Source organism: Massilia sp. 01N410, assembly GCF_056399665.1.
The window spans coordinates 1-56,481 of the sequence record NZ_JBFTRV010000015.1 but is presented as its reverse complement, the minus strand read 5'-3'; the positions used below and the strand labels follow the sequence as shown (position 1 = coordinate 56,481).

Below are 56,481 nucleotides of genomic sequence, written 5' to 3'. Positions count from 1 at the left end.
GTACTGATCGCATGGCCGTTGAACAGGGTCTGCTGCAGGCTGGGGCTGGTGCCGCGCAGGCTGACACGGTCGTTCTCGCCGAAGCCGCCCTCGCCGCCGGCCGAGGACTGGGTATTCACGCCGGGCAGGCGCTGGATGGCATCGGCCACGTTCTTGTCGGGCATCTTGCCGATGTCCTCGGCCGTCACCACCTCGACCACCGAATCGGCGTTGCGCTTCTGGCGCAGCGACTGCTCGAGCGCGGCGCGCACGCCGGTCACGATCACCGTCTGCGCCTCGCCGACACTAGCGTCCTGCTCCTGGGCCTGCGCCTGCGCCGCCATCCCCATCACCAGCACCGATACCGCGCTCGCGATCGCGGTGCGTGCGATCGCCTTCCCTGCCTTCGACTCGTTCATGTCTTCGTCTCCAAAACTATGTCTCAACGTGAAGCTGCCAGTGTCGAATTCGGCGGACGCTGCAGCGTCTCTCGTCTTCGTATGGGGCGCATTGTGTCGTTGATTTCTTGGCCATGTTTGTCAAATCTTGCTATCGCGAATACGCGTGTTGATTTTTCGACACGCGCACGCGCCGGCAAGGAAGGCGGCCAGGGAGGGAGAAGAAGCGCCGCTCAGCGGCGGAAGAACCACAGCAGCAGCGAGACGACGAGCGAGATGATGAGGCAGGTGACGATGGGGAAGCTGAAGCTGAAGCCTTCGCGGACGATATGGATGTCGCCGGGGAGGCGGCCGAACGGCAGGCGGCGCAGCCAGGGCCAGGCGAGGCCGGCGGCCAGGAGGATGAGGCCTGAAAGGATGAGGAATTTTTGCATGTTCGTCCGCCGTCCCCGCGAAAGCAGGGACCCATATTGAGTGTCCAAGGTCGGTACATGAATCATACCGGCTTGCTTCCCGATGTACGGATCAGGCAGCCGAAGCGCGACCCTACCCCTCCTCTAATTCTAAATTCGGGGTCAGAGCACATTTCCGCCCCAATTCGGGGTCAGAGCACTTTTTGTAGAAATGGCTGCAGTGAAAGACTGGCGATGGTTGCGCCTGGGCCTCCTTCGCCGAGCCCCTTTGTGTTGGCGCGGCCATACCGAACAGCAATTGCCCAAAAATGTGCTCTGACCCCGAATTTTGGGGGAAATGTGCTCTGACCCCGAATTTGGGGTTGCGGCACGGAACGGGTTTGACGGTGCTGGCGAATCCTTGGAACATGGTCTGCCCATCAACGATACCGGCGTGTCATGGTTTCTGAGCTTGGTTTGGTCTGCATTACCGTGTCGAAGGACATCCGCTACCGCACCGTCACGCGCAAGCGCCTGCTGGAGCAGTCCGACGCCGGCCAGCGCAAGCTGCTCGACGGGATCTACCGCGACAACATCCGGACCCTCGATGGCGCCCTGCAGTACTGCAAGCGCGAAGGCATCCGGCTGTACCGCCTGCCGTCCTCGATCTTCCCCTTCTTCGACGAAGACGTCGGCCGCGAAGTGATGCGCGAGCTGGCGCCCAGCCTGTCCCGTACCGGCCGCCGCGCCACCGGGATGGGGCTGCGCCTGGTGATGCATCCGGACCAGTTCGTGGTGCTGAGCTCCGATTCGCCCGAGGTGGTGGCCAACAGCGTCAAGATCCTGCAGATGCACGCCGACATCATGGACCTGCTGGAGCAGCCGCGCTCGCCCTGGGCCGTGCTCGAGATCCACGGCGGCAAGGGCAATCGCAGCGACGCCCTGGTCGAACGCATCGCCGGCCTGCCCGATGCGATCCGCTCGCGCCTGTGCCTGGAGAACGACGAATACGCCTACAGCGCTGAGCAGATCCACGAGGTCTGCGTGCGCAGCGGCGTGCCGATGGTGTTCGATGCCCACCACCACATCGTCAGCGAAAAGCTGTCCAGCTACGACGATCCGAGCGTGGCCGCGATGCTGGAAAAGGCGCGCGCCACCTGGCCGGATCCTGAGCACCAGATGGTCCACATCTCGAACGGACGCGAAAGCTTCAACGACCGCCAGCATGCGGACCTGATCTCGACGATGCCGGCGGCCTATGCGCGCGCGCCGTGGATCGAGATCGAAGCCAAGAGCAAGGAAGAAGCGATCGCCGGACTGCGCAGGTGGCAGGCGAGCCAGTCCGCACGCATTGGCTGAGCCCGCTACGCTGCGCCGCACCATTCATCAACTGCATGGCAGGCATCAAGAATCGTAATTAGTCATTTCCGCGCGGCAGTATCAGAATGGTGCAAGGCCATTTCAACCGGACGCAGGCGTTTTCGCGTCCGTTGCACAATGAAGGCAACTCAAGCAGTTTCACATCCGACGATGCAGCAGACCGATCCCACCTTCACCCCGCAGCCGCAGCGCGGAACGGGGCAGGCATGATCGTCCGCGACCGCCCTTCCGCCCTGCGCCTGTTCCTGGTGATGCGCGGTTCGGTGATGCCGAACATCTGGAAAAGCCTGCTCGTCACCGCCCTGCTGGCAATCGCCGTCACCTGGACCCATGGCACGCTGTGGGGCCACAAGATCGCCATCGGTGCGATCCCCTTCACGCTGATGGGCCTGCCCCTCGCGATCTTCCTCGGTTTCCGCAACAACGCCGCCTACGACCGCTACTGGGAAGGCCGCAAGCAATGGGGCGAACTGGTCCTGCGCAGCCGCAGCCTGGCGCGCCAGTGCCTGTCGCTGATCGCGCCGGGCGACACGCCTGACGCCGCCTCGCGGGAACGCATGATCCGGCGTGCGATCGCCTTCGCGCATGCGCTGCGCCACCGCCTGCGGCGCAGCGACCCCGCAGCCGATATCGAGCCGTGGATCGCGCCCCAGGAATGGGAACGCGTGCGCGACCTGCCCAACCTGCCGCACGCGCTGATGCTGGAGATGGGCGCCGACCTCGGACAATGTTTGCGCGAGCGCCGCCTCGATCCCTGCCTGGCGCCGGGCATCGACGCCACCCTGTCGGCGATGACCGGCGTGGCCGCCGCCTGCGAACGCATCCACGGTACGCCGATTCCGTTTTCCTACAGCCTGCTGCTGCACCGCACCGCCTACCTCTACTGCGTCCTGCTGCCCTTCGGCCTGGTCGACGCGATCGGCGACCTGACCCCGCTGGTGACGCTGCTGGTCGCCTACACCTTCTTCGGGCTGGATGCCCTCGGCGACGAGATCGAGGAACCCTTCGGCACCTCCGACCACGACCTGCCGCTCGACGCCATCTGCCGCACCATCGAGATCGACCTGCGCAGCGCGCTGGGCGACACCACGCTTCCCCCACCCCTACTGCCGGTCGACTACCGGCTCAGCTAGAAACATGAAGACTGAATACCTGGATCGTATCCGCTGCGCCAAGCTGCGCAATCGCGTCACCGGCGCTGCCGAAGCAGCAAGCTGGATCAAGGACGGCATGACCGTCGGCATGAGCGGCTTCACCCGCGCCGGCGACGTCAAGCTGGTCCCTGCCGCGCTGGCCGAACGCGCCCGCCACGAGCCGCTGAAGATCACCCTGCTGACCGGCGCCTCGCTCGGCAACGATACGGATAAACTGCTCACCGAAGCCGGCGCCCTCTCGCGCCGCATGCCCTTCCAGGTCGATCCGGTGCTGCGCGCCGCCATCAACCGCGGCGAGGTGATGTACATCGACCAGCACCTGTCCGAAACCGTCGAACAGCTGCGCAGCCGCCACATCAAGCCGGTCGACATCGCGGTGGTCGAGGCGGTGGCGATCACGGAGACGGGCGCGATCGTCCCCACCACCTCGGTCGGCAACAGCGCCAGCTTCGCGATCCTGGCCGACAAGGTCATCGTCGAGATCAACCTGGCCCAGACCACCGGCCTCGAAGGCCTGCACGACATCTGGATTCCCAAAAAGCGGCCGATGCGCGAGCCGATCCCGATCATGTCGGTCGAGCAGCGCGCCGGCACGCCCTTCATCGAGATCCCGCCGGAGAAGATCGTCGCCATCGTGATCACCGACCAGCCGGACAGCACCTCCTCGGTGCTGCCGCCCGACGAAGAGACCGCCGCCATCGCCGCCCACCTGGTGCGCTTCTTCGAGGACGAAATCGTCGCCGGACGCCTGAGCGCCAGCCTGCTGCCGCTGCAGGCCGGCATCGGCACCATCGCCAACGCGGTGCTGGCCGGCTTCGTCAACAGCCCCTTCCACGACCTCACCATGTATTCGGAGGTGCTGCAGGATTCGACCTTCGACCTGTTCGATTCCGGCAAGCTCGAATTCGCCTCCGGCTCTTCGATCACCCTGTCGCCGGAAAAGAGCGCCCAGGTGTTCCGCGACTTCGACCGCTACCGCGACCGCCTGGTGCTGCGCCCGCAGGAAGTGTCGAACCATCCGGAAGTGATCCGGCGCCTCGGCATCATCGCGATCAATACCGCGCTGGAAGCCGACATCTACGGCAACATCAACTCGACCCACGTGAGCGGCACCCACATGATGAACGGCATCGGCGGCTCCGGCGACTTCGCGCGCAACGCCTACCTGTCGATCTTCGCCACCAAGTCGATCGCCAAGGGCGGCCGCGTGTCCTCGATCGTGCCGATGGTGACCCACGTCGACCACAGCGAGCACGACGTCGACATCATCGTCACCGAACTGGGACTGGCCGACCTGCGCGGCCTGGCGCCGCGCGAGCGCGCCGATGCGATCATCGAACACTGCACGGCCGAACCCTACAAGACCATGCTGCGCGAGTACGTGCTCGAGGCCCGGCAGCGCGGCGGCCAGACCCCGCACGTGCTGGAGAAAGCCTATTCCTGGCACACCCGCTACCGCGAAACCGGCTCGATGCTGTCCAACGATTGACGAAAGACCGCGGTCTGGTGTGCAATAAGCGGTATTGCCCATCCGCATGATGCCACCATGACCGCTGCTCCCGCCCCGACACCGAAACGCCGCCTGCGCAAGATCCTGCTTGCCGTGGGCGCCGTTGCCGCCGCCGTACTCGTCGCCATTCCCCTCGCACGCAATATGGAGCACGGCCCGCTCGACGCCGACGCGCGGCGCCAGGCGCCCGGGCAGTTCGTCAGCTTGTCGCACGGGATCGTCCACGTGCGCATCGCCGGCCCCGAACAGGGACGTCCGGTGGTGCTGGTGCACGGCTTTTCGGTGCCCAGCTATGTGTTCGACAGGACCAGCGCGGACCTGGCGGCCGCCGGCTTCAGGGTGATCCGCTTCGACCTGTACGGGCGCGGCTGGAGCGACCGGCCGAAGGTCGACTACGACCGCCGGCTGTTCGCCGACCAATTGCTGGAACTGATGGACACCCTGCAGGTGCCGAAGGCCGACCTGCTCGGGCTGTCGATGGGCGGCGCGATCGTCGGACGCTTCGCCGCCGAGCATCCGGAACGGGTGCGCAGCGTGGTGCTGGTGGCGCCCCTCACGCGGGCGCACGACATCAGCGTGATGGCCTGGCCGGGTGTCGGCGAATGGCTGACGCGCGCATGGTTCCTGCCCTCGCTGGCCACCAGCCAGCTCGAGGACTTCGCGCATCCGGAACACGTGGCCGGCTGGGCCGAGCGCTTCCAGCCGCAGATGCGCTACGACGGCTTCGGACGCGCGATCCTGTCGACCATCCGCCATCTGTCGAACGAATCCTCGCTGCCGGATTTCGAGAAGGTGGGCAAGAAGGGCCTGCCGGTGCTGCTGGTATGGGGCGACGCCGACAAGACGGTGCCCTATGCCGAACACGCCGACGTGCAGCATGCGATCCCGCAGGCGCAGTTCGTCTCGCTGCCGGGACTGGGACACCTGCCGGTGGTCGAGGATCCGGCGGCGGTCCATCCGCAGGTAGCCGCCTTCCTTAAACAACACTAAACACCAAGAAAAACACCAGCCCGCAAGCTGGTGTTGTTCAGGGCGCCGGCGAACCGGCTGAACGATCAGTAACCGCGGCCACCGGTGCCGCTGGTGCCGCCGCTGGTGGTGCTGGTGCCCGTGCCGGTGGTGCCGGTGCCGGTCGTGCCGGTGGCGCTGGTGCCGCTGCCGGAACCCGAGCCGGTGCCGCTCATGCCGGACGAGCTGGTGCCGGTGCCGGTGGTGCCGGTGCCGGTTCCGGTACCCATGCTGCCGCTGGTGCCCGACGAACCCGAGCTGCCGGTGCCCATGCTGCCGCTGGTGCCCGACGAGCCCGAGTTGCCGGTGCCCATGCTGCCGCTGGTGCCCGACGAGCCCGAGTTGCCGGTGCCCATGCTGCCGCTGGTGCCGGACGAGCCCGAAGTGCCGGTGCCCATGCTGCCGGACGAGCCCGAGCTGCCGGTACCCATGCTGCCGCTGCTCGAGGAGCCGCTGCTGCTGTCCATGCCCTTACTCGAACTGGAGCCGCCCGAACCGGTCATACCGCTGCTGCTCGAGCCCGCGCTGCTGCCATGTTTGCGCGAATGTTTCTTTTTGCTGGACTTCTTGTGGGTCGACGAAGTGCCGGTTGCCTGGTCGGACTGCGCAGTGGCGCTGGTGCCGCCGGTGGTCGAAGAGCTGCCGCTCGTTTGCGCCTGAGCGCTCACGGCACCGAACATCGCCATCGCAACGGAAGCTCCCAGCAGGCCTTTCAGTAACTTATTCATTTTCATGTCGCTCTCCTAATGGATTTGGGGCAAAAAGCTCAACAATATCAACAAGATAAATTGAGGGTTCGCAGTTTAGAACGGTCGCGGCAAAGCGTGCGCGCGTTAGCCGCACGGCAAAAAATCAGCGGCAAAAAAGCGACACGTTGATGCGTTTTTGTCCCGGATAGCATCCATATCAGGGGCTTGCGGCCTGCGCCGCGAGCGTGCCCAGCCTGGTATAAAGTTCCAGCACATTGCTCTTGTCGTCGGGGTAGACCCGGTTCGACAGCAGCACATAGAAGGTGCGCGAGCCCGGGTCGATCCACAGCACGCAACCCGTAAAGCCCGTATGGCCATAGCTGCCCACCGGGAACACGGTGCCGCGCGGACGCACCGCGTAGGGCGAATTGATGTCCATGCCGAGACCGCGCAGCGCCTCGATGCCGCCTGGCGACTGCGCCGTGGTCATCAGGCGAACGCTTTCCGGGCTGAGGATGCGCACACCGTCCAGCTCGCCGCCGCGCAGCAGCATGCGGGCATAGCGCGCAACGTCGCGGGCGGTGGTGAACACGCCGGCCGAGCCGGCCACGCCATCCATGCGGCGCGCGGTCGGGTCGTGCACCACACCCTGCAGCAGCTGGCCGGGCGCGAGGTCGCCGTGGGCCGAACCGGCGCCGTCCGCGCCCTTCTGGGTCGGCGCGATCAGCGCGGCGCCGCCAGTGCCCATGCGGCGCAGCGGCAGGTAACCGGTGTCGACCATCTTCAGCGGCGCGAAGATGCGGGTGCGCGCGAATTCATCGAGCGGCATGCCGGACACCTTCTGCACCAGCTGGCCCAGCAGGATGTAGTTGATGTCCGAGTAGCGGAAGAACGTGCCGGGCGGATGCGTCACCACCTGGCCGCAGGCCAGGGCGTGGGCGGCCGCATCGCCGTGCCAGGCCGGCTTGGCCGGCAACCCGGCCGGCAGGCCCGAGCTATGGGTCAGCAGGTGGCGGATCGTGATGGCTTCCTTGCCGCCGTTCGCGCATTCCGGAAAGTAGCTGCTCAATTTCGCGTCGAGGTCGATCTTGCCCTCTTCCGCCAGCTTCAGCACCGAAGGCGCGGTGGACAGCACCTTGCTCAGCGAGGCGGCGTCGTACACCGTGGAGGTCTCGACGGGACGCGCATCGGCTTCGTAGCTCAGGCGTCCATAGGCCCGTTCATAGACCGCACCGTCATGCTCGATGTGGACCACCGCGCCCGGCAGCTTGTGGGCGACGATGGCTTCCTGCATGGCGGCGTCGACTTGCGGGATGGCGGGGTTGTCGAGACGGCCATGCGCGCAGCCCGTGAGCAGCAGGGCGACACAGGCGGCGGCGAACAGGGAGCGGCGGGACGGGAGGAAGGCTGGGCGGGGCATGTTTACTGTCGTTGGCGAAATTGAACCAATGCATCATAGGCAGGCCTCCAGGCGGGGTCAAGCGCGGTGCCTCCGCACGAAAAAAATCCGATCGGCGTATCATGCCCCCATGATTCCTCTCTCGATACTCGACCTTGCCCCCATCGTTGAGGGCGGCACCGCTTCCGATTCCTTCCGCAACTCGCTCGACCTTGCCCAGCATGGCGAGCGCTGGGGCTACCACCGCTTCTGGCTTGCCGAACACCACGGCATGCCGGGCATCGCCAGTGCGGCGACCTCCGTCCTGATGTGCCATGTTGCCAACGGCACCTCGACGATCCGCATCGGCGCCGGCGGCATCATGCTGCCGAACCATGCTCCGCTCGTGATCGCCGAACAGTTCGGCACCCTCGCCTCGCTGTTCCCCGGCCGTATCGACCTCGGCCTGGGCCGCGCCCCCGGCTCCGACCACACCACGGCGCGCGCGCTGCGCCGCAACCTGGCGTCGGATGCCGACGAGTTCCCGCAGGACGTGGTGGAGCTGATGGATTACTTTGCCGACTCGCCGCGCCGCCAGGTCCGCGCGGTGCCCGGCGCCGGCCTCGACGTGCCGGTCTGGATCCTCGGTTCCAGCCTGTTCGGCGCCCAGCTGGCGGCGGCCCTCGGCCTGCCGTATGCCTTCGCCTCCCACTTCGCGCCGCAGATGATGATGCAGGCGATCGAGCTCTACCGCGCCACTTTCCGTCCCTCGGCCCAGCTCGACAAGCCCTACGTCATGCTCGGCTTTAACGTGTTCGCCGCCGACACCGACGCCGAAGCCCATTTCCGCGCGACCTCGATGCAGCAGGCCTTCATCAACCTGCGCAGCGGCCGCCCGACCAAACTGAAGCCGCCGGTCGAAGGCTATCTGGATCTGCTGAGCCCGCCGGAGCGGTCGATGCTCGATTCGGTGCTGTCGTGCTCGGCCATCGGCGCGCCCGGCACCGTCGCCGCCCAACTGAGGGCCTTCGTGGAGCGCACCGGCGCGGACGAGCTGATGATCACCTCGCAGATCTTCGACCACGCGGCGCGCCTGCGTTCCTACGAGATCACGGCTGAGATCGCCCGCTCTGCCTGATGCGGCCGGCGCCTGCCGCGGTCAACCGCGGCGGCGCCGATAACGTTGTTTCCGTTGAATGGCGAACAGTCGGTCCAGTTCGCCAGGCCTAGGCTAGCATCACCAACCCGCTACCGGAGATAATCATGAAAGCCAAACTCATCGCCGTATCCCTCCTGCTGTCGCTGGCCTCGACCGGTGCCGCCTACGCCAAGCCCAGCTGCCTGAAAGGCGCGGCCGCCGGTGCCGTCGGCGGCCACTTCCTCGGCAAGCACCACCTGGCCGGCGCGGCCGTGGGCTGCGCCGTGGGCCATCACATGGCCAAGAAACAGGAGCGCGAACAGGCCCGCGCCCAGGCCCAGGCGAATGCCCAGGCCAACGCCCAGGCGCAGAACGGCCAGGCAACCGCTACTCGCAAATAAGCTATAAGCAGGCGCCGGTGATGCTTACGCGTCGCCGGTGCCGGCCTGCAGCGCGTCGATGAGTTCACGGGTCGAGCGCACCCTGCCCATGTTACGGAACACGTTCTCGCAGCAATTCTTGTGCGCTTCCGCGTTCCCGCTGCTCATCGCATCTTCCACGAAAACCAGTTCGTAGCCGCGGTCGAAAGCCGCGCGGGCGGTCGACTCGACACCATAGTTGGTGGCGATGCCCGTCATGATGATGGTCTTGATGCCGCGCCGGCGCAACAGCTGGTCGAGCTCGGTGCCGTAGAAGGCGCCCCACTGGCGCTTGGTCACCACGTGGTCCTGTGCCTGCACCTGGGCCGACTCCGCCATATACGATGCTTCCGGCGGCGGTGCCGGCGTACCGGGCTTGAACATCGGATTGTCGGCAGGCGGCAGGCGCAGCTCGTCCAACTGCACGCGCACGAAGATCACCATGCCGCCGCGGTCGCGCATCTCGCTCGACAGCAGCACGCAATTGCCCACCACACGCTCGGCCGGGTGCGGCGCCAGTTCCCGATTCACATTAAAGTTCTGCAAGTCGATCTGCACCAGGGCGGTGCGGGCGATGTCGAGATTCAGTTTGCCGTTCATAAGATAAGGTCCTCCTCGACCGAAGTATTCACCAGACGCGGCTAGAGCGGCGCGCAATGGGCGGCCTCCCGTTAATACAGACCTCGCCTGGGCTCTGTGATAAATTTCCCGGGATCATAACTAGAGACGGCAAACGCCGCAGAACATGAAAAAAATCGCCATCGTCGGCGCAAGCGCGCTGCTGGCGGGCTGCGTGACCCCGCAGCCTTTCCTGACCGAATACAGCACCGGTTCCGGCGCTCCCCGCAGCGAAGCCCAGCAAGCCCTCGAGTTCGACAAGGCCGACCTCAAGCTGCGCATCGAGCCGGACACCCGCAGCATCCGTGGCGACGTCACGCTCACCTTCGGCACCCGCGCGCCGCTCCATAGCATCGAGCTCGACCTGGACCGCAACCTGCCGATCGACGCCATCGACGTCGACGGCCAGCCGCTGCCTGCTGCCAGCTGGCGCAACCCGGAAGGCAAGCTGACCATCGACCTGCCGCAGACCCTGCAGCCCGGCAAGCAGGCAGTCGTGAGTGTGCGCTATCACGGCCAGCCTCACGTGGCCAAGCGCGCGCCCTGGGACGGCGGCTTTGTCTGGTCGAAGACGCCGGACGGCAAGCCCTGGGTGGCGAGCGCCGTGCAGGGCGAAGGCTGCGACCTGTTCTGGCCCTGCATCGACCACCCGACCGGCAAGCCCAAGCTGGTCGACGAACACATCACGGTGCCGAGCCCGCTGGTCGCGGCCGGCAACGGCATCGCCATGGGCATGGACGAGGCGGACGGCTGGCGCACCTGGCACTGGCGCACGAAGAATCCGAGCACCTACGGCATCTCGATCAACGTCGCGCCCTACCAGGTGCTGTCGGGCGAATACCGGAGCCGCTACGGCAACGTGATTCCGCTACGCATGTGGTATCTGCCGCAGAACGAGAAAGGCGCGAAGGAACTGTTCGCCGAATTCGCGCCGATGCTGGACTTCTTCGAGAGCACCATCGGCCCCTACCCCTTCGGCGACGAAAAGATGGGCGTGGTGGAGACCCCGCACAAGGGCATGGAACACCAGACCATCAATGCCTACGGCAACAAGTACGCGAAGACGGCCTATGGCTACGACGAACTGCTGCAGCACGAATTCGCCCACGAATGGTTCGGCAACCAGCTAACCAACGCCAACTGGGACGATATGTGGCTGCACGAGGGACTGGGCAGCTATATGCAGCCGCTCTACATGCAGTACCTGCGCGGCGACCTCGAATACTTCGCCTCCCTGATGCACCAGCGCGGCATGATCGAGAACAAGGCGCCCATCGTATCCGGCAAGCCACGGCTGGAAGAAGACGTCTACGACACCAAGCGCGGCGGCCCCGGCCAGGACATCTACAACAAGGGATCGCTGGTCATGCACACCTTGCGCGGCCTGATCGGCGACCGGGCCTTCTTCCAGGCCGTGCGCGAAGAGGTCTACGGCACCCCCGACCCGCGCCCCGGAAATTTCGCCCCGCGCTACGGCACGACGCCGGAATTCATGGCCATCGTCAAGCGCGTGAGCGGACGCGACCTGGAATGGTTCTTCCAGGCCTACCTGTACCAGAAGGAATTGCCGGAGCTGCAGGCCACGCGCAGCGGCAACAGCCTGCAGCTGGCATGGAAGACGGAAAAGAACACGCCCTTCCCGATGCCGGTCGAGGTCAGGGTCGGCGACCGTGTGCTCAGCGTGCCGATGGCGGATGGCAAGGGGAGTGTCGAGCTGCCGGAAGGGGTGAGCTATACGCTGGATCCGCATTCGAAGGTGCTGCGCAGGGAGCAGCATATCGAGCGGTATCACCAGTGGCAGGAGGAGCAGCGGAAGAAGCGGGAGAAAGAAAAGGCGGGGGCCTGACTCAAGCGCCACCCTGTCGACGTCATTCCCGCGACGTATGAACGTCACTCCCGCTTTCGCGGGAATGACGGATTCAAGCTGGCGACGGCTTTTTAAGCTAACTGATTACTTCGAAGCGTCCTGCATCTTCTCGCCAGTATGCTCCAGCGCGCGACCGGTTGCGGCGGTCGCATTCTTGGCGCCTTCCTTCACGTTGGCAGCGGCTTCCTTCGAGCCCTGGCGCACCTCGGCGCCGGCTTCGCGCATGTTGGCGGCGGTACGGTCGGCCGCGGCGTCGATCTTCGCGTTGGCGCGGTCGGCGGCGGCGTTGGCGTTGGCGGCGGCGTCACGGGTCGCTGCGGCGGCGTTCGCACCGGCATCGTCGACGGCTTTACCCGCGGCCTGGGCCGGGCCCATGTCGTTCGTGGTCGTGGTGGTTTCGGCCTTGTGGCAGCCGGTGGCCAGCACGGCGACGGAGAACAGCAGAGCGGAAATGGTGGTGGTCTTCATGATGGGCTCCTTTTATTATTAAAAAATAAAGTGTATGGGCGTATCCTACACGCCGTACCGCCGCGCACGATTGGCAATTGTGCCAAACCGTAACAAGAAAATCATCCCCTCCCCCGGCAACCCGGGCGCGTCGTTACATCTTTTTGCAAACCCCTGTGTTCATCATCTCTACCGATCCTGCCAAGCAAGTCAAAGTCGGCTTGGACAACTGTCGGAAATTCTTACAGTCTCAAGAAAAAAAGGGTTTTTGAACAGCAATAAGTCTTTGATTCTTGAAAATATTTCCAAAATGGCACAATAATTGCTTAACTATAATATTGAAGCAAATACAACCATTTACTAGGGAAATATTATGAAAATTACATCCATGATCGCTGTAGCCATCGCCTCCATGTGCGTGAGCGCAAGTGCGATGGCTGGCACCATCGCCTATTCGACCGGTGGCTATAACCCGTGGTACAACACCACGAACGACACCGCCATGAACACTACCTTCGGTGCCGGCAAGTGGGTCAAGTCGAATGGTTTCTCCACGAATGTTTTCGCCAACGCCGATTTCGTATTCCTCGACGGTAGCGACGGTAATGCGAACGAATTCAACAGCTTCCTGTCGGCCAACCGTAGCGCCATCGCCACTTACGTCGACAACGGCGGCCGTCTGTTCCTGAACGCAGCACCGAACCAGGGTGGATCGATCGACCTCGGTTTTGGCGTGACCCTGCAATATCCCGGCTTTAGCGGCCAAGTCAATGTCACCGCCGCGGGCGTTGCCGCCGGACTCACCACGGGTGGCATCGCAAGCTCGTACCAAGGCGGATCCTTTGGACACGCCACGGTCAGCGGCGGCGGCATCAGCGACCTGATCGAAAGTCAGCAGGGAGGCATTGTGTTTGGCGCAATGCAGTATGGCAAAGGCTTTGTCGCCTTTGGTGGCCAGACGACCACCAATTTCCATTCGCCGAATAACGATGCCCAGCGCCTGCTGGTCAACGAGTTGCAATATGTGGCAAGCGCTGAGACCCAAGGCAGCGCCGACGTGCCGGAACCTGCTTCCCTCGCGCTGCTTGGCCTCGGGGCGCTGGCGATCGTCGCTGCCCGCCGCAAGTCCGCAGCAAAATAAGGTTTCATGCGAGGAAGCCTGCGAAGCCGGGCTTCCTTGCCGCCTAAGCGCTCATCTTCCTCAAGGCAAGATCTTTCCATCCGCATCAATCTTGCGCACCTCCATCCCCAGGGCGCGCACGTCGGCCTCGACCTTGCTCATGTCGCCCACCACGATCCATAGCTGCTGATTCGGCAGGATCGTCCTTGCCGCCAGCGCATTCAGCTCGGCCGGATTCACGGCCCAGACCTTGTCCGTGTAGGTGTTGTAGTAGTCCTCGGGCAAGTGGTACTGCAGGATGGTGGCGTAGCCATTGCCGAGCTGGGAGATGGTCTCGAAGGCGCCGGGCAGGCCCAGGGTCTCGTTGTCCTGCGCCGCCTTCAGTTCCGGCCCGGTGATGGGACGGGCGCCGGCGATGTCGGCGTATTCCCTGGCGAGCTCGCGCAGGGCCGGCGCCGTCTTGTCGGTCTGCACCGGTGAAGCGCTGTACAGGATGCGCTGCCCGACCGCCGCCACCAGCCCGGAGCCGACACCGTAGGACCAGTGCTTGTCCTCGCGCAGGTCCATGTTCAGGCGCGAACTGAAGGTGCCGCCGAAGACGTCGTTCAGCAGATTCAGCGCCACCGCCTCCGGCGTATTGCGCGGCGGCGCCAGCTGGGCGCCGACGATCTCGCTCTGCAGGGCGCCGGGGCGGTCGATCAGGTAGATCACGGTTCTGTCCGGCTGCGCCACCCGGCTCACGTTCTTGCGCGGCACTTCCCCCGCCTGCCAGCCGCCGAAGGCCTTTTCGAGCAGCGGCTTCAAGCGGTCCATCGTGGTATCGCCCACCACCAGCAGGGTCGCGTTGTTCGGCTTGAACCAGGCCTGGTGGTAGCGCACCAGGTCGGCCCGCGTCATGCGCGCCACCGCCTGCTCGGTGCCGGTGCCGGTCAGCGGCAGGCCGTAGGCGTGGTCCTTGCCATACAGGAGTCCCGGCAGCACACGCAGCGCCATCGCGCGCGGCACCGTCTTTTCGCGGGCGATCGCGGCGATGCGCTCGCGCTGCAGGCGTTCGAAATCCGCCTGCGGAAAGGATGGATGCAGCACCAGGTCGGCGTACAGGCCCAGCGCACGGGACAGGGTTGGCGCCAGCACGTTCATGTTGACGAAGGCGCCGTCGAGGTTGGTGGCGGCGCCGAAGGAAGCGCCCAGCGCTTCCAGCTCGGCGCCGACCTGCAGTGAAGACCGCTTGTTTGCGCCATTCTGCGTTCCCTCCTCCAGCATGCGCAGGCTCAGGCTTGCCAGGCCAGGCAGCTCGTGCGAGTCCGAGGCGTAGCCGGCATCGATCATCATCGACAGGTTCACCACCGGCGCGCCGTGGCGTTCGGCCAGCACCACCTTCAGGCCGTTCGACAGGGTCGCCGTCTGCATCGGCGGCAGGTGCAGCTTTTCGGGTTGGCCCAGCGGCGCTCCCTTGCCGCGGTCGAGGGTGGTGACCGAGGCGCCGAGACCGCCCGGGAAAGGATCGACCTCCAGGATATAGTCGCCATCGCCGAGCCACTCGGCCATGGCCTGGCGCACCATCGCCGGGGTTGCCGCCTGGATGCGCTTCAGGTAGGTCTTGTAGCAGTCGGGGTCGCCCGTAAACGTCATGCAGCGCGCCAGCATGTCGCTCTTGCCGCCGAAGCCGCCGACGCGCTCGACGCTGCGCGCGTACTGCGCCAGGATCGCCGTCCTGGCCAGGCGCAGTTCGTCCTCGCGCGGACCGCTCTTCATGAGTGCGCGCAATTCCTCGTCGGCGATGCTTTCCATGCGGGCCACGTCGGCGCCGGGACGCGCCGTCAGGTTGATGCCGAACTGGCCGGCGATCTCGCTCGAATCGTCGCTGGAAAACGCCGAGGTCGCCAGCTGCTCCCTGACCACCAGGCGCTGGTAGAGGCGCGAGGTCTTGCTGCCGCCCAGCACGTGGGCCGCCAGGTCCAGCAGCGCTTCTTCCGGCGTATCCGCTCCGGGAACATTCCAGACGCGGTAGATGCGCGCCTGCGGCACGCGGTCCTGCACGGTCTCGCGGTGGGTGCCGCTGCGCTTGGCGATCCATGCGCGCTGTTTTGCCACCGGCGGGCCGGGTGGAATATCTCCGTAGTAATGCTCGACCTTCTCGCGCGCCTGGGCGGGCGTGAGGTCGCCGGCCAGCACCAACACGACGTTGTTCGGGCCGTAGTTGGTCTTGAACCAGTTGGTGACGTCGCTCATGGAAGCGGCGTCGAGGTCGTCCATCGAGCCGATCGTGGTCCAGGAATAAGGGTGGCCCGCCGGCCAGGTATTCTCGGTAACGATCTGCTCGACCACGCCATAGGGCTGGTTCTCGCGCTGGCGCTTCTCGTTCTGCACCACGCCACGCTGCAGGTCCAGCTTCCTCTGGTCGAGCACGCCCAGCAGATGGCCCATGCGGTCGCTCTCGGCAAACAGGGTGTAGTCGAGCATCGAGGTCGGCACGGTCTCGAAGTAATTGGTGCGATCCTTGTTCGTGGTGCCGTTCAAGTCGCTCGCACCGATGCCTTCCAGGGCGGAAAGAAAGGTCTTGTTGAAGTTGGCGCTGCCCGAAAACATCAGGTGCTCGAACAGGTGGGCGAAGCCGGTCTTGCCCGGCTTCTCGTTCTTGGAACCGACGTGGTACCAGGTGTTCACCGCCACCACGGGCGATTTGTGGTCCTCGTGCACGAGCACGGTCAGGCCGTTCTTCAGCACGAATCTCGTGTAGGGGATATCGGGGATGGGGATGTCGACGGCGGCCGGCGGCGCGGCTGCGGCGAACGAGGCCAGTACCGCGAGCAACAACGCCCCCACGGTTCGAGAAACAATCGACAGACGCATGCGGTGCCTCCTGGAATCCGGCTGCCCATTCTATGCCAGCGGGGAGGCGCGCAGCAGCATGTTATGCTTAACGACTTCCTCCTCCCTGATGACGCTGCTCCACGCACCCCGTCGAGCATTGCAAAACAGGCAGCTCAATGATCTCCCATACTTCCTCTCCCGCCCGCTTCGCCCCTTTCCAGATCGGCGCCTTCGCAGCCGCCGCTTTCGTTGCGCTCGCCACGCTGCTGCTGATGCCGATCGCCAGCCACAAGTGGCCGAACGTGCAGGCCTTTGTGCCGGCCTATCAGGCTATGCTGATCGGCACCTATCTGCTGGCATCCTACCTTGTCTACGGTTATTTCCTGCAAACGCGCATCCGTTCGCTGCTGTGGCTATGGTCCGGTTGCGTGTACACCGCGGCGGTGCTGGCCGCGCAGTTCCTGTCCCTGCCCGGCGCCTTCGTTGCCAAGGAGCGCCTGTTGGGCGGCGCGCAGACGACCATCTGGCTGTGGTTCTTCTGGCACCTCGGCGCGGGCGGCATGTTGCTCGGTTATGCGGTGTCGGAATGGCGCGGCGAGGGCCGGACCGTCGCGGATGCCCGCCGCAGCTTCGTCCGCGCCGCCACGATCATGGCGGTGGCGCTGGCCGCGACCCTGGCGGCGGTGACGGTCCTGCACGATTTCCTGCCGGTCCAGAACGTCGGCGACGACTACAGCCTGGTGACCAGGACCGGTTACGGCCCGCTTATCCAGGCGATCCTGTTCGCGGCCCTGTTCTTCCTGTGGCGCGCCAGCCGCTTCCGCACGCCCATCAGCGCCTGGCTGGGCGTGGCGATCCTGGCGCTGGCCTTCGATAACATCATCACGATGGCCGGCGGAGCGCGGCTGTCGGTCGGCTGGTATGTCGGCCGCCTGAATGCGCTGCTGTCCGCACTCGTCATGCTGGTGCTGTACATGCAGACCATCCACCGCGTCTACCTGAAGGCAGCTTCCAACGCCGACGAACTCGCGCTCGCCAAGGACAAGCTCGAACGCCACCAGGAGCGGCTGGAACTGCTCGTCAGGGAACGCACGCGCTCGCTCGAAGATGCCCAGAACGCGCTGCTGCATGCCCAGAAGCTGGAAGCCATGGGCAAGCTGACCGGCGGCGTCGCCCACGATTTCAACAACGTGCTGCATATCATCAGCGGCAATCTCGACCTGATCCGCATGCTGTCGGCCGCCAACGACAAGGTGCTGCAGCGCTGTACCTCGGCACGCGATGCTGTGCGGCGCGGCGCTCGCCTGTCCTCGCAGCTGCTGTCCTTCGCCCGCAAGCAGCCCCTGCAGCCCGCGCCGACCAGCATGGCCCAGGTACTGGCCGACATGGACGAGCTGCTCAAGCGCGCCGTCGGCGAACGCGTACGAATCGACCTCGCGATCGCGCCCGACAGCTGGAACGTGCGGGTCGACCAGCAGCAGCTGGAGAACGTCATCCTGAACCTCACGCTGAATGCGAGCGATGCGATGCACGGCGGCGGCGTGCTCGCCATCCAGGTATCGAATACGGTGCTGGCCGACGGCGAAGCCGAGCAGCTGCAACTGGGCGGCAAGGAATATGTGTGCGTGGCCTTCATCGACACCGGCAGCGGCATGGACACGGAAGTCCGCGAGCGCGCCTTCGAGCCCTTTTTCACGACCAAGGGCGTCGGCAAGGGAACCGGACTCGGCTTGAGCATGGCTTACGGCTTCGTCAAGCAAAGCGGTGGCCACATCGAGATCGACAGCGAGCCTGGCCGCGGCACGAACGTGACCATCCTGCTGCCGCGCACCATTGAAGCGGCGGTCGAGAAGGTTGCGGCGCCGGCCGCCGCCGTCGCGGGCGGCAGCGAGACCATCCTCGTCGTCGACGACGAGATCGCGATCCAGGACAATGTCGCCGAAATCCTGTCGGCGCTCGGCTACCGGATCCTGCGGGCCAGCAGCGCCGACGAAGCGGCCATCGTACTGCGCCAGCACCGCCGGATCGACCTGCTGTTCACCGACGTCATCATGCCGGGCACGATGAACAGTCCGAAACTGGCCGCCGTCGCCCGCGAGCTGCACCCGGAAATCCGCGTGCTGTACACCTCGGGCTATTCGGAAGACGCGGTCATCCAGGACGGCAAGCTGAAGCAGGGTGTGAGCCTGCTGAACAAGCCATATAGCGACGAGGAACTGGCGCGGGCGATCCGTACCGCCCTGAATGGCAACAGGCAAGTTTATATGAATTGAAATCTTTCCCTACCATGTAGTTCTGGACTGACAGCCCTTGGGGAAATACGCCTCCTGCATGCATTGCACATGAGGCGTATCATGTCTCCTTGCGAACTCGTAAGGAAAGCCTCATGAACCAACGACGCTCATTCCTCAAAAGCTCCGCCATGCTGGCCTCTGTCCTCGGGGCGCCGGCGGTGATCCGGTCCGCGAAGGCGGCCAATATTCCACCCACGAACGCCGCCGCCGCCGTGGCGCCGAACGAACGGGTCTTGCGCCTGTACAACACCCACACCGGCGAAAGCCTGCGCAGCATCTTCTGGGCCGAAGGCGAGTTCATACCGGACGCCTTGCAGGACATTAATAAACTGCTGCGCGACCACCGCAACAACAAGATCTCGGCCATCGATCCGAAGCTGCTGGTATTGCTCGACCGCATCAGCGCCCAGTACAGCAGCCACCCGACCATCCACGTGATTTCGGGCTACCGCTCGCCGGAAACGAACGAGAAATTGCACGAAAACACGACCGGCGTGGCAAAGCACAGTCTGCACATGGAAGGCAAGGCCATCGACGTGCGCATTCCCGGCCAGGACCTGGCCAAGTTGCACAAGATCATCATGGCGGAGAAGGCGGGCGGGGTCGGCTATTACCCTGACTCGCAATTCGTCCACATGGACGTCGGCCGCGTTCGCTACTGGTAAGGCGCCCGCGATGCGCCCGCACGGTTTCCCGATCGCGCTTGCCCTCGCTGCCATGCCGGCCCTGGCGCCGGCGCAGCAGGCAAATCCGGAGGTGGCGGAGGGCAAGCCGCAAACCGTCACCGTGACCTCGACCCGCGATCCGGTCGACAAGTCCTACCGCAAAATGATCAGCGGCATGGAGCGATTCGAGCGCGAGCACGCGCTGGCGCCCCAGGCCACCTTGCGCTTCCGCCTGCTGCCGCGTTCGCCGAAGGTGAACATGCGGGGCATCACCCTGCGCGCCCTCGGCGACCACATCGCCGTGCCGATCCCGGTGGCGGAAGACAATACCTTCGTGCTGCCGCGCAACGAGCAGGCCTTGCGCGAAGACGCCGCCGTGGTCGCCAACCGCAAGACCACCAGCATGACCTGGCGCGCCCAGGTGATCACGCCAGGCTTGCCGCCCGGTACGCGGCGCCTGGGCGACCTGCGCCTGGAATGCCTGGTCGGCATGGAGGCGGGACTGGTATCGAACAGCTCGCCGCTGTTCGGCTGGATCTCGAACGCCCTCACCACGCCGGAACAGGTCTGCAACAGCCCGGACGGCAATTTCCTGTTCTTTACGGAGCGCCCCGTGTTCTCGGTCACCCTGCACGCCGGCGAGCGCACCGAGATCCTGCCCTTCCGCATGCTCTACGCCGGCGGCGACCAGAGCCCCGGCATGCTGGAATACTGCGACTGCCAGGTCTTGCTCGACCGCACCTATTACGCGCCGATCTGGGACCGCAGCTGGCCGGACGACACCCTGGTCAGCTTCGAGTACATGATTGACCCGCCGGCGGAGGTCCCGCCATGAAACCCTTCGTCACCTTATTCGCCGCGGCGCTGCTGCTGGGAGGCTGCGCCACCAGCCCGAACGAGCCCGGCAAGATCGTCGCCGAGGACCGTTTTTCGCAAGCCGTCGTCCCCGGCCGCACCACGCGCGCCGAGCTGCTGGCCGCCTTCGGTCCGACCAGGAACGTCGTGTTCGACAGCGGCTATGAAGCCTGGCTCTACGAAGCGAATGCCGGCGCCGGCCGCCACACCGAACTGGTGCTGCTGCTGGACCCCGCCGGCGTCGTCCGGAAAATGCGCCGGCGCCCGCCTTATCCCACCGATCCGCAACGCTGAACCCTGTCCATACAGCCAGCCGGCACCGAATCGGTGTACAGTTGAGCATCATTACTTTGGAAAGATGCGATGCGCAGGACGGTGAAGGCAATGCTGGGGCTGGCGGCAGGCGTGGCGATGCAGGTGGCGGCGGCCCAGCAGCCCGCTCAGCAAACTCCGCAGCAACTGAGCCCGGTGGAACAGCGGATCGTGGCCGAGATCCGCGCCCATGCGCCGCAAGCCCTGGAACTGCTCCGGCAAAGCGTCCTCATCAACAGCGGTACGATGAACCAGGCGGGCGCGCGCGCGGTCGGCAAGCTGTTCCGCGACCAGTTCGACGAACTCGGCTTCAAGACGCGCTGGATCGAGCTGCCGTCCGACATGCAGCGCGCCGGCCACCTGCTGGCCGAGCGCCGGGGCAAACAAGGCAAGCGCCTGTTGCTGCTGGGCCACCTCGACACCGTCTTCGAACCCGGCAGCACCACCCCGGCCTGGGAACCGCAGCCCGGCCCCGACGGCACAGTTACGACCATCAAGGGCCAGGGCGTGTCCGACATGAAGGGCGGCGACGTCGTCATCGTCGAAGCCCTGCGCGCCCTGCAGCGCGTGGGCGCGCTCGACGACACCCGCATCGCCGTCATGCTGACCGGCGACGAGGAGGAAGCCGGCAATCCGAAGAGCATCTCGCGCGGCGACATGGTCGACATCGCCAAGCGCAGCGACGTCGCCCTCAGCTTCGAAGGCAGCATCACCGGCAAGGACGGCATGGCGGCCGCCACCGTGGGCCGGCGCTCGACCGCCTTCTTCGAGCTCGAGGTCAAGGGGAAACAGGCGCACTCGATGGGCGTGTTCGGTCCGGGCGGCTATGGCGCCGTGTACGAGGCGGCGCGCATCCTCGACGCCTTCCGCCAGCAGGTGGTGGAACCCGGCCTCACCTTCAACCCGGGCGTGATCCTGGGCGGCACCGAAGTATCCTTCGACGACGAGCATTCGCGCGGCACCGCCTTCGGCAAGACCAATGTGATCGCGAATACCGTCACCGTGAAAGGCGACCTGCGCTACCTCGACTACGGCCAGCGCGACCGCGCCCAGGCGCGCATGCGCGAGATCGTGGCCCGGAGCCTGCCGGGCGCCAGCGCGGCGATCAACTTCCACGACTCCTACCCGCCGATGGCGGTCACGCCCGGCAACCTGAAGGTGCTGGAACAGTATTCGCGGGCCAGCCAGGACGCCGGCCTGGGCCCGATCGGCATGGTGCCGCCGGAATCGCGCGGCGCCGGCGACATCCAGTTCGCCGCGCCCTACGTCGACAGCCTCGACGGCCTCGGCGCCAGCGGCGGCGGCGCCCATTCGCCCAACGAAAGCCTGGAAGTGGCTTCGATCGAACGCAGCGCGATCCGCGCCGCGATCTTGATCTACCGCCTGACCCGCCAGGACTGAGACCAGCTACGCTATCCGCTCCCGAGTGGATTCACGAACCATGGCACGCTTACAACTCGACTTCCCCGAAGACCAGTACTACTACACGACCTTGCTGACGGTGCGCGTCACCGACATCAATGCCGCCAACCACCTCGGCAACGACTCGATGATCTCGATGATCTCCGAGGCGCGCGCCCGCTTCCTGTTCGAATTCGGCGTCCCCGAAACCGAGCGCGACGGCACCGGCATCATCGTCACCGACCTCGCCACCACCTACCGCGCCGAAGCGCATGCGCGCGACCAGCTGCTGTTCGAAGTCGGGGTCATGGATTTCAACAAGTACGGCGGCGACATCACCTTCCGCATCACCCGCCCGCGCGACAAGAAGCTGGTGGCGATGGCCAAGCAGGGCTTCGTCTTCTTCAACTACAAGACCAGCCAGGTCGTCGCGATGGCGGACGATTTCCGTTCCAAATTCGACCGGGTGAACTGGATCGATTAAAAAAATCCAAAAATACCTGGAACTTTTTTAGTTCCTTGGCGGAATATGGGTAAAGAACCGCTACCCATGAACACGACCTCCGCCACTTCCGACACCGAGCTGCTGCGCGCCATGCGCGGCGGCGCCGCAGATGCCTTCGCGGCCCTGTACCGGCGCCACCAGGGTCCGCTGTACCGCTTCGCCCTGCTGCGCTGCGGCTCGTCCGGCACCGCGGCCGACGTGGTGCAGGAAGCCTTCATGGGCCTGCTGACCGAGCGCTTCCGCTTCGATCCGCTGCGCGGCCAGCTGCAGGCCTTCCTGTTCGGCGTGGCGCGCAAGCTGATCCTGAAGGGCGAGGAAGGCGGCCGGCGCCACGTCGCCCTGCCCGGCGCGGACGCCCAGGACGATGGCCCCGAAGAGGATCCCGAGTCCGACCTGGCGCTGGACGAAGGCGGACCGCTGGCGCGGCTGCTGGACAACGAAGCCGCCGAGCAGGTGCGGCGCGCCCTGGCCCACCTGGCGCCCCACTACCGCGACGTCGTCATCCTCTACGAAATGCACGAACTCTCCTATGCCGAGATCGCCGACATCTGCCAGGTCGACATCGGCACCGTGCGCTCGCGCCTGTCGCGCGGCCGCGCGGCCCTGGCAAAGCGCCTGGCCGGCTGGCGCAATGCGCCCGACCTGGCCCAAGCATGAGAAGGACAGCCCACATGGACACCCGAGAACCGATAGCCCCCCTGATCGACGCCCTGCGCGCCGAGATGGCAAAACAGGACGCCCCGCGCGGCGTGGAAAAAGAGCTGATGCAGGCTTTCGCCCGCCAGTTTCCGCAAACGCCCTGGTACCGCGGGCTGGCGCTGCGCCGCTGGGCCCTGGCCGGCGGCCTGTCGACCGCGGTGACGGCCGTGACCGTCTTCAGCCTGCTGCTGCACAACCCGCGCCTGGCCGTGGATCCGGACGCCCGCAGCCGCCCGCTGATATCGCGCGACGGCGGCGGCCTGTTCATCGCGCTGGAGTCGCCCGAGCGCATTGAGCAGGAGCCGGCGCCGCGCATGGTCGAAACCGAAGTATCCCGCAGCAGCCTGGCGCCGCTGGGGGTCCCGCTTACCCCGGAAAACGCCGGGGATACCGTCCGCGCCGAGATGCTGCTCGGCGCCGACGGCCAGCCGCTGGCGGTGCGCCTGACTTCCCTTAATTAGATATTCAAACCGAGGATGCCATGAAGACCAAACAACTCGTTCTTGCAGTCCTGCTGGCCAGCCTGGCCATTCCCGCCCTGGCCGAAGAGGGTCCCACCGGCGACCCGCGCGCCGGCGCAGTCAAGGTCCAGGCGGATCGCTTCTTCGTGGGGCGTGACGGCACGTTCAGCGCCTCCGGTCCGGCCACGTTCACGATCACCCGCGACACCGCGATCCGTCCGATCAAGAACGCCCCCTACAGCGCGCAGATGGTCACGGAGCGCCAGCAGAACCTGTCCGACGGCAACCAGATCGCCGACCGCCACACCACCATGGCCTACCGCGACAGCGCCGGCCGCACCCGCCAGGAAGTGGTCGACGCCAAGGGCGAGCTGAAGCTGATCACCATCCACGATCCCGTCGCCGGCGCCACCTGGATCCTGAAGCCCCAGGACCGCACCGCGACGAAGATCGCCCGTGCCGGCGATGCCGCGCGCGTCGCCGCCCGCCAGGCGGCCGAGGCCTCGCGCAAGGCTGCCGAGGCCGGACGACAAGCGGGCGAGGAAGCCCGCGCCCGGGTCGAGCAGATGCGCAGGGACGGCATCCTGCCGAGCGTCGAACGCCGCAAGCTGGACGACGGCAGCGAAGAGATCATCGTCAAGCGTGTCGCCCGCGCGAACCCCGAGCTCCGCCAGAACATCCAGCAGGACGTGCACATCCAGGTGTCGAAGGCGCTGGAGGAAAACAGCGAGGCCCTGCGCGCCGCCCAGGTGCGCCTGGCGCCGCTGACGGCCGGCGTGTTCGGCGACATGAAGTGGGCCTCGAAAGCCGCCACCAAAGACCTCGGTACCCGCGAGTTCAACGGCATCAAGGCCGAGGGCAAGCTGCGCAGCTACGAGATCCCGGCCGGCGAGATCGGCAACCGCAACCCGATCGTGGTCTCGGACGAGACCTGGTACGCGCCGGACCTGCAGGTGACCGTCTACACCAGGCACAGCGATCCGCGCAGCGGCGACACCGTATTCCGCCTGGATAATCTGAAACGCGAGGAACCGGCGCCCGCCCTGTTCACCGTGCCGTCCGACTACACGGTCAAGGATCCGCTGGCCAAGCTGGCCGCCAGGGCCGACAAGGCGCAATAAGCATGAAAAACGCCGGCCTCGGCCGGCGTCCACGTTTGTCGCAGGGATGCGGAAACGCCTTTACACCATCGGCGGATCGGTTTCGCGCGCGAAGGCGCGATGGCCGGCCAGCGCGGCCTGAAAGTCGGCCAGCACACCATCCACCAGCAGGGCCGGATCGTTCGAGCCGTCCGGCAGCGTCGTCGGCACCATCGCCTTGGCCAGCAGGTCGGCGCCGCTGCCCATCGCCAGGATCGGTTTGCAGTGACGGTACTGCTCGCGCACGAAGTCGATCGCGTGGGCATTGCGCGCCAGGGTATCGGCGGCACCGTCCGGCACGATCATGCCGTCGTACATCACCGATGGCCCGGCCTCCAGCGAGATCTCGACATCCAGGGCGGTACCGCCTGCCGCCTTCACCTTGCCCAGCATAGCGCCCACCAGGCGCGGCACCGCGCCGGCTTTCAAAAGACCGGTGTACAGGTTGTTGACCTGGGCCTCATCGACGCCCGGCGCCACCAGGATCGCGACGCGGCGCGTACGGACGCCTGTCTCGCCGGGCCGACTCATCAGCGACAGCGCCGGCGACGGCGGATAGTCCGGCACCTCGCCATCGAAAGCGCGCGGCTGCGGCGCCGGCACCTCCATCCCCAGGCCTTCGGCGACCTTGGCGACGAGGTCGTTGTCGACATTGCCCAGCAGGGCAAGGATGCGCTGGCGCACTGCCGGGGTCTGCACCCGGGTCAACTCGAAACGGAAAGCGTTCGCGATATGCGCTTGTTCCGCCGGGGTCTGGCTCCGGTAGAACAGGCGCGCCTGGCCATAATGCTCGGCGAACAGCGCTGGGTTGCCACGCACCTTGTCCTCGGTGGTAAAGCGCTCCGGGAAACTGGTGAAACCCATCTTGCCGGCCTGGAAAGGGCAACCGCCGCCCAGCGAATTCGGCTCGTAGTTCACGCGGCCCCGATGGATCGCCTGGCGATGCATGCCGTCGCGCTGGTTGTTCTGGACCTGCACGATCGGCGAGTTGATCGGGATCTCGTGAAAATTCGGCCCGCCAAGACGCGAAATCTGGGTATCCAGATAAGAGTGGTTGCGGCCCTGCAGCAGAGGATCGTTGCTGAAGTCGATGCCGGGTACGATATGAGCGGTGCAGAACGCCACCTGCTCGGTCTCGGCGAAGAAGTTGTCCGGGTTCCGGTTCAGGACCATGCGGCCGACCGGCGTCAGCGGTACCAGCTCCTCCGGCACCAGCTTGGTCGGATCGAGGATATCGAAGGGGAAGGAAGCGGCCTGCTCTTCCGTGAAGACCTGCAGCGCGAGTTCCCATTCCGGGAAGTTGCCGGACTCGATGGCTTCCCACAGGTCGCGACGATGGAAATCCGGATCGGCACCGGAAATCTTGACAGCCTCGTCCCAGACCAGCGAGTGTGTGCCCTGCAGTGGATTCCAGTGGAACTTCACGAAGCGCGACTCGCCCTCCGCATTCACCAGGCGGAAGGTGTGCACGCCAAAGCCCTGCATGGTACGGTAACTGCGAGGAATCGCGCGATCGGACATGGCCCACATGAGCATGTGCGCGATCTCCGGGGATAGCCCGGCAAAGTCCCAGAAGGTGTCATGCGCGGTCGCCGCCTGCGGCATGCCGTGGTGCGGCTCCGGCTTGGCGGCATGCACCAGGTCGGGGAACTTCATTGCATCCTGGATGAAGAACACGGGGATGTTGTTACCGACCAGGTCCCAGTTGCCCTCGTCGGTATAGAACTTGACCGCAAACCCGCGCACGTCGCGCGCGACATCGGTCGAACCGCGCTCGCCGGCAACGGTCGAAAACCGCACGAACACCGGTGTACGCTTGCCCTTCGCGGCGAACGGTGCTGCTCGGGTAAGCGTGCTGAAGTCGTCATAGGCTTCGAAAAAGCCGTGCGCGGCCGAGCCGCGCGCGTGTACGACACGCTCGGGAATGCGCTCGTGGTCGAAATGGGTAATCTTTTCTCGCAGGATGAAATCTTCCATCGCGGTCGGACCGCGAAGGCCAATCTTCAGCGAGTGCTGGTTGTCCGCCACCGGCACGCCCTGGTTGGTGGTCAGGTGGCGGTCGCCCGGGTCGACGCGTACGCGGTCCAATGGTGCCACGGTGGGATTGGCGCCGATCGCCGGCTTGCCGTCACCGACCTTGTCGGAACTGGCGATCTCGCTGCTGGTACTGCCGGTGGCTGCCGGCGTAGCGGGCTTGTGGTGATCGCCCTCGGCCGGCGTGCGGGCCGCGTCGCCGTACTCGCCAGGTTTGTTCGGATTGAACGGCATGTCGGCGGCCAGCTGCTTCTCCGCGGCGGCCTTGTCGAACAGCCGTTTTTCGACCGGATTGCCGGCCTTGGCAGGGCTGGGCGGCCCCGCCTCGGAGGGGCCGGACACGGTACTTAATACGGAACCGGCGCCATCGGCGCCGGAGGTCTTCTTGGATGCGGTCATCGTGTCCTCTTCTTGAACCCTCGTTGAAAGAACACTTAACTTAGTCCACAAGGCCACGACCGTACGGTTAGCTGACTAACATATGGCCGACAACCCTTTGAATAGCGGATGGTCCAGGCAGTCCGCTTCAACGCCGGCTGCGCGGCAGCGGTCCGATGGTCTTCTGGAACCAGTCGTCGATCATTTGCTTCTCGTAGCGCAGCGGTTCGGTGTCGAAGTAACGGACGCTGTGATCGAGGTAGTTCATGTCGCTCAGCCGCGCCTCGCCGCTCTTGATGACCTGGCCGTTCTGCTCCAGCGAATAGCGCAGTTCGATGCGCGGCCAGTCCGCGCGGCCGGTCATGACGCGCAGGTCGCGGCCCGCGCGCGCGCTCGGGATCAGGCGGCCCGCGAGGTCGACGTCCGTCACCTCGATGCGCAGGTCCTGGCCCTGCGGCAGGCTGTTGCCCAGCTTGACGAAGTGCTCGCTCAGTTGCTTGAGCGTGTCTTCGCGGTCCCAGGGCACGAAGGGCACGTCGGTGAATTTATCCGGCTGTATGTAGGTGACCGTGGTGGCGGCGCCGGCGCTGCCGGCCACCAGCGCGAACAGGCCCGCGAGGGCCAGTTTCTGCATGCGCGAGCTCATTTTGTTTTCCTTTCGTCGAAGTCGTCTTGCCATATCAATATACGCTGCATTTGATGCCCATGTCCGTCTCCTTCTATCCTTCGTTTGTAATGAAATGTTAGTCCCCGCACACCGGCTGCGGACTCTTCCGCCCGACAATGAGGGCGAAGGGAGGACGCCGTGCCGGAAGGACCATCGCTCTACATTCTGAAGGAGCAGACCGCCCGCTTCGTGGGCCAGACGATCGTGCGCGCCGAAGGCAATACCTGGGCCATCGATACCGCGCGCCTGCTGAACCAGCCGGTCCTGGCGCTGCGCACCTGGGGCAAGCAGTTCTTCATCCAGATGCCCACCATGGCCGTGCGCATCCACTTCCTGCTGTTCGGCACCTACCGCATCGACGAGCGGCGCGAAAAGGAGCCGCGGCTGTCGCTGGGTTTCGCCGACGGCAGCGAGATCAATTTCTACGCCTGCTCGGTAAAGGAAGTCGATTGCGAGCTCGATGCCCTCTACGACTGGGAAGCGGACGTGATGTCCGATGCCTGGAACCCTGCGAAGGCGCGCAAGAAGCTGCGGGCCGAATCGAAAAAAAACGCGGACATGCTGGTCTGCGACGCCCTGCTCGACCAGGAGATCTTTTCCGGCGTCGGCAACATCATCAAGAACGAGGTGCTGTTTCGCATCCGCCTGCACCCGCTGTCCACGGTCGGCGCCCTGCCGCCCGCCAAGCTGCGCGCCCTGGTCGAGCAGGCCCGCCAGTACAGCTTCGACTTCCTGGCCTGGAAAAAGGAATTCACCCTCAAGAAGCACTGGCTGGCGCACAACCAGAAAACCTGCCCGCGCTGCCACATCCCCTTCCACAAGGCGAATCTCGGCCGCTCGAACCGGCGCAGCTTCTGGTGCGAACGCTGCCAGAAGCGCTATCAATGAGCCGCGAAAATGTTTTTAAATTGCAAACACCATTAAAAAACGTTGCGGCATTGTGACTTTTTGGTTTAGTTACGAACTGTTTCTTGTTGTTAATGGGTACTGCTCATACTACAATCGATTCGCGTAATACTGCCGTAACGCAAGATTTCTTTGTTCTTTTTTTCAGACGCAATCACGATACTGGACATCGTCATGTCATTCCTGTCTGCCGCTGCGCCCAAGCTTGCCCCGTGGAAAGTATTGCTCGTCGATGACGAGCCGGACATCCATGACATCACCAAGCTCACCCTGTCGCGTTTCCGCCTGGACGGCCGCGGCCTGAGCTTCGTGCATGCCTACAGCGGCGAGGAAGCCAAGCAAGTGCTGGCGCGCGAAAAAGACATCGCGCTGGTGTTCCTGGACGTGGTGATGGAGCGCGAAGACAGCGGCCTGGAAGTGGCGCGCTGGTTGCGCCAGGACCTGGACAACCAGTTCACCCGCATCGTGCTGCGCACCGGCCAGCCCGGCCAGGCGCCGGAAGAACGCGTGATCGTCGATTACGACATCAACGATTACAAGGAAAAGACCGAACTCGATCGCACCAAGCTGTTCACCACCACCTTCGCCGCCCTGCGCGCCTATCGCGACATCATGAAGGTCGAGGATGCGCGCCGCGTGCAGCTGACCTACCGCGAAGGCCTGGAACGCGTGATCGCCGCATCAAGCCATATCTTCCAGCAGCGTAACCTGAAGGACTTCGCCAGCGGCCTGCTGCAGCAGGTCGTGGCCCTGCTGCGCCTCGAGCAGAGCATGCTGCTGCGGGTGGCCGGCGCCAGCGTCATCACCGGCGAGAGCCGCTACGAGATCCTGGCCCGCATCGGCGAGATGGGAGAAAGCGACATCGGCCCCGAACTGGTGGCCCAGCTCGACGAGGCGCGCCACAACCGCATCTCCAAGCTGCACGGCGACACCTACGTCGGCTACTTCCCGAACAACAGCGGCAAGGCTTCGCTGCTGGTGCTGAAAGGCGTCGACGAGATCTCCGAGATCGACGTCCAGCTGCTCGACGTGTTCTGCTCGGGCGTGGCGATCGCCTTCGACAACATCCTGCTGAACCAGGAGATCACCGATACCCAGGCCGAACTGATCCTGCGCCTCGGCGACGTGGTCGAGTCGCGCTCGAACGAGGCCGGCAACCACGTGCGCCGCATGGCCCAGGTCTGCCACCTGCTGGCCGAGGAATCCGGCATGTCCGAGGACGAGACCGCGGTGCTGATGCACGCGGCGCCGATGCACGACATCGGCAAGATCGCCACCCCGGACGCGGTGCTGCTGAAACCCGGCCGCCTCACGCCCGAGGAGTGGGAAATCATGAAGCAGCACCCGACCGTCGGCCTGCAGATCCTCGACGGCTCCCAGCGTCCGATCCTGAAGGCGGCCGCCGTGATCGCCCACCAGCACCACGAAAAATGGGACGGCAGCGGCTACCCGCAGGGGCTGAAGGGCGACCAGATCCATCCGTATGCGCGCATCGTGGCGGTGGCCGACGTGTTCGACGCCCTCACCCACGAGCGCTGCTACAAGGAAGCCTGGCCGATCGAGCAGGTGCGCGACTACCTGCGCGAAGTGGCGGGCCACCATCTCGATCCGCACTACGTCGATATCCTCGTCAAGAACCTCGACAAGGCGGACGACATCAACCGCCGCTGGCCAGACTGAAGTAGACTACGCGCGCCGGAGCATTCTTGCCCGGAACACAATTTGCTCCGATGCGCATCCGAACCCGACTGCTGATCCTGATCCTCGCGATCCTGGTGCCGACCTTCAGCGCCGCGACGCTGGCGGTCGGCTACGTCTATCTCGAGGAGCGGCGCGCCCAGGAAAACAGCGTCAAGGAAGCGGTGCGCGCCTTCGCCCTGCTGGTCGACAACGAACTGGAAATCAAGGAAGGCATCCTGCGCGCCCTGGCCAGCTCGCCCTCGCTGGCGCGCGGCGACCTCGAGGAGTTCTACCGGCACGCCAAGGTGCTGGCGCCGACGCCGGACACCTCCATCATCCTGACCGAGCCCGACGGACGCCAGCTGCTGAATACCCGGGTGCCGCTGGGCAGCCCGCTGCCGGCCCGGCGTGCGTCGAACATCGCCGAGCTGATGGAAACGCGCGGCGCCGACCGCACCCTGGTATCCGACCTGTTCAAATCGCCGCTGGGCGGCCAGCATGACTTCGTGGTGCAGGTGCCGGTGCGGATCGACGGCCGCATCCGCCACTTCCTCAACATGGGCGTGACCGCCGCCAGCCTGCAGCAGCTGATGGCGGAGCAGCGCTTCCCGGCCGAATGGGTGGCTGCGATCATCGACCGCCAGGGGAAGATCGTGGCGCGCTCGCGCGACGCCGAGCAGTACCGCGGGCGCTCGGTGAGCAGCGCCGCCTTGCGCCAGTTCGCCGCCGGCAGCGAGGGCGCGTTCAAGGGCCGCAACATGGCCGGCACCCCGGCCCGGGGCTTCTTCAGCACGGTGCCGGACGCCGGCTGGCGGGTACTGGTCAGCATCCCGCAAAGCGAGCTGCAGCGCGTGCCCGTGCATGCGGCAACTTACCTTGCGGGCATCATGGCCGCGCTGCTCGTGCTCTCGGTGGTGCTGACGCGCCGTTTCGGCCGGCGCGCCATCGGCCCCATCGAATACCTGGGCCGCAGCGCCGAAGACCTGGGCGAGGGCCGCGAGGTAGCCTACGCGCCGCAGGAGATCGTCGAGATCGACGTGGTGGCGCGCCGCATGGCCGAGGCCAGCGACCGGATCCGCCGCGCCCAGGCCGAGCTGGAGCAGCGCGTGGCCGAAGCCGTCACCGCCAGCGAACAGGCGCAGGCGGCCATGATGCGCAGCCAGAAGATGGAAACCCTGGGCCGCCTGACGGGCGGCATCACGCACGAATTCAACAACCTGCTGCAGACCCTGACCACGGCGCTGCAGCTGGCGGCACTGACCTCGAACCAGCCCAAGGTGCAGAGCCTGATCGACACCTGCAAGCGCACCGTCAGCCGCGCCACCGCCCTCACCGGCCAGCTCGGCTCCTTCGGCCGCCTGCAGGACGCCAAGCTGTCGACCGTCGCCCCCGCCGAACAGCTGCGCAATTCCCTGCAGCTGATCCGCAACGTGCTGCGCCAGGGGATCGAGCTCGAACTGAGCTGCGAGGACGATCTCTGGCCGGTGACGGTCGACCCGCTGCAGTTCGATCTCGCCCTGCTCAATCTGGGCATCAATGCGCGCGACGCCATGCCCGAGGGCGGCCGCCTCGCCGTCAGCGCGCGCAATTGCGCGCTCGAGCCGACCGTCGGGCGCGGCGGCGGCGATTACGTACTGGTCACCGTCACCGATACCGGCACCGGCATGGCGCCGGAGGTGCTGGCGCGCGCCCTCGACCCCTTCTTCACCACCAAGGAGCCGGGCAAGGGCAGCGGACTCGGACTGGCCCAGGCCTATGCCTTCGCGACCCAGTCGCAGGGTTCGCTGGTGCTGTCCAGCACGCCCGGCCAGGGCACCCGGGTCGAACTCTACCTGCCGCGCTCGATCCTGCCGCTGTCGCCCCTGCCCGGCCGCAGCGCCCAGTTGGAAGAGATGCACGCCAGCGGCAGGATCCTGTTCGTCGAAGACGATGCGCTGGTGCGCGAAGCGGTGACGCGCGGCCTGGAGGAAGCGGGGTTCGAAGTGCTGGTGGCGCCCGACGGCGAGCGCGCGCTGGCGATGATCGAGGCCGGACTGGACATCGATGTCGCCTTCTCGGACATCGTCATGCCCGGCAAGATCAGCGGCATCGACCTGGCCGGCATCCTGCGCGACCGCCGGCCCGGCCTGCCGGTGGTGCTGGCGACCGGCTACACCGACCAGCGCGCCACCATGCCTGGCGTGCAGGTGCTGTCCAAGCCCTACGAGATCGGCCAGCTGGTGGAACTGCTCGACGGCCTGTCGAGACAGGCCTGATCGGCCTGCTTCAGAGGATCAGGCGCACACGTTCGGCGCCGACGGCCACCATGCAGGTGGTCGCATGCAGCTTGCGGCCGCCGGTGGTCGAGCAGTCCGCGCTCACGCGCTTGCCCTGGAAGGTACCGGCAAACTCGCCGTCGCCGCGCAGCAGCGAGACATGCTCGTCGATGACCTTGTTCTCGTTGACGAAGATCTTGACGCCGGTGCTGTCGACCAGCTCGCCGCGAATCTGGAGTGTGCCGTCCGCGCTGACATAGCGACTTTCGGTAGCAGGCGTGAACATGGCGCAGCCGGACAAGAGCATGCCTAGGCAGGCCATCAGTGTGAATTTTTGTGACATTTTTCCGCAGTTTTGAACGTTTTTTGTTGTTTGCCTCGACGGGCACGGCATACTATACGGAATTGATTAGCGGAAAACTATCACATCGTCACAATGACTGTTGTTATTCGGGTAATGTTAAAAGCCGAATGGCAACATGTATAGAATTGACGCAAGGCAACTGTTAGTTACGGCCGCCAGAATGTGACATCCCATGGACATGACTCCCCTTCCCTTGCGCATTCCCGCCCAGGCCGACCTGCGTGAAACGCTGGCCGGACTGTGCGCCGGCCACGGCGTGGGCGCCGCCTTCGTGGTGCAGGGCATCGGCAGCCTGAGCGTGGCCCGCATCCGCTTCGCCGGCGCGCCGGATTGCACGGAACTGCGCGGCGACCTCGAAATCCTGAGCCTGGGCGGTTCGCTGTCGCCGGATGGGCCGCACCTGCACATCGCCGTGTCGGATGCGGCCGGCAAGGTGACGGGAGGGCATATGGGGCCGGGCTGCGTGGTGCGCACCACGGCCGAGGTATTGGTGATGCTGCTGCCCGGCCACCGCTTCAGCCGGGAGATCGATCCGGCAACCGGCTACAAGGAATTGTTCGTCGGGCCCGCCGAGTCCTCGATCGCGACATCGCGGTAGAGTTCCTGCAGGCCGGTATCTTCCAGGTCCTCAAGCAGGCGGATCAAGGTCGTCGACACCGCTTTCATCGAGCTCAGCAAGCCGGCCAGTTCGTCCAGCGTCGCGCCGCGGCGCACTTTCTCGATGATGTCGTCGCCGATGCGGTGCAGCTCGCGGTGCGGGGCGTCGATCGCGTGGTAGATGGGTGTGGCGGCGATATGGCGGCCTTCGCCGAAATACCAGCGCCCCAGCGCGCAGTGGGTGCGCTCATCTCCGGAAAGCCGTCCGCCTTGCGGGTCGGACAATTGCGCGGCAAGGTGGCGCGCTGGACCGCATAGCTGACGAGCTGGCGCCGCCACTGCACGTGGTCGAGGATGGCCAGGTGCACTTGCCCGACCGGAAAGCTGCGCGAACCGTCCGCCGTCGCGCGCAACTGGCGAAATGCGTCCACCGGCAGCGGCCGGCTGATCAGGTAACCCTGCATCAGCTTGCAGCCGGATTCGACCAGGAAATCGCGCTGGGCCTGGGTCTCCACGCCCTCGGCCACGACCTCCATGCCGAGTTCGTGGCCGAGCCGGATCGAGGAGCGCACGATCGTCGCATCCTTGCGCGAGGCCAGCATGCGTCCGATCAGGCCCTGGTCCAGCTTGAGGGTGGTGAACGGCAGCCTGCTCAGGGTGTCGATGCTCGAATAGCCTATGCCGAAATCGTCCATCGCCAGGCTGATGCCGGCATCGACGATGCGCTGGATGCGCCCGAACAGGCGGTCGCAGGCCTGCAGCGCCTGGGTTTCGGTCATCTCGAGTTCCAGGCTGGCCGGCAGCAGCAGGTGGTCGCGGATGGCGCCGAGCAGGATGTCGCTCAGCGCATCGTCTTCGAAGTCCTCCACGCTGACGTTGAAGGAAATGCGGATGTCCGCGCCCAGGGTGCCGCTCATATCGTGCATGAGCTGGGTCAGGAGCTGCGCGGTCAGGGTCTTCAGCAGCGCCGCGCGTCAAGCCGGGAGCGCCAGCTCCACCTTCCTGGCCGTGCGCGGGAAGCGCAGGTAATACTGCAGGCCCTTGCCGGGGCTGCTTTCCACCCGCAGCGTCCCGCCCAGCGAACCGGTCACCAGGTTGTAGAGGATGTGGGCGCCCAGGCCGCTGCCGCCGCTGCCGCGCTTGGTCGTGAAGAAGGGATCGAACATCTTGGCCAGCGTATCGGCGTCCATGCCGGCGCCGTCGTCGCCGTAGTCGAAGGCGATCATGTCGTCCTCCTCCATGCGCGCGCGGATCGTGATGTTGCCGGGCTGGTCGCGCTCGAAGCCGTGCACCAGCGAGTTCACCACCATATTGGTGACGATCTGCGACACTGCGCCCGGGAAGCTGTCGACTTCCAGCTCGGGCGGGCAATCGACCTCCACCTTGACCGGCCGCCCTTTCAGCTTGGGCTGCAGCGAGAGCAGGATCTCGCCCACGTACTTGCACAGGTTGAACTTGCGGATATTGTCCGAGGACTGGTCCACCGCCACCTGCTTGAAGCTGCGCACCAGGTTTGCTGCGCGCTGGGTATTCGTGGTCATGATCCGCAGCGACTGGTCGACCACGTCGAAGAAGGCGTTCAGGCTGTCTTCCGTCATCTCGCCGGCCGCCAGCTCTTCCTTGGTGAGCTTGAGTTCCTGCACCAGGTGGCTGGTGGCGGTCACGCAAATGCCCAGCGGGGTGTTGATCTCGTGGGCCACGCCGGCCACCATCTGGCCCAGCGAGGCGAGCTTTTCCTGGCGCACCAGTTCCGTCTGCGCTTCCTGCAGCTGGGTCAGCGCCTGGTTCAGGGCCGCGTTCTGGCTTTCCAGGCTTTCCTTGGCCTTGCGGATCGCGCGGTCGGCCTGCATGCGGGCGATCGCCACCGCCACGTGGCTGGCGATGAAGGCCAGCAGGTCGAGCTCGGTCTTGGTATACAGGATGGTCGGGTCGTAGCTCTGCACCACCATCACGCCATAGGCGCGGTCGTGCACCAGCATCGGCGCGCCGATCCAGCTGGCGATATCGGTGCTGCCGAGCGGATTCTGGACCTTGCCGGAGGCGATCAGGCGCGCGAAGCTGCCGGCGTCGTGCAGCTGGGCCTGCTTTGTCTTGAGCACGTACGAACACATGCCGATGCCGAAGGGGAAGCGCTTGCTGGGGGCGTCGCGGTCCTTCTCGTCGACGAAATACGGGATGCTGATCTCGCCGGTGTCCGGATGGGTCAGCGCGATCAGGAAATTCTTCGCCACCATCAGCTCGCCGATGATGCGGTGCAGGCTGGCGGCCAGTTCGTCGGTGTCCAGCGCCGAGGCCGACAGGTCGGCGATCTGGTAGAGCGCATGCTGCACCTGCTCGGCGCGGCGGCGCTCGCCCACCTCACGCGCCAGCGCCGCAGTGCGTTCCTGCACGGCGCGCTCGAGCCGGTCCATGCTCTGCAGGCCCTGCAGGGCATTCGAGACGTGGTTGGCGATCAGGGCAAACAGCGCCTGGTCTTCCTCGCTGTAGGTGTGTTCCGGGAGGTAGCTCTGGATCACGATGGCGCCCAGTACTTCGTGCTGCTGGTCGAGCAGAGGGCAGCCCATCCAGTGCTCGGCAACGCTGCCCGTGCCCCAGGTACTGCCGTTTTCGCGGGCGCGTTCCTCGTCGGCGGTCATCGACAGCGCCTGCTTGTTGAGCATCACCCAGGCGGTCGGCGACTGCTCGGGCGAGGCCAGGCGCACGCGCTCGTCCGGGCTCGGGCCTTCATCGACGGTGTCGACGAAATACACGAAGCGCACGGTACCGTCTTCGCGCTCGGCCAGGGTCACATAGAAGTTTTCCGCATACATGATGCGACCCAGTGCGCGGTGAACGGCGCCGATGAATTCGGTGATGTCGGTGCAGCTGGCGGACAAGTGCCCGATTTCGAGCAGCATGGCCTGCACCGCTTCCAGGCGCGCGAGACGGTTTTCCATCGATCCCCCTAAAACACGAAATAGTGCGTCTGGGAAATATTATCAGCTCGCGCGCCTGCCAGGAGAAAACTGTGGCTTATTTGCGGCGATTTCAGCGCGGGGCGCGGAAATCGTTCTCGACCCAGGCCAGCGCGGAGGCCGGCGACAACTTGAAGCCGGCATCGACCCGCACCTGGGCCACCTGCTCGCCCATCTCGTCGATGGCGGTCAGCAAGGCATAGGGATTGTCCTCGTCCGGCACGATGTCTAGCGTGACCTTCAGCTCGCCGTCCGGGCCGGACACGACGGTGCTCTTGTGCAGCCGGGCGTGCAGCTGCTGCTCGTGGCGGCGCAGCACTTCATACGCGGTCTTGACCAGGGTGTTGAAGGCGTTCACGTCGAGCGGCTTCGGGTTCTTCTTGTCGCGGCCCATGGTCCAGGGCCCGACCAGGGCCGGTTCCGCTTCGCCGTCCTTGTACATCGCGACGGCCCAGCCTTCGTCATCCTCGTTCTTGATGACTCGTGCGGTCCAGCCATTGTCCTGCCACACACGTGCTTCCTGTACCGGTGCGTCGTCGTCGTGGTGATCCGGTGCTTCGTCGTTCATGTCGTTCCTATCCTGCTGCGGGCAAGCGCCCAGAGGCCAGATCATAGGAAATTCCGGCAGCGAGGGCAAGAGACGGCACAGAAACAGGCGAGACGCGCGGGCTGGATGCGCAGGCTACATGCGCAGGTCGGGCCTGCGCGGCGGGACGATGGGCGGCCCCGGTGGCGTACTGCGCGGATCGATCGCCGGATTCGGAATCTGCTTGTTGAATGGCGTGATGATGATGGGCGGAATGGCCGGTGGCGCCGACGGCGGATTCTTGTGGCCACCCCTGTCGAGCCGGGCAAATGGCGCCCAGGTCGGATGGTCCTGGATGTAATGCATAGGATTCCCTCCTGCGACAGAGCAGGCTGTCAGTATAGACCTCATGCTTGACATTGCAAGGCTTGATTCCCGCCAATTTTTCCCACCGTTCGTCGGCCGCCGGAGCACGCCTGGCCCCTGAAAATTGCAGCCTGTCGCATGCCGATGGAGGCGTCCGAACGATACAGATACATTGGAACCATGCCGACACGGACATAGCGCTTCAAAGCCCGAATCTACAACCGAACACCGCGAGGACCATCATGAAAAAGACCGCCGCTTTCGTCATCCTGTTTCTGTTTGCCCTGCTCCTGTGGAATGTGTTCGTCTCCAGCGGCGACATGGTCTTCAACGTCGACGGCGACGAGATCGACGGTCCGCTGGGCGCCCTGCTGGCGATGCTGTTCGCGGGCGGCGGCACGCTGCTGGCCGGCCTGATCATGCTGGTGGTGGGCGCGGTGCTGGCGGTGGTGTTCGCCGGCGTCGGCATCCTGCTGATCGGCGGCCTCGGCATCGGTGCCCTGGTGCTGGCGCTGGCGATCTCGCCGCTGCTGCTGCCCCTGCTGCTGCCGCTGGCCCTGGTCTGGTACCTGGTCAAGCGCTCCAACAAGAACCGCACGATCCGCGAACAGACGGTATAAGCAGTTAGTGCCCAGGGTGGGGTGATTCAAGCCGGGGGCTTGAATCACGAGCCCACGCACGTTGACGATCGCGCCTCAGGCGCCGCGGCGGGCCTGGGCATACTGCGCGTAGCCACGCGCGCGCAGCTCGCAAGCCGGGCACTTGCCGCAGCCGTGGCCCCAGTCGTGCGCGGCGCCGCGCTCTCCCAGGTAGCAGGTGTGGGTGTCGAAGCGGATCAGGTCGACCAGCGCCTCGCCGCCGCACTGCTCGGCCAGTTCCCAGGTCTGCTTCTTGTCGATCCACATCAGCGGGGTCTCGACCTTCAGGCGCGTGGCCATGCCCAGGTTGAGGGCCACCTGCAGCGCCTTCATGGTGTCGTCGCGGCAGTCCGGATAGCCGGAGAAATCGGTCTCGCACATGCCGCCCACCAGCACGGTGAGGCCGCGGCGGTAGGCGACCGTCGCCGCCACCGTCATGAACAGCAGGTTGCGGCCCGGCACGAAGGTGTTCGGCAAGCCGTTTTCCTGCATCTGGATCGCGACGTTGCTGGTCAGCGCCGTATCCGAAATCTTCGAGATCAGCGACAGGTCGATCATGTGGTCCTCGCCCAGGCGGCGGTCCCATTCCGGCGACAGCGCGCGCATCTTGGCCAGCACAGTCGGCCGCACCGCCAGCTCGATCGCGTGGCGCTGGCCGTAATCGAAACCGATGGTCTCGACCCGTTCATAGCGTTGCAGGGCCCAGGCCAGGCAGGTGGTGGAATCTTGTCCGCCGCTGAACAGGACGAGCGCGGTGTCAGCTTGATGCATATTGATGTTCCTGAAGTAAAGCGTCCGCCGCCGGTTTTGACAATCCGTTAAGATGTGGCCGGCAGACTGGAGAATGGAGAGACATGGTAACCGCACGACCCGACACGATGGAGACACTTGCGCCGGCGCGATCTCGGATTTTGGCACAAATCGTGCTGGTCGTGAACGCGCTGTGTGCCTCCGTGGGCGCTGCAGGCCAGGTTGCAACCCAGGCCCAGGACCCCGTCCCGGCCCCGACCACCGGCAAGGAACAGACCCAGAAGGAACTGCAGGAACAGGAGCGCCAGCCGGCCACGCCGCTGCCGGTCGAGGCGCCCGAACAGCGCTCGGTCCGCTACGAAGTGAAGATCGACGCCCCGCGCAACCTGCGCGAGCTCCTGGAAAGCAACCTCGACCTGATGCGCTGGCGCGGCAACCCGCGGGTCGACCTCGAACAGCTGCAGCGCCTGGTGCGCAACGCCCCCGAGGAAGCGAAAACCCTGGTCGCCACCGAGGGCTATTACACGCCCACGATCTCGAGCGGGCTGGATACCTCGGGCGGCACGCCGGTCGCGCGCGTGATCGTCGATCCGGGCCAGGCGGTGGCGGTGAGCGACGTCGACATCGAGCTGCGCGGCTTCGTGCCTTTCGATAAAACCGAAGCGCCGGTCGACGCTGCCTCCCTGCGCAACCGCTGGACCCTGCCGGTCGGCTCGCGCTTTCGCACCGCCGACTGGGAAGCGGCCAAGCGCGGCATGGTGCGCCAGATCACGCAGTCGCGCTTCCCGCGCGCCCAGCTGATCGACTCCAGCGCCACCGTCGATCCGGACAGCCACAAGGCCCGCCTCAAGGTCGTCATCGACAGCGGACCGGACGTGCATTTCGGCGCCCTCAGGATCGAGGGCCTGAGCCGCTATTCGCCCTCCATCATCAACAACCTGAACCAGATCCATCCGGGCGACGAATACAACGAAGCCGCGCTGCAGGCCCTGCAGGGCCGCCTGCAGGACACCGGCTACTTCAGCAGCGTCGAGGTGAGCCTCGACATGTCCTCGGCCCTGCAGGAACAGGTCAGCGAACTGAACCAGGGACAGGGCGCCAAACCCGAAGCCCCGTCCGCCGCGGTCACGATGCCGGTGCTGGTGCGGGTGTCCGAGAACAAGCGCAAGAACGTGTCGCTCGGCCTCGGCTTCTCGACCAATACCGGGGCCCGGGCCCAGGCCAACTACGACGACCTGAACGTGTTCGGCAAGCGCATGAAGAGCAATGTGCTGTACGAGCAGCTGCACCAGCAGGTGCGCACCGATTTCTTCTGGCCGACCACCTCGAACGGCTACAGCAACAGCGTCGGCGCCGGCTACGACCGCGAGGACGTGCGCGACCAGATCACCCGCACCACCAGCATCCACGCCACCCGCGCCTGGGGCTCGCCGACCCTGGAACGCAGCCTGCGGCTGGAAGCGCTGACCGAGCAGGTCACCATCGACCACCTGCCCACCACGCGCGCGAAAGCCCTGCCGCTGACCTTCTCGATCACCAAGCGCCACCTCGACAGCCTGGTGCTGCCGAACAGCGGTTACATCGTCAACCTGCAGCTGGGCGCGGCGCCGCTGCCGATCCTGACCGACCAGCCCTTCGTGCGCAGCTATGTGCGCGCGATCGGCTACAAGCCGGTCGGCACCTCGGGCACCCTGATCGTGCGCGGCGAGTTCGGCGCGGTCCTCTCCAGGGACAAGGACGGCGTGCCCTCGACCTTCCTGTTCCGCGCCGGCGGCGACCAGTCGGTGCGCGGCTACGGCTACCAGCAGCTGGGCATCCCGGTCGGCAGCGCCATCACGGGCGGCCGCTACCTGTTCACCGCCAGCACCGAATACGACTGGTGGTTCAAGCCGCCCTGGGGCGCGGCCGTGTTCTACGACGTCGGCAATGCCGCCGACAACTTCGCCGACCTGAAGCCGAAGGTCGGCTACGGCGTGGGCGCGCGCTGGCGCAGCCCGGTCGGCCCGATCGCCGTCGACGTCGCCTACGGCAAGGCGGTGCACAAGGTCCGCCTGCACTTCTCACTGGGATTCACCTTCTGATGAGCGAAGCACACACTCCCGACACGCCGGAAGAAAACAAGCCGCGCCGCTGGCCGCGCCGGGTCGCGATCGGCGTGGCCGTCACCGCCGTCGTCATCGGCGGCGCGGTCTGGTACGGCGGCCGCGAGACCACGCTGCAGATGATCGCCCAGCGCGTCGCCAATGCCAGCGGCGGCAAGCTGCTGCTTTCCGGCGTCAGCGGTTCCCTGTACGGCCACATGCACGTCGGCCAGCTGGTGTTCCGCACCGAGACCTCGCTGATGACGATGAACGACATCGACATCGACTGGAAGCCCTGGCAATACCTGTCGCACGGCGTCGAGATCGACAAGCTGTACGCGAAGTCGCTGCGCATGGAAACGCTCAAGCAAAGCACCGAGCCGAGCACGATGCCGACCCGCCTGGCACCGCCCTTCAAGATCGCGGTGGAAGATGCGCGCCTGGCCACGGCGGTGTTCGTGAACAAGGGCGCGGAGACCCGGATCGACGACATCCGCGCCAGCCTGCACGGCGACAAGCAGCAGTGGAAGCTCGACTACGCGAAGGCGAACACGCCCTGGGGCCTGGCCGCCGCCAGCGGCACCATCGCCAACACCCTGCCCTACAAGCTGAATGCGGACGCCAGCCTGAGCCAGGCTCCCGCTTCCCAGTCCACCTCGCAAGCCCAGCCCGGCGCCATCCTGCCGCAGCTGAAGCTGCATGCCGGCGGCGACCTGCAAAAGACCGTCCTCGACGCCAGCGGCCAGGCCGCGCGCGCCCAGGGCACGGCCAAACTGGTCCTGTCGCCCTTCGCCGAGATCCCGCTGCAGGCCTTCACGCTGAATGCGAAGAACATCGATCCGGGCTTCTTCAACCCCTCGCTGCCGACCGCCGACCTGAACCTGGCGGTGGACGCGCGCCTGGACCCGGACCGCAACATCAGCGGTTCCGTGAACCTGACCAACGACGGACCGCAGGGCACCATCGACCAGCAGCGCCTGCCGCTGCGGGCGATGCGCGGCCAGCTGGGCGGCAACCTCTCGTCGATGAAGATCGGCGACGTGCTGCTCGACCTGGGCGGCGCCGGCAGCTTCACCGGCAGCGGCAGCGTCGAACGCGGTCCGGACGAGAAGGGCATCGGCACCGCGCAGTTCGCGCTGCACACCGACCGCATCGACCTCAGGCAGATCCACGGCAGCATGAAGAAGACCGCCATCGCCGGCGACCTGAAGGTGGCGAACAGCCAGGACACGCAGACCCTGGACGTCAACCTGGTCGACGCCGGCTTGCGCCTGGTGGCCGAAGCCGCCCTTGCCAACAATGTGCTGACCGTGCGCGACGCCCGCCTGGCCGCCGGCACCGGCAGCGTGCGCGTGACGGGCAGCGCCAGCCTGACGGACAAGAAGCCGTTCAAGGCGAACGTCGTCGCCAGCCGGCTCGACCCGGCGGCCTTCGGCGACTTCCCGAAGGCCGACATCAATGCCGAGATCAACGCCTCGGGGGCGCTGGCCCCGCAATGGCAGGTCGCGGCCGACTTCGCGCTGCGCCCGAGCCGCCTGTTCGACCAGCCGCTGTCCGGCAAGGGCAAGCTGGATGCCGACGGCGGCGCGCCGGGCGGCGTCCACGTGCACGACGTGAATGCCAACCTGGCGCTGGGCCAGAACACGGTCGACCTGCGCGGTGCCTTCGGCAAGCCGGGCGAGAAGCTGGCCTGGCGCGTGGACGGCCGCCAGCTGGCGGCCATCCGCAAGGACCTGTACGGCGCGCTGGTGGCGAACGGCGTCGTCAGCGGCACCATGGATGCCCCGCGCACCAGCTTCGAGGTCGACGCCCGCAACCTGGGCTGGGTGACGCAGCAGCGCAAGCTCGACAACGGTGCCCTGCACGCCAGCGGCGAAGCCTGGCTGTCCGGCGCCAAGGGTGCGAAGGTGGTCGAGGTCAAGGCCAGCGGCTCGATGCAGAAGCTGAACCCGGCCGCCTTCGGCTCGCCCTTCGCCGGCAGCATCAACGGCAATTTCGACGCCAGCGGCCGCACCGGCGCGAACATGGGCGGCTCGGTCAACCTCACCCTGCAGCAATCGACCTTGTCGAATTCGCCGCTGTGGGGCTATGCGAAGCTCACGGCCGACAAACGCCACGTCTCGAACGCCGACGTCGACCTGCACCTGGGCGCCAACGTGGTGGCCGCGCGCGGAGCTTTCGGCAGCGGCCGCGACACCCTGCAATGGCGCATCGATGCGCCCCAGCTGGCCGCCCTCGGCCCCGACTTCGGCGGCGTGCTGCGCGGCTCGGGCACCCTGTCCGGCACCATGGACACGCCTTCGCTGACCGCCTCGCTGGACGGCCAGAACCTGCGCATGAAGGCCCAGAACCTGACGTCGCTGCATGCCACCGCGAACCTCGGTTCCGGTCGCGGCGCGGCGGATCCGCTGGCGCTCGACGTGCAGATCGCCGGTTACGCCGGCGGCGCGCCGGGCAGCGAAACCCGTATCGCCACCGCCAGCCTGCAATCGACCGGCACCCGCGGCGCCCACACGATTTCGGCGGCGGCGCGCGGCGATGCCTTCGACGCCAACCTCGCCATCAGCGGCGGCTATACCACGAATGGGCAACTGAGCGCCTGGGCCGGCACCCTGAACACGCTGCAGAACCGCGGCCGCTACGCGCTCGCGCTGGCGGCGCCGGCCCCGCTGCGCATCGCCGGCGCGCCGGGTTCGGGCGTCAAGGGACTCGCCAGCCCCGAGCAGATCAGCGTCAACGATGCCACGATCCGCCTGCCGGCCGGTTCGGTCACGATCCAGTCGCTGGTCAAGAACGGCCCGCGCTGGACCAGCCGCGGCAGCGCCACCGGGGTCCCGGTCGGCTACCTGGCCCAGGCGTCCGACGCGATCCGCGAGAACCTGCGCGGCGACATGACGCTCGGCGCCGACTGGGCGCTCGACATGCGCGCGCCCGCCGGCAGCGGCGCCGCGCCGGCGCTGGACGGCAGCCTGCACGTGTTCCGCGAGAAGGGCGACCTGATCGCCGGCGACGTCGCCCCGGTGGTGCTGGGCCTGCGCCAGCTCGACCTGCGCGCCGACGTCAACGGCGGCGCCCTGCGCGCCCAGCTGGCGGTCGACGGCAGCCGGATCGGCACCGCCAAGGTCGACGCCACCGCGCAGATGATCCACGGCCGTCTCGACAACGACAGCCCGCTGCGCCTGACCGCCAGCGCCAACCTGGGCTCGCTGGCCTGGGTCTCGCCGCTGATCGGCCAGCCGGGCCTGGAAGTGGACGGCGCCCTGAACCTGGCCGTCACCGGCACCGGCACGGTCGGCGCGCCGACCCTGAACGGCACCGTGAACGGCGACCGCCTCGCGGTGCGCTGGCCGGACCAGGGCGTCCGCCTGCGCAATGGCCAGCTGCGCGCGGTGCTGGCCGGCGACAGCCTGCAGCTGCAGCGCTTCGCCTTCGAAGGCAACAGCGGCCGCGCCACCATCGACGGCAACGTGCGCTTTGCCGGCAGCGAAACCGCCATGAACCTCAAGCTGGTGGCCGACAAGCTCGAAGCGCTGTCGCGCCCGGACCGCACCGTGATCGTCAGCGGCCAGGCCAGCGTGGTGCGCGACGCGCGCCGCTTCGCGGTCGAGGGCAGCTTCAAGGCCGACCGCGCGCTGGTGGAGTTCGCGCCGCAGGACCGCCCGACCCTGTCCGACGACGTGATCGTGCTCGGCCGCGCCAATGCCAAGGAAGGAGCGGCGAAGAAGGCGGCGGCGGTGCCGCTGACGATCGACCTGACGGCCGACCTGGGCGACGACTTCCACCTGCGCGGCATGGGCGCCGACGCCTACCTGGCCGGCAGCGTCCACGTGCGCAAGGTCGGCGACGGCGCACCGCGCATCAACGGCACCGTGCGCACCGTGAGCGGCACCTATGCCGCCTACGGCCAGCGCCTGTCGATCGAGCGCGGCGTCGCCACCTTCAGCGGTCCCTACGACAACCCGTCGATCGACGTGCTGGCCGTGCGCAAGCGTCCGGATGGCGAGCAGCTCAGCGAGACCAATGTCGAAGCCGGCGTGCAGGTGCGCGGCACGGCGCTGTCGCCGACGGCCAAGCTGGTGTCGACGCCGAACGTGTCCGACAGCGACAAGCTGTCCTGGCTGGTGCTGGGCCACGGCATGGAGGGCACGACCGGCAACGAAGCCGATGTGCTGAGCGCGGCGGCCGGCGCCCTGCTGGGCGGCAAAGGCGGCACCGGCGGCATCCAGAGCAAGCTGGCGAACGCGCTGGGCGTCGACGAATTCGGCGTGCGCCAGGGCGCGGGCCAGGATACCGGCCTGGCGAACACCGTGGTCACGGTCGGCAAGCGCATCTCTTCCCGCCTCTACCTGAGCTTCGAACAGGGCGCCGCCACCGCCACCAGCGTGGTGCGCCTGCGCTACAAGCTCACCCCGCGCATCACGCTGGCGCTGCAGACCGGCACCAACACGGCGCTGGACGTGCTCTACTCCTGGGCGTTCGACTAACGACAAGCCGGGGTCAGGGCCGCAGCAGCAACGCGCCCGTGGTCCTGCCCTCTTCCAGCATCCGGTGCGCGTCGGCCGCCTGCGCCAGCGGCAGTTCGGCGCCGATGCGTACTTGCAGGCCGTCGGCCAGGCGCGCCAGGGTCGCGTCGGCGCCTTCGCGGTACAGCGCCGGATCGCGCATCAGGCGCATCACGCCGGGTCGCGAGAACGAGATGGCGCGCGGGTTGCCGATCTGCATCAAATCGACCGGTCCGGGCATGCCGCCGGCCTGGCCGATGCTGGCCGCCATGCCGTAGGGCCGCACCGCATCGAAGCTGCGCAGCAGGGTCGGCCCGCCGATGCCGTCGATCGCGAAGTCGACGCCGCGCCCGCCGGTGAACTCGCGCGCGGCGGCGACGAAATCCTCTTCCCGGTACAGCACCGCGCAGTCGAGACCATGGGCCAGCGCCAGCTCGGCCTTGGCGCGGCTGCCCACGGTACCGATCACGCGCGCACCGAGCGCCTTCGCCCATTGCACCAGCACCAGGCCGAGGCCGCCGGCGGCCGCATGCACCAGCACCGTGTCGCCGGCCTGCAGCGGACGCACGTGATGGAACAGCATATGCGCCGTGATCCCCCGCAGCAGTGCGCCGGCCACCGCCTCGGTCGGCACCGCGTCCGGCAGCACCACCGCGTAGTCGGCGGGCAGGTTGCGCACTGCCGCGTAGGCACCCGGCCGGCCGGCGTAGGCGATGCGCTGGCCGGGATGCATCCCGCTTACGCCCGTGCCCACTGCCTCGACGATGCCCACGCCCTCGACCCCGATGGTGGCCGGCAGCGCCGGCAGCGGATAGACACCGTTGCGGTGGTAGACGTCCAGGAAATTCACCCCGACCGCCAGATGGCGGATCCGGATCTCTCCCGCGGCGGGCGGCGCCAGCGCCAGCTGTTCCACCCGCAGCTCCTCGGGTCCGCCCTGGCGGCGGATGACGACATGTTCGATCAAGGTTTCCATTCCATGCTCCTGTTGAAAAGACGAGCACATGGTAGATTGATTGAAATTCGACCGAAATCCCAAAAAATCGCCACTTATTGTGCAAAAATTCACCGATGACCTCGAGACGACAAAGCCCAGCCCGCTCGACTGGGACGACATCCGCTACTTCGTCGAACTGGCGCGCCAGGGCGGCCTGAGCGCGGCGGCGCGGGCGCTGGCGGTCGAGCATTCGACGGTGTCGCGCCGCATCGGCATGCTCGAAGCCCGGATCGGCCTGCGCCTGTTCGACCGCCTGCCGAAGCGCTGGATCCTGACCGCGGAGGGCGAGCACCTGCTGGCGTATGCGCGCCGCGTCGAGGACGAGGCGCTGTCCTTCGCACGCGCCGGAACCGGCGCCGGCACCCTGCGCGGCGTCGTCAAGGTGTCGGCGCCGCCGGCGCTCGCCAGTACCCTGCTGGTGCCGCGGCTGGCGGCCCTGCGGTCGCGCTGGCCGGCGATCGCGATCGAGATCGTCGCCGAGGTGCGCCAGGCCAACCTGTACCGGCGCGAAGCCGACCTCGCATTGCGCCTGTCGCGTCCCGAGGAACCTGGCCTGGCCGGACGCCCGCTGGCGCAGATGGGATACGGCCTCTATGCCACCCCCGACTGGTTCGCGCGCCCGCAAGCGGAATGGGAATTCGTCGGCTACGGCGAGGCGATGAAGACCTCGCCGCAGCAGAAATGGCTGGACAGATTCGGCGCCGGCCGCCCGTGCGCCTTCTGGTCGAACAATGCCCAATCCATGCTGGCGGCCTGCCGCGCCGGCCTGGGCGTGGGCCTGCTGCCGCACTTCCTCGGCCGCAGCGACAGCCTGCTGGCGGTGCACCCGGACCACGCCCAGGTGCTGAGCCGGCCGATCTGGCTGGTGGTGCATCCCGACGTGCGCCGCTCGCCGCGCGTGACCCTGGTGGCGGAACTGCTGGCCGAACTGCTGGCGCAGGCCGGGCCGGTCCTGGCGTGATCCCGATGTGCGTTACTCGCACGCGACCGGCCCCGAGTGCATTTGCTAGAATGGATCGACATGCTCAGCGCATAAAACACGGGGTTTACAAGGCCAGTGCTCATGCAAGGAACAACCCGCTACGTCAACTACGCAACGGCGGCCAGCATCATGATCCTGGCCGCCGCGATCGCGACGCTCATCGGCAGCATCGGCCGCACGGTGGAGTCGCGGCGCTGGGTGGTGCATACCCAGGACGTGCTGGTGCGCCTGCAGGAGACCATCAGCCTGGTCAACGAAGTGGATGCCCTGCAGAAATCGCTCCTGCTCGACCACGACCCGCAGGACCGCGCCGAGCTCGACGCCGGGCTCGCCGCCATCCCGCGCGAGTGGCAGACCCTGCAGCGGCTGACCCGCGACAATCCGGTCCAGCAACAGGCGCTGCTGCGCTACCGCACCCTGCTCGACGGCTTTACGCAGGCGCTGGCCGAGGGGCTGCGGCATCCCGAGCGGCATACCCAGTCCGGCATGCGCACCCTGCGCAGGGGCATCGCCGCCCAGGAAGCGGCCCTGCGCGGCGAAGAGGAAAGGCTGCTGGCCCTGCGCGCCGCCGTGGTCGACCGCGACCTGACCCGCACCATCGTGGCCACCGGCGCGGTGGCCTTCCTCTCGATCGCACTGCTGTTCTTCGTGCGCGCCATGGCCCGCCACGAAGCCCTCATGATGCAGACCGGGCAGGCGCGCCTGGCGGCCACGCTGCGCAGCATCGGCGACGCCGTGATCGCCACCGACCTGCGCGGCCGGGTCCAGTTCATGAATCCGGTGGCGGAAGACCTGGCCGGCATGAACGCCGCCCAGGCCGTCGGCCGGCCGCTCGAGGAGGTGTTGCGCATCCTGCCGGCCGCCCCCGGGACGCTCGACCTGCCCGCGCTGCTGCGCGACATCGTCGCCGGCGCCATGGCGCCCGCGCGCATCGCGCTGTCGGGCAGCACGCCCCTGCATCCGGAAACCGCGCGCGACTGGATCCTCAGTTGCCATCCGATGCTGGTGCACGACAAGCCGGCCGGGACCGTGATCGGCATCCACGAGGTGACCGAGCTGAAACAGGCCCAGCGCGACCTGGCCGACGCCAACCTGCTGCTCGAACGCCGCATCCAGGAACGTACCGAAAGGCTGGCTGAAGCGAACATGGAACTGCGCGCTTTCGCCCATACGGTCGCACACGACCTGCGCGCGCCGCTGCGCAACGTCGAAGGCTATGCCGACGCCCTGCGCGAGGACGAATCGCCGCGCCTGAGCGAACAGGGGCGCCACTTCCTGGCCCGGCTCCGCGAGGCCGCGCGCCGCATGGACCGCCTGATCACCGAACTGCTGGCCTACAGCCAGCTGTCGCGGGCCGAGCTCAAGCTGCGGACGGTCGACCTCGAACGGGTAGCCTGGCTGGCCCTGTCCGACATCGAAACCCAGGTCTCACGCAGCGGTGCCCAGGTCGAGATCGCCTCTCCCCTGCCCGCCGCGCTCGGCAACGAAGCCATCCTGGTGCAGGTATTCGAGAACCTGATCGGCAATGCGATCAAGTTCGTCGCGCCCGGCATCGCGCCTTCGATCCGGATCCACGGATGCGAAGACGGCGATCACGCGCTGGTCTGGATTGCCGACAATGGCATCGGCATCCCGCCCGAGCAGCGCGAGCGCATCTTCGGCGTGTTCGAGCGCCTGCATGGCGAGGAAGCCTATCCGGGCACCGGCATCGGCCTGGCGATCGTCCGCAAGGCCATGGAGCGCCTGGGCGGCAGCGTACGGGTCGAAGCGGCAGCCGCCGGCACGGTGTTGCGGCTATGCCTGCCCATGCGATGTGGCGCCGAACCTCCTCTATAATTTAACGATTCCGCATACGATCGGTTCACAATGTCCCTGCGCCTCCTGATCCTCGACGACAATCCCGACGACCGCCTGCTGGCCAGGCGGGAAATCGAACGTCACTTCCCCGGCTGCGAAGTCACCGAGGTGGGCGAGCGCACGGGCCTGGAGCGCGCCCAGGAAGCCGGCTTCCCCTTCGACGTGGTGATCACCGACTTCCAGATGCGCTGGACCACCGGCCTGGACGTGCTCAAGCGGGTCAAGGCCCACGATCCCCAGCTGCCGGTGGTCATGTTCACGGCCACCGGCACCCAGGAGATCGCGGTCGACGCCATGAAGCACGGGCTGGACGATTACGTGATCAAGAGCCCGCGCCACTACGCACGCCTGCCGGTGGCGGTGCGCACCTGCCTCGACCGCTCCGAAATCCGCTCGCGCGCGATCCGCAGCGAGACCCGGCTGGCCTCGCTGCTCGAAAACATCGAGCTGGGCGTGTTCCGCATGTCGCTCGAGGGCGAGCTCGAGGAAGGCAACAAGGCCTTCTGGACCATGCTCGGACTGGCGCCCGGCGAATACTCGAAGGCGCCGGGCCATCCTCTGGTCGCGGAAGTGAAGCAGCGGCTGCCGGAACTCGGAGCCACGCTCGACACCGCCGAACTGCAGGTCCTGAGCGGCGAGCTCGGCGCCGGCGGCCGCGCCCACACCGTCAAGCTCGTGCGCGTGCGGGTGAACGGGCACGACGCCGTCGACGGCATCGTCAACGACGTCACCTCGCTGCGCCGCGCCGACCTCGAGATCCACCGCCTGAACGCCGACCTCGAACAACGTATCGCCGAACGCACCCGCCAGCTGCAGGAAGCCAACGAAGCCCTCGAGACCTTCGGCTTCTCGGTCTCGCACGACATGCGCGAGCCGCTGCGCACCATCCAGGGCTATGCCAACGCGCTCAAGCAGGACTTCGACGAAGGCCGCATGGAGCAGTCGGCGGTCTACGTCAACCGCATCGAGGCGATTGCGCGCCGGGTCGACACGATGGTGTCGGACCTGCTGGAGTTCGCCCGCCTGTCCCGCACCGAGATCCCGATCGAGACGGTCGGCGTGGCCGCGGCCATCCGGGACATGCGCACCATGCTGCAGGCCGAGACCAGCCAGGCCGGCGCCGAACTGTGCGTCGACGTGCCCGCCGACCTGCATGTCAGGGCGCACCGCCAGACTTTCGTGCAGACCCTCGTCAACCTGGTATCGAACGCCGTCAAGTTCGTCTCGCCGGGCGTGGCGCCGATGGTCCGCATCGGCGCCCGGCAGGCCGGCGGCATGGTGCGCATCACCGTCGAGGACAACGGCATCGGCATCCCCGAACAGGCCCAGGCCAGGATCTTCAACGTATTCGAGCGCCTGCACAGCGAGGAAGAATTCCCCGGCACCGGCATCGGCCTGGCGATCGTCAAGAAAGGCGTCGAGCGCATGGGCGGCAGCGTCGGCGTCGGCTCGGCGCCCGGCGAAGGCGCGAGCTTCCGCGTCGAGCTGCCGGCCGCGCAGGACAGCGTATGACGTTCACCGCCCTGCTGATCGACGACAGTCCCGACGACCGCGCGCTGGTCGCCCGCGAACTGCGCCGCCATTTCGGCGACATCGGCATCCTGCAGGCCGGCACGCCCGAGACCCTGGCGGCGGCGCTCGACCAGGGCGGCTTCGAGGTCACGATCACCGATTACCAGCTGCGCTTCAGCGACGGCATCACCGTGCTGCGCGAACTGAAGCGCCGCTTCCCGGAGCGGCCGGTGATCATGTTCACCGCCAGCGGCACCGAGGAAGTCGCGGTCGCCGCCATGAAGGAAGGCCTGGACGACTACATCACCAAGACCGCCAAGCACTATCCGCGCATCGGCTATGCGGTGCGCTCCTGCCTCGAACGCGTGCGCCAGCGCGACCAGGTCGAGCAGGCGCTGGCGCGCGAGTCGATCGCCAAGGCCAGGCTGGAGATCGCCCTGCAGTCGGCAGGCATGGGCACCTGGCAGCTCGACCTCGGCACGCGCGAGCTGTCGTATTCGGAGGCCATCGGCCCGATGTACGGACGGGCGCCGGGCTTCGTCCATACCGACGCCGCGCCATGGCTGGACGACATCCACCCGGACGACCGCACGGCGGTGCTGGCGCAATGGAACGCCGCGCTGGCGGGCAGGCACGACTACCAGGCCCAGTTCCGCGCCTGCGGCGCCGACGGGATCGTGCGCTGGATCGAATCGAGCGGCAAGGTGATGCGCAATGCGGCCGGCATGCCGACCATGATCATCGGCACCGCCCGCGACGTTACCACCGACGTGAACGTCAGGCAGAACCTGGAGCGCCAGCGCAAGCAGCTCGAAAAGGCGGACCGCCAGAAGAACAACTTCCTGTCCATCCTCGCCCACGAGCTGAGGAACCCGCTGGCCGCCGCCGGCTACTCGGTCGCCCTGCTGCGCCAGGCCGCCGCCAACCCGGCCTCCGTGGGCCGCGCGACCGAGGTCATCGACCGCCAGGTCAGCCACATGGCCAGGCTGCTGGACGAGCTGCTGGACCTGAGCCGGATCACGCACGACCGCCTGCAGCTCGAGATCCAGCGGATCGACCTGCGCCGGGTGGCCGAGATGGGCTGCGACAGCGTGCGCGCGGCGCTCAAGGACAAGGGGCACAGGCTCGGCATGTCCCTGCCGCCGGAGGCGGTGATGGTCGAGGGCGACGAAGTGCGCCTGACCCAGGTGCTGAGCAACCTGCTGAACAATGCCGCCAAGTTCACGGCGGCCGGCGGCGAGATCGACGTCCGCGTGACGCGCGAAGACGGCCGGGCGGTCGTCGAGGTGGCCGACAACGGCATCGGCATCGAGGCGCAGCGGCTGGAAGAGGTGTTCGAGATGTTTTCCCAGGCCCAGACCAAGGCCCATGGCGGCACGCCGGGACTCGGCATCGGCCTGGCGGTGGTCAGGTCCCTGGTCGAGCTGCATGGCGGCAGCGTGGCCGCCTTCAGCCCCGGCCTGGGCCTCGGCACGCGGGTGCGCGTGACGTTGCCGCTGGCCGCGGAGCAGGCCGGCGAACGGGCGGCCGCCGCCACGGACGCCGGCCCCGCAAGCGCCGAAACGCGGGTCCCGCTCGAGGTGGTCCTGGCCGACGACAACCGCGATGCCGCCGACCTGCTGGCCGAATTCCTCGCGCTGCAGGGCTACACGGTGCACACGGCTTACGACGGCAAGGCCGCCATCGAACTGGCCTCGCGCATCCGACCGCGGCTGCTGGTGCTCGACATCGGCATGCCCGGCGCGACCGGCTACGAGATCGCCGAGTGGACCAGGCAGCAGCCCTGGGGCGCGGAGGCCACCCTGGTCGCCGTGACCGGCTGGGGCCAGGAAGTCGACGGCGACCGCGCGCTGCGCAGCGGCTTCGATGTCCGGCTCGTGAAGCCGGTCGACATGGCGCGGCTGCTGCAGGCCATCGCCGGCAAGCCTGCTCCAGGCGCTGCCTAGCCTAGGGTGCCGCTTTACGCAGGAAGCCCGTGAGCGTGCCGGCCAGCTGCGGATGCAGTGGCAGCGCCGGGTCGCCATACGATGCCATCTGCCGCTGCGGATCGGCCGGCACCTCTTTCAGCACGTGGTTCATCCCGGGGATGATGGCCAGCACGGCGTCCGGCCTGGCGGCCTTCAGCGCCTGCGCCTGCTCGACGCCGACCTGGATGTCGGTCGTGCCCTGCACGATCAGCACCGGCATGCGCAGCGCGGCGATGCGTTGGGACGGCACATACTTCATCCACGAGATCAGATAGGGCTGCACGCTTGGCCGGTACAGCATCGCCAGCGCGGGCGGCACCTCGGCCACGGTCCTGCCCTGCTCCAGGCTGGCGAGGATGCGCTCGTTGTCGGCCGCGAGCGTCGGCGGCAGCTTGCCGGCGAGCTGCTTGCGCAGCACGGCGCCCGGTCCTTCGGCCACCCCGGCCAGCGACACATAGGCGGCCGCGCCGGCGCGTTCGGCGGCCAGCATGCCGATCAGCGCGCCTTCGCTGTGGCCGATCACCGCCACCTGGCCGAAACGCGGATCGGCCTTCAGCTTCGCGATCCAGGCCGCGGCATCGTCGACGTAGGTGTCGAAGCGCAGCGCCGATTCGTCCGGCGCGCCGGCCCTGCTGGCGCCGATGCCGCGCTTGTCGTAGCGGACCGAGGCGAAGCCGGCCTGGCCCAGCGCCTCGGCCAGCAGCTTGAGGCTGTTGTTGGGGCCGGGGAAGGCGGGGTTGTTGCCGTCGCGGTCGGTGGGACCGGAACCGGCGACGATCAGTACCACCGGTACCTTGCCCTCGCCCGCCGGCAGGTGCAGGGTGCCCGCGACCGTGCCGCCGGCGGTGTCGAGCGAGATCGGCTGGTCGCCGGCCGGAGCGGCAAGGGCTTGCGCCGCCACCGCCAACAGCAACATCGACAACATCGACAGCATCGGCCACAGTTTCAGGGATCGGATACCGGTATGCAGTTTCATCGCGCCTCCAAATTTGAAGTTCATCTAATTAGACATTCATCTAAATATTAAGCGCGCAGCCGGCCGTGCGTCAATGCACGGCGGGTAGCGGGATGGAAATAATCAGTGCAGCGTGCGCGCGACGCTCGGGTTCGGATCGGTGTCCGGTTCGTCGTTCATGGGCGTGCGGATCGGCGGCTGGTGCGGGTCGGGCGAGTCGAAAGGCTCCTTGGGCGGCTCTTCGATGGGCGCCGGATCGGGGGCGCGGTGCGCTTCGATGGGTGCAACGAACATGGTCGGTTCTCCTGCTGGCGGAGCCAAAACATTAACATGGGCAGCGGTTTGCCGACGCCCGGCTGGATTACAATGGCGGATTCGACACCAAGGAAATCGCCATGCTGCCCACTCCCGTCGTTGCCGCCGTCCTCGCTCCGCTGGTCCTGTGGCGCGTCTACAGCCGCATCAAGCGCCTGACGACCCGCCAGCGCTCGAAAGTGTGGCGTCACCGCACGACCCTGGTCTTCTTTCCGCTGCTGGTCCTGATGCTGGCGGCGCTGAGCCTGCAGACCGCGCCGATCGCCATTGCCGGCCTCGGCGCCGGACTGGTGCTCGGCATCGTGCTGGGCCGGATCGCCAGCGCCGGCACCAGATTCGAGCAGGCCGGCGACGAGTATTACTTCACGCCGCACGCGCCGATCGGCATGCTGGTCGCGCTGCTGTTCATCGGCCGCATGGGCTACCGCGCCTATGAGTACTATGCGCTGGGCTCCTTCGCCCACCACGAGTTCGTCACCAGCCCCCTGACCCTGTGCATCTTCGGCGTCCTCGCCGGTTACTACATGACTTTCGCGGCCGGTCTGCTTGCCTGGCGCAAGCGCACCGCCGCCGCCGCAATCGCCCAATGAGCATCACCACACTTGCCCTCATCCTCCTTCTTCCTATCCTGGTCTGGCGCATCTACCAGCGCCTGAAAGCCCAGATGACGCGCCAGCGTTCGATCATGTCGCGCCACTACACCGGCCTGCTGGTGTTCGGCGCCATGCTGCTGGTGCCCGCCGCCGGCATGGGCGGCCGGCCGCTGTCGCTGGCCGCGCTGGCGCTCGGCGCCGTCGCCGGCATCGCCCTCGGCATCTACGGCCTGCGCCGCACCCGCTTCGAAGACACCGCCGAGGGCTATTACTTCACCCCGCCCATGCGCATGGGTGTGCTGGTGGGGATGCTGCTGGTGGCGCGCGTGATCTACCTGGGCATCGAGGTCTACATGAACCAGGGCAGCAACCAGCCGAATCCGCGCTTTTCGGACAGCCCGCTGACGATGTACTGCCTGGGCATGACCGCCAGCTATTTCGCCACCTTCTCGGCCAGCCTGATGCGCTGGCGCCTGCGCCTTAGAAGAGAGAACACATGAGACTGAACCGCCGCCGTTTCCTCGAAGCCGTACCGATCGCTTCACTGGGCCTGGCGGCGGGCAGCAGCGCCCATGCGCAATACGGCGGCGCGCCGCCAGGCGGCGCGATGCCTTCCGCGGACATGGACACCCTGGTCGTGCTGGCCGGCGACACCCTGCCGCGCAACCCGGCCGCCGAACCGGCCCGCCTGCAGGCGCTGCTGGACAGGCATGCGAAGCCGGCCGACGGCTACCTGGCGGGCGGTGCGGTGGCGGAACTGGAAGCGAAGTTCTCTGCCCTGCTGGGCAAGGAAGACACGGTCTTCATGCCGACCGGGACCCTCGCCAACCACATCGCCCTGCGCCTGCTGTGCGGCGAGAACCGGCACGCGCTGGTGCAGCAGGAAAGCCACGTCTACCGCGACGAATCGAATACCGTCACCACCCTCAGCGGCATCAACCTGGTGCCGCTGGCGCCGGGCGGGGCCGCGCCCACGCTGGAAGAACTGAACGCGGCGATCGAGCGCGCCGAGGCCGGGCCCTACCCGATCAAGGTCGGCGCGATCGCGCTGGAAAGCCCGGTGCGCCGGGCCCAGGGCGCGAGCTTGACGCCGGCGCTGGTGGCCGGGATCGCCAACATCGCGCGCGCGAAGAAGATCCCGCTGCACCTGGACGGCGCCCGCCTGCTGCTCATGAGCGGCATGGAGGGCTTTCGCGTAACGGACTATTGCGCGCACTTCGACACCGTCTACGTCTCGCTCTACAAATACCTGGGCGCGCCCTTCGGCGGCGTGCTGTCCGGCCCCAGGCCGCTGATGGCGAAGGCGCGCGAGCTGCGCCACCTCTTCGGCGGCGCGATCTACCACGGCTGGCAGGCCGCCCTGCCCGCCCTCGACGCGCTGGACGGCGTCGAAGAGCGCTATGCGCGCGTGCGCGCGGCCGGCGAACGCCTGCTGGCGGCGCTGGAGCGCACGCCGGGCTTCAAGGTGAAACGCATCGAGAACGGCAGCAACCTGGCGGTGCTGGAGTTCGCGCCGCAGCGCCTGGCCGGACTGGAAGAGCGCCTGCAGAAGGCGAACGTACGTCTCAGCAAACTGAACGAGGGGAAGGCGCAGCTCGGCTTCAACGAGTCGATCCTGCGGCGGGATACCGATTACCTGCTCAAGGCGCTGGCAGGCTAAGTACTTGGCGCTGTTCGCGCCAAGTGTGGAATTTTTTCTGCAAGCCTGCGGTCCAATGTCGACCTGAACCGTTGACGGAGGCAGCATGCAAGCACGGCAGTTCGAACAGTTCCTGCAACGCCTGTTCAGCCTGACGCGGCGCCAGCGCGACCRCCTGCTCGACCTGCTGCAATCGGCGGCCGGCCTCGAGCGTGTACTCGAGATCGTCGAGCAACCCGCTACACCACTCTGCTGCCCGCACTGCCAGGCCGACAAACCCTATCGCCACGGCCATGCGCACGGACTGCAGCGCTACCGCTGCCG

50 protein-coding genes and 1 pseudogene (1 of these 51 only partly in view) are annotated in these 56,481 nt (G+C 66.7%); 33 read left to right on the top strand and 18 right to left on the bottom strand.

The window, feature by feature from the left end:
• Together AC1DOP_RS19195 and AC1DOP_RS19190 are read right to left on the bottom strand one after the other, a co-directional pair.
• Nucleotides 1–398, bottom strand: the beginning of a protein-coding gene (locus AC1DOP_RS19195) for a TonB-dependent receptor (RefSeq protein WP_477252820.1). It extends 2,257 nt beyond the left edge of the window; the window shows 398 of its 2,655 coding nt (coding positions 1–398); the start codon lies at nt 396–398; the stop codon falls past the left edge of the window.
• A gap of 212 nt (nt 399–610) precedes the next feature.
• Nucleotides 611–811: a DUF2905 domain-containing protein gene (locus tag AC1DOP_RS19190; RefSeq protein ID WP_477252818.1), complete on the bottom strand. Its 201-nt coding sequence runs from the start codon at nt 809–811 to the stop codon at nt 611–613.
• 417 nt (nt 812–1,228) lie between these two features.
• Here AC1DOP_RS19190 and uvsE point away from each other — a divergent pair, with 417 nt between their 5' ends.
• From uvsE to AC1DOP_RS19165, 5 genes are all read left to right on the top strand, one after another.
• Nucleotides 1,229–2,128 carry a UV DNA damage repair endonuclease UvsE gene (uvsE, locus tag AC1DOP_RS19185; RefSeq protein ID WP_477252816.1) on the top strand — a complete coding sequence of 300 codons (900 nt, stop codon included), beginning with the start codon at nt 1,229–1,231 and terminating at the stop codon, nt 2,126–2,128.
• Between the two features lie 227 nt (nt 2,129–2,355).
• Nucleotides 2,356–3,282 (top strand): bestrophin family protein, encoded by a 927-nt coding sequence (locus AC1DOP_RS19180; RefSeq protein ID WP_441935044.1) that lies wholly within the window; start codon nt 2,356–2,358, stop codon nt 3,280–3,282.
• 4 nt (nt 3,283–3,286) lie between these two features.
• Entirely contained in the window at nt 3,287–4,792 is a 1,506-nt protein-coding gene (locus AC1DOP_RS19175) for an acetyl-CoA hydrolase/transferase family protein (protein ID WP_441935043.1), read from the top strand.
• A 57-nt stretch (nt 4,793–4,849) separates the two neighbouring features.
• Nucleotides 4,850–5,803, top strand: coding sequence for an alpha/beta fold hydrolase (locus tag AC1DOP_RS19170; protein WP_441935042.1), 954 nt, complete (start codon nt 4,850–4,852; stop codon nt 5,801–5,803).
• Between the two features lie 84 nt (nt 5,804–5,887).
• Complete coding sequence (locus AC1DOP_RS19165) at nt 5,888–6,481, top strand: hypothetical protein (protein WP_477252813.1); 594 nt, start codon at nt 5,888–5,890, stop codon at nt 6,479–6,481.
• A 246-nt stretch (nt 6,482–6,727) separates the two neighbouring features.
• Here the strand turns inward: AC1DOP_RS19165 and AC1DOP_RS19160 are convergent, their stop codons facing one another.
• The gene (locus tag AC1DOP_RS19160) at nt 6,728–7,930 is read right to left on the bottom strand and encodes a serine hydrolase domain-containing protein (protein ID WP_477252811.1); all 1,203 of its coding nucleotides are present in this window, start codon (nt 7,928–7,930) and stop codon (nt 6,728–6,730) included.
• Between the two features lie 109 nt (nt 7,931–8,039).
• Here AC1DOP_RS19160 and AC1DOP_RS19155 point away from each other — a divergent pair, with 109 nt between their 5' ends.
• On the top strand, nt 8,040–9,026 hold the full coding sequence (locus AC1DOP_RS19155; RefSeq protein ID WP_441935039.1) for an LLM class flavin-dependent oxidoreductase: 987 nt from the start codon (nt 8,040–8,042) through the stop codon (nt 9,024–9,026).
• A 125-nt stretch (nt 9,027–9,151) separates the two neighbouring features.
• Complete coding sequence (locus AC1DOP_RS19150) at nt 9,152–9,427, top strand: hypothetical protein (protein WP_477252808.1); 276 nt, start codon at nt 9,152–9,154, stop codon at nt 9,425–9,427.
• Between the two features lie 24 nt (nt 9,428–9,451).
• Here the strand turns inward: AC1DOP_RS19150 and AC1DOP_RS19145 are convergent, their stop codons facing one another.
• Nucleotides 9,452–10,045 (bottom strand): isochorismatase family protein, encoded by a 594-nt coding sequence (locus AC1DOP_RS19145; protein ID WP_477252806.1) that lies wholly within the window; start codon nt 10,043–10,045, stop codon nt 9,452–9,454.
• A 145-nt stretch (nt 10,046–10,190) separates the two neighbouring features.
• Between AC1DOP_RS19145 and AC1DOP_RS19140 the strand changes: the two genes are divergently transcribed.
• Nucleotides 10,191–11,909, top strand: coding sequence for a M1 family metallopeptidase (locus AC1DOP_RS19140; protein ID WP_441935036.1), 1,719 nt, complete (start codon nt 10,191–10,193; stop codon nt 11,907–11,909).
• Between the two features lie 105 nt (nt 11,910–12,014).
• On the opposite strand, the gene AC1DOP_RS19135 is transcribed toward AC1DOP_RS19140, so the two are convergent.
• The gene (locus AC1DOP_RS19135; protein WP_441935035.1) at nt 12,015–12,398 is read right to left on the bottom strand and encodes a hypothetical protein; all 384 of its coding nucleotides are present in this window, start codon (nt 12,396–12,398) and stop codon (nt 12,015–12,017) included.
• A gap of 352 nt (nt 12,399–12,750) precedes the next feature.
• Here AC1DOP_RS19135 and AC1DOP_RS19130 point away from each other — a divergent pair, with 352 nt between their 5' ends.
• Nucleotides 12,751–13,518 (top strand): PEP-CTERM sorting domain-containing protein, encoded by a 768-nt coding sequence (locus tag AC1DOP_RS19130; protein WP_441935034.1) that lies wholly within the window; start codon nt 12,751–12,753, stop codon nt 13,516–13,518.
• Nucleotides 13,519–13,578: 60 nt separating this feature from the next.
• Here AC1DOP_RS19130 and AC1DOP_RS19125 read toward each other — a convergent pair whose 3' ends face one another.
• Entirely contained in the window at nt 13,579–16,350 is a 2,772-nt protein-coding gene (locus AC1DOP_RS19125) for a M16 family metallopeptidase (protein ID WP_477252803.1), read from the bottom strand.
• 137 nt (nt 16,351–16,487) lie between these two features.
• On the opposite strand from AC1DOP_RS19125, the gene AC1DOP_RS19120 reads away from it, so the two are divergent.
• The 9 genes from AC1DOP_RS19120 to AC1DOP_RS19080 all read left to right on the top strand — a co-directional run bounded on the left by AC1DOP_RS19120 (nt 16,488) and on the right by AC1DOP_RS19080 (nt 24,624).
• Nucleotides 16,488–18,584 carry an MASE4 domain-containing protein gene (locus AC1DOP_RS19120; protein WP_441935032.1) on the top strand — a complete coding sequence of 699 codons (2,097 nt, stop codon included), beginning with the start codon at nt 16,488–16,490 and terminating at the stop codon, nt 18,582–18,584.
• Nucleotides 18,585–18,697: 113 nt separating this feature from the next.
• Nucleotides 18,698–19,270, top strand: a complete 573-nt coding sequence (gene mepK / locus AC1DOP_RS19115) for a peptidoglycan L,D-endopeptidase MepK (protein ID WP_477252800.1) — start codon at nt 18,698–18,700, stop codon at nt 19,268–19,270.
• Between the two features lie 10 nt (nt 19,271–19,280).
• A complete protein-coding gene (locus AC1DOP_RS19110; protein WP_441935030.1) occupies nt 19,281–20,105 on the top strand; it encodes a hypothetical protein in 825 nt (274 codons plus the stop codon).
• The gene (locus AC1DOP_RS19105; protein ID WP_441935029.1) at nt 20,102–20,419 is read left to right on the top strand and encodes a hypothetical protein; all 318 of its coding nucleotides are present in this window, start codon (nt 20,102–20,104) and stop codon (nt 20,417–20,419) included. The genes AC1DOP_RS19110 and AC1DOP_RS19105 overlap by 4 nt, the downstream gene beginning before the upstream one ends.
• A 69-nt stretch (nt 20,420–20,488) precedes the next feature.
• Nucleotides 20,489–21,838: a M20/M25/M40 family metallo-hydrolase gene (locus tag AC1DOP_RS19100; RefSeq protein ID WP_477252797.1), complete on the top strand. Its 1,350-nt coding sequence runs from the start codon at nt 20,489–20,491 to the stop codon at nt 21,836–21,838.
• 40 nt (nt 21,839–21,878) lie between these two features.
• A complete protein-coding gene (locus tag AC1DOP_RS19095; RefSeq protein WP_441935027.1) occupies nt 21,879–22,322 on the top strand; it encodes a thioesterase family protein in 444 nt (147 codons plus the stop codon).
• 66 nt (nt 22,323–22,388) lie between these two features.
• Nucleotides 22,389–23,000, top strand: coding sequence for an RNA polymerase sigma factor (locus tag AC1DOP_RS19090; RefSeq protein WP_477252795.1), 612 nt, complete (start codon nt 22,389–22,391; stop codon nt 22,998–23,000).
• A 14-nt stretch (nt 23,001–23,014) separates the two neighbouring features.
• Nucleotides 23,015–23,503 carry a hypothetical protein gene (locus AC1DOP_RS19085; RefSeq protein WP_441935025.1) on the top strand — a complete coding sequence of 163 codons (489 nt, stop codon included), beginning with the start codon at nt 23,015–23,017 and terminating at the stop codon, nt 23,501–23,503.
• A 20-nt stretch (nt 23,504–23,523) separates the two neighbouring features.
• The gene (locus AC1DOP_RS19080; protein WP_441935024.1) at nt 23,524–24,624 is read left to right on the top strand and encodes a hypothetical protein; all 1,101 of its coding nucleotides are present in this window, start codon (nt 23,524–23,526) and stop codon (nt 24,622–24,624) included.
• Between the two features lie 60 nt (nt 24,625–24,684).
• Here AC1DOP_RS19080 and AC1DOP_RS19075 read toward each other — a convergent pair whose 3' ends face one another.
• Nucleotides 24,685–27,075, bottom strand: a complete 2,391-nt coding sequence (locus AC1DOP_RS19075; RefSeq protein WP_441935023.1) for a catalase — start codon at nt 27,073–27,075, stop codon at nt 24,685–24,687.
• Between the two features lie 127 nt (nt 27,076–27,202).
• Nucleotides 27,203–27,700: a DUF3016 domain-containing protein gene (locus AC1DOP_RS19070; RefSeq protein WP_441935022.1), complete on the bottom strand. Its 498-nt coding sequence runs from the start codon at nt 27,698–27,700 to the stop codon at nt 27,203–27,205.
• A gap of 159 nt (nt 27,701–27,859) precedes the next feature.
• Here AC1DOP_RS19070 and AC1DOP_RS19065 point away from each other — a divergent pair, with 159 nt between their 5' ends.
• From AC1DOP_RS19065 to AC1DOP_RS19055, 3 genes are all read left to right on the top strand, one after another.
• Nucleotides 27,860–28,609, top strand: coding sequence for a DNA-formamidopyrimidine glycosylase family protein (locus AC1DOP_RS19065; protein ID WP_441935021.1), 750 nt, complete (start codon nt 27,860–27,862; stop codon nt 28,607–28,609).
• Between the two features lie 192 nt (nt 28,610–28,801).
• Nucleotides 28,802–30,307 carry an HD domain-containing phosphohydrolase gene (locus AC1DOP_RS19060; protein WP_441935020.1) on the top strand — a complete coding sequence of 502 codons (1,506 nt, stop codon included), beginning with the start codon at nt 28,802–28,804 and terminating at the stop codon, nt 30,305–30,307.
• 50 nt (nt 30,308–30,357) lie between these two features.
• Nucleotides 30,358–32,562 (top strand): hybrid sensor histidine kinase/response regulator, encoded by a 2,205-nt coding sequence (locus tag AC1DOP_RS19055; RefSeq protein WP_477252791.1) that lies wholly within the window; start codon nt 30,358–30,360, stop codon nt 32,560–32,562.
• Nucleotides 32,563–32,572: 10 nt separating this feature from the next.
• Here the strand turns inward: AC1DOP_RS19055 and AC1DOP_RS19050 are convergent, their stop codons facing one another.
• Entirely contained in the window at nt 32,573–32,848 is a 276-nt protein-coding gene (locus AC1DOP_RS19050) for a hypothetical protein (protein ID WP_477252789.1), read from the bottom strand.
• Nucleotides 32,849–33,104: 256 nt separating this feature from the next.
• Between AC1DOP_RS19050 and AC1DOP_RS19045 the strand changes: the two genes are divergently transcribed.
• Nucleotides 33,105–33,524, top strand: a complete 420-nt coding sequence (locus tag AC1DOP_RS19045; RefSeq protein WP_477252885.1) for a PPC domain-containing DNA-binding protein — start codon at nt 33,105–33,107, stop codon at nt 33,522–33,524.
• Here the strand turns inward: AC1DOP_RS19045 and AC1DOP_RS19040 are convergent.
• The 5 genes and pseudogenes from AC1DOP_RS19040 to AC1DOP_RS19020 all read right to left on the bottom strand — a co-directional run bounded on the left by AC1DOP_RS19040 (nt 33,470) and on the right by AC1DOP_RS19020 (nt 37,369).
• Complete coding sequence (locus AC1DOP_RS19040; protein ID WP_477252787.1) at nt 33,470–33,862, bottom strand: CZB domain-containing protein; 393 nt, start codon at nt 33,860–33,862, stop codon at nt 33,470–33,472. The two genes, AC1DOP_RS19045 and AC1DOP_RS19040, sit on opposite strands and share 55 nt — an antisense overlap.
• A gap of 110 nt (nt 33,863–33,972) precedes the next feature.
• Nucleotides 33,973–34,485 (bottom strand): annotated as a pseudogene (locus AC1DOP_RS19035) (EAL domain-containing protein); the annotation flags it as partial.
• A gap of 12 nt (nt 34,486–34,497) precedes the next feature.
• Nucleotides 34,498–36,459, bottom strand: coding sequence for a GAF domain-containing sensor histidine kinase (locus tag AC1DOP_RS19030; RefSeq protein WP_441935017.1), 1,962 nt, complete (start codon nt 36,457–36,459; stop codon nt 34,498–34,500).
• Between the two features lie 91 nt (nt 36,460–36,550).
• A complete protein-coding gene (locus AC1DOP_RS19025; protein ID WP_441935016.1) occupies nt 36,551–37,045 on the bottom strand; it encodes a hypothetical protein in 495 nt (164 codons plus the stop codon).
• A 114-nt stretch (nt 37,046–37,159) separates the two neighbouring features.
• On the bottom strand, nt 37,160–37,369 hold the full coding sequence (locus tag AC1DOP_RS19020; protein ID WP_441935015.1) for a hypothetical protein: 210 nt from the start codon (nt 37,367–37,369) through the stop codon (nt 37,160–37,162).
• A 242-nt stretch (nt 37,370–37,611) separates the two neighbouring features.
• Between AC1DOP_RS19020 and AC1DOP_RS19015 the strand changes: the two genes are divergently transcribed.
• The gene (locus AC1DOP_RS19015) at nt 37,612–37,989 is read left to right on the top strand and encodes a hypothetical protein (protein WP_441935014.1); all 378 of its coding nucleotides are present in this window, start codon (nt 37,612–37,614) and stop codon (nt 37,987–37,989) included.
• A 75-nt stretch (nt 37,990–38,064) separates the two neighbouring features.
• On the opposite strand, the gene queC is transcribed toward AC1DOP_RS19015, so the two are convergent.
• Nucleotides 38,065–38,778, bottom strand: coding sequence for a 7-cyano-7-deazaguanine synthase QueC (gene queC, locus AC1DOP_RS19010; RefSeq protein ID WP_441935013.1), 714 nt, complete (start codon nt 38,776–38,778; stop codon nt 38,065–38,067).
• A 152-nt stretch (nt 38,779–38,930) separates the two neighbouring features.
• On the opposite strand from queC, the gene AC1DOP_RS19005 reads away from it, so the two are divergent.
• Nucleotides 38,931–40,838 (top strand): autotransporter assembly complex protein TamA, encoded by a 1,908-nt coding sequence (locus AC1DOP_RS19005; protein WP_441935012.1) that lies wholly within the window; start codon nt 38,931–38,933, stop codon nt 40,836–40,838.
• Nucleotides 40,838–45,322 (top strand): translocation/assembly module TamB domain-containing protein, encoded by a 4,485-nt coding sequence (locus AC1DOP_RS19000; protein ID WP_477252783.1) that lies wholly within the window; start codon nt 40,838–40,840, stop codon nt 45,320–45,322. The genes AC1DOP_RS19005 and AC1DOP_RS19000 overlap by 1 nt, the downstream gene beginning before the upstream one ends.
• A gap of 13 nt (nt 45,323–45,335) precedes the next feature.
• Here the strand turns inward: AC1DOP_RS19000 and AC1DOP_RS18995 are convergent, their stop codons facing one another.
• A complete protein-coding gene (locus AC1DOP_RS18995) occupies nt 45,336–46,316 on the bottom strand; it encodes a quinone oxidoreductase family protein (RefSeq protein WP_441935010.1) in 981 nt (326 codons plus the stop codon).
• 79 nt (nt 46,317–46,395) lie between these two features.
• Here AC1DOP_RS18995 and AC1DOP_RS18990 point away from each other — a divergent pair, with 79 nt between their 5' ends.
• From AC1DOP_RS18990 to AC1DOP_RS18975, 4 genes are all read left to right on the top strand, one after another.
• Complete coding sequence (locus AC1DOP_RS18990; RefSeq protein WP_477252781.1) at nt 46,396–47,298, top strand: LysR family transcriptional regulator; 903 nt, start codon at nt 46,396–46,398, stop codon at nt 47,296–47,298.
• A gap of 102 nt (nt 47,299–47,400) precedes the next feature.
• Nucleotides 47,401–49,155 carry a sensor histidine kinase gene (locus tag AC1DOP_RS18985; RefSeq protein WP_477252779.1) on the top strand — a complete coding sequence of 585 codons (1,755 nt, stop codon included), beginning with the start codon at nt 47,401–47,403 and terminating at the stop codon, nt 49,153–49,155.
• 30 nt (nt 49,156–49,185) lie between these two features.
• Nucleotides 49,186–50,688 (top strand): sensor histidine kinase, encoded by a 1,503-nt coding sequence (locus AC1DOP_RS18980; RefSeq protein ID WP_477252777.1) that lies wholly within the window; start codon nt 49,186–49,188, stop codon nt 50,686–50,688.
• On the top strand, nt 50,685–52,634 hold the full coding sequence (locus AC1DOP_RS18975; RefSeq protein ID WP_477252775.1) for a hybrid sensor histidine kinase/response regulator: 1,950 nt from the start codon (nt 50,685–50,687) through the stop codon (nt 52,632–52,634). The genes AC1DOP_RS18980 and AC1DOP_RS18975 overlap by 4 nt, the downstream gene beginning before the upstream one ends.
• A 1-nt stretch (nt 52,635) precedes the next feature.
• On the opposite strand, the gene AC1DOP_RS18970 is transcribed toward AC1DOP_RS18975, so the two are convergent.
• Together AC1DOP_RS18970 and AC1DOP_RS18965 are read right to left on the bottom strand one after the other, a co-directional pair.
• The gene (locus tag AC1DOP_RS18970) at nt 52,636–53,631 is read right to left on the bottom strand and encodes an alpha/beta hydrolase (RefSeq protein ID WP_477252773.1); all 996 of its coding nucleotides are present in this window, start codon (nt 53,629–53,631) and stop codon (nt 52,636–52,638) included.
• Nucleotides 53,632–53,733: 102 nt separating this feature from the next.
• The gene (locus AC1DOP_RS18965; RefSeq protein WP_441935004.1) at nt 53,734–53,904 is read right to left on the bottom strand and encodes a hypothetical protein; all 171 of its coding nucleotides are present in this window, start codon (nt 53,902–53,904) and stop codon (nt 53,734–53,736) included.
• Between the two features lie 101 nt (nt 53,905–54,005).
• Here AC1DOP_RS18965 and AC1DOP_RS18960 point away from each other — a divergent pair, with 101 nt between their 5' ends.
• The 4 genes from AC1DOP_RS18960 to AC1DOP_RS18945 all read left to right on the top strand — a co-directional run.
• Nucleotides 54,006–54,515, top strand: a complete 510-nt coding sequence (locus AC1DOP_RS18960; protein WP_441935003.1) for a CcdC protein domain-containing protein — start codon at nt 54,006–54,008, stop codon at nt 54,513–54,515.
• A complete protein-coding gene (locus tag AC1DOP_RS18955) occupies nt 54,512–55,018 on the top strand; it encodes a CcdC protein domain-containing protein (protein ID WP_441935002.1) in 507 nt (168 codons plus the stop codon). Before AC1DOP_RS18960 ends, AC1DOP_RS18955 begins: the two co-directional genes overlap by 4 nt.
• Nucleotides 55,015–56,178, top strand: coding sequence for a threonine aldolase family protein (locus tag AC1DOP_RS18950; RefSeq protein ID WP_441935001.1), 1,164 nt, complete (start codon nt 55,015–55,017; stop codon nt 56,176–56,178). Before AC1DOP_RS18955 ends, AC1DOP_RS18950 begins: the two co-directional genes overlap by 4 nt.
• A gap of 85 nt (nt 56,179–56,263) precedes the next feature.
• The coding region (locus AC1DOP_RS18945) for an IS1/IS1595 family N-terminal zinc-binding domain-containing protein (RefSeq protein ID WP_477252769.1) at nt 56,264–56,481 on the top strand (218 nt) is incomplete at its 3' end.

What these genes read in the sequence shown, in the direction of transcription:
- AC1DOP_RS19000 (WP_477252783.1), top strand. Translation starts at nt 40,838, where the DNA reads ATGAGCGAAGCACACACTCCCGACACGCCGGAAGAAAACAAGCCGCGC.
- mepK (WP_477252800.1), top strand. Translation starts at nt 18,698, where the DNA reads ATGAACCAACGACGCTCATTCCTCAAAAGCTCCGCCATGCTGGCCTCT.
- AC1DOP_RS18965 (WP_441935004.1), bottom strand. Translation starts at nt 53,904, where the DNA reads ATGTTCGTTGCACCCATCGAAGCGCACCGCGCCCCCGATCCGGCGCCC.
- AC1DOP_RS19150 (WP_477252808.1), top strand. Translation starts at nt 9,152, where the DNA reads ATGAAAGCCAAACTCATCGCCGTATCCCTCCTGCTGTCGCTGGCCTCG.
- AC1DOP_RS19090 (WP_477252795.1), top strand. Translation starts at nt 22,389, where the DNA reads ATGAACACGACCTCCGCCACTTCCGACACCGAGCTGCTGCGCGCCATG.
- AC1DOP_RS19095 (WP_441935027.1), top strand. Translation starts at nt 21,879, where the DNA reads ATGGCACGCTTACAACTCGACTTCCCCGAAGACCAGTACTACTACACG.
- AC1DOP_RS19130 (WP_441935034.1), top strand. Translation starts at nt 12,751, where the DNA reads ATGAAAATTACATCCATGATCGCTGTAGCCATCGCCTCCATGTGCGTG.
- AC1DOP_RS18995 (WP_441935010.1), bottom strand. Translation starts at nt 46,316, where the DNA reads ATGGAAACCTTGATCGAACATGTCGTCATCCGCCGCCAGGGCGGACCC.
- AC1DOP_RS18955 (WP_441935002.1), top strand. Translation starts at nt 54,512, where the DNA reads ATGAGCATCACCACACTTGCCCTCATCCTCCTTCTTCCTATCCTGGTC.
- AC1DOP_RS19180 (WP_441935044.1), top strand. Translation starts at nt 2,356, where the DNA reads ATGATCGTCCGCGACCGCCCTTCCGCCCTGCGCCTGTTCCTGGTGATG.
- AC1DOP_RS19190 (WP_477252818.1), bottom strand. Translation starts at nt 811, where the DNA reads ATGCAAAAATTCCTCATCCTTTCAGGCCTCATCCTCCTGGCCGCCGGC.
- AC1DOP_RS19050 (WP_477252789.1), bottom strand. Translation starts at nt 32,848, where the DNA reads ATGTTCACGCCTGCTACCGAAAGTCGCTATGTCAGCGCGGACGGCACA.
- AC1DOP_RS19085 (WP_441935025.1), top strand. Translation starts at nt 23,015, where the DNA reads ATGGACACCCGAGAACCGATAGCCCCCCTGATCGACGCCCTGCGCGCC.
- AC1DOP_RS19140 (WP_441935036.1), top strand. Translation starts at nt 10,191, where the DNA reads ATGAAAAAAATCGCCATCGTCGGCGCAAGCGCGCTGCTGGCGGGCTGC.
- AC1DOP_RS19170 (WP_441935042.1), top strand. Translation starts at nt 4,850, where the DNA reads ATGACCGCTGCTCCCGCCCCGACACCGAAACGCCGCCTGCGCAAGATC.
- AC1DOP_RS18950 (WP_441935001.1), top strand. Translation starts at nt 55,015, where the DNA reads ATGAGACTGAACCGCCGCCGTTTCCTCGAAGCCGTACCGATCGCTTCA.
- AC1DOP_RS18975 (WP_477252775.1), top strand. Translation starts at nt 50,685, where the DNA reads ATGACGTTCACCGCCCTGCTGATCGACGACAGTCCCGACGACCGCGCG.
- AC1DOP_RS18980 (WP_477252777.1), top strand. Translation starts at nt 49,186, where the DNA reads ATGTCCCTGCGCCTCCTGATCCTCGACGACAATCCCGACGACCGCCTG.
- AC1DOP_RS19055 (WP_477252791.1), top strand. Translation starts at nt 30,358, where the DNA reads ATGCGCATCCGAACCCGACTGCTGATCCTGATCCTCGCGATCCTGGTG.
- AC1DOP_RS19120 (WP_441935032.1), top strand. Translation starts at nt 16,488, where the DNA reads ATGATCTCCCATACTTCCTCTCCCGCCCGCTTCGCCCCTTTCCAGATC.
- AC1DOP_RS18985 (WP_477252779.1), top strand. Translation starts at nt 47,401, where the DNA reads ATGCAAGGAACAACCCGCTACGTCAACTACGCAACGGCGGCCAGCATC.
- AC1DOP_RS19045 (WP_477252885.1), top strand. Translation starts at nt 33,105, where the DNA reads ATGACTCCCCTTCCCTTGCGCATTCCCGCCCAGGCCGACCTGCGTGAA.
- AC1DOP_RS19070 (WP_441935022.1), bottom strand. Translation starts at nt 27,700, where the DNA reads ATGAGCTCGCGCATGCAGAAACTGGCCCTCGCGGGCCTGTTCGCGCTG.
- AC1DOP_RS19135 (WP_441935035.1), bottom strand. Translation starts at nt 12,398, where the DNA reads ATGAAGACCACCACCATTTCCGCTCTGCTGTTCTCCGTCGCCGTGCTG.
- AC1DOP_RS19075 (WP_441935023.1), bottom strand. Translation starts at nt 27,075, where the DNA reads ATGACCGCATCCAAGAAGACCTCCGGCGCCGATGGCGCCGGTTCCGTA.
- AC1DOP_RS19110 (WP_441935030.1), top strand. Translation starts at nt 19,281, where the DNA reads ATGCGCCCGCACGGTTTCCCGATCGCGCTTGCCCTCGCTGCCATGCCG.
- AC1DOP_RS19155 (WP_441935039.1), top strand. Translation starts at nt 8,040, where the DNA reads ATGATTCCTCTCTCGATACTCGACCTTGCCCCCATCGTTGAGGGCGGC.
- AC1DOP_RS19125 (WP_477252803.1), bottom strand. Translation starts at nt 16,350, where the DNA reads ATGCGTCTGTCGATTGTTTCTCGAACCGTGGGGGCGTTGTTGCTCGCG.
- AC1DOP_RS19025 (WP_441935016.1), bottom strand. Translation starts at nt 37,045, where the DNA reads ATGAACGACGAAGCACCGGATCACCACGACGACGACGCACCGGTACAG.
- AC1DOP_RS19030 (WP_441935017.1), bottom strand. Translation starts at nt 36,459, where the DNA reads ATGGAAAACCGTCTCGCGCGCCTGGAAGCGGTGCAGGCCATGCTGCTC.
- queC (WP_441935013.1), bottom strand. Translation starts at nt 38,778, where the DNA reads ATGCATCAAGCTGACACCGCGCTCGTCCTGTTCAGCGGCGGACAAGAT.
- AC1DOP_RS18960 (WP_441935003.1), top strand. Translation starts at nt 54,006, where the DNA reads ATGCTGCCCACTCCCGTCGTTGCCGCCGTCCTCGCTCCGCTGGTCCTG.
- AC1DOP_RS19100 (WP_477252797.1), top strand. Translation starts at nt 20,489, where the DNA reads ATGCGCAGGACGGTGAAGGCAATGCTGGGGCTGGCGGCAGGCGTGGCG.
- AC1DOP_RS19160 (WP_477252811.1), bottom strand. Translation starts at nt 7,930, where the DNA reads ATGCCCCGCCCAGCCTTCCTCCCGTCCCGCCGCTCCCTGTTCGCCGCC.
- uvsE (WP_477252816.1), top strand. Translation starts at nt 1,229, where the DNA reads ATGGTTTCTGAGCTTGGTTTGGTCTGCATTACCGTGTCGAAGGACATC.
- AC1DOP_RS19080 (WP_441935024.1), top strand. Translation starts at nt 23,524, where the DNA reads ATGAAGACCAAACAACTCGTTCTTGCAGTCCTGCTGGCCAGCCTGGCC.
- AC1DOP_RS19105 (WP_441935029.1), top strand. Translation starts at nt 20,102, where the DNA reads ATGAAACCCTTCGTCACCTTATTCGCCGCGGCGCTGCTGCTGGGAGGC.
- AC1DOP_RS18970 (WP_477252773.1), bottom strand. Translation starts at nt 53,631, where the DNA reads ATGAAACTGCATACCGGTATCCGATCCCTGAAACTGTGGCCGATGCTG.
- AC1DOP_RS19015 (WP_441935014.1), top strand. Translation starts at nt 37,612, where the DNA reads ATGAAAAAGACCGCCGCTTTCGTCATCCTGTTTCTGTTTGCCCTGCTC.
- AC1DOP_RS19060 (WP_441935020.1), top strand. Translation starts at nt 28,802, where the DNA reads ATGTCATTCCTGTCTGCCGCTGCGCCCAAGCTTGCCCCGTGGAAAGTA.
- AC1DOP_RS19145 (WP_477252806.1), bottom strand. Translation starts at nt 10,045, where the DNA reads ATGAACGGCAAACTGAATCTCGACATCGCCCGCACCGCCCTGGTGCAG.
- AC1DOP_RS19020 (WP_441935015.1), bottom strand. Translation starts at nt 37,369, where the DNA reads ATGCATTACATCCAGGACCATCCGACCTGGGCGCCATTTGCCCGGCTC.
- AC1DOP_RS19175 (WP_441935043.1), top strand. Translation starts at nt 3,287, where the DNA reads ATGAAGACTGAATACCTGGATCGTATCCGCTGCGCCAAGCTGCGCAAT.